The following is a 57,671-nucleotide window of genomic DNA, read 5'->3' on the forward strand; positions in this document are numbered from 1 at the left end:
CCAGTTGTTTCATTCCTTTCGGAGAATTTTTCTGCCGCGCGACAAGTTTCTTCAATATCTGAAAAGCCTCATCGGAAGTCCGTAGATTATCAATGGAAAGTTTGATACGATAGCCGACCTGCGGCTCTATCCAAACGGGATTCTTCTGTGCGGCAACAGAACGGATACTTGTATGTTCTTCCAACAGGAACTGGTCTTTCAGGTACTTCAGTTTCTTTACTTTTTCAAGGATACGGTTCTGATAATCTATCAGATTCAAATAATGGATGATTTGCTTCTGGATTTCAATCAGGTTATGGTACGAATCATTCAACTGGAGTTTTACGTCACTCACCACATTCCGCATCTGCACATCCATCGCCACCCGGAAGAAAATAGGCTGCCCATAGTCTATCAATTCCTCGCTTTTACGAATCAACAGGGCAATATTGTTCCGTTTCTCGTCAAGCCGGACGAGTTTGGTTTTCTTTATTTTGTAATTAGGCTCGTTCTTATAGGTATTATCCATATTCCGCTTCAAGTCCATCACGTTACGGACAGTAGTCAGGGCTATATTCTTCAGGCAGCGTTTCACTTCCCGCTGATAGTTGTACTTGCGCTGTTCGTTATTTTCCTTCAAGTAATAATCAATGTTTTCATTCAGTCGTGTCAAGTAATCCTGCACAAAAGAAACATTGATTTCTTCATTCACTTCGAGTACATCTTCAAAGAATTTCAGATAGATATCCTCCATTTCAAGAAAATCACCGGTATCCCGGATAACTCCGTAGTCAATCAAATAGCGGATGCGCTCTTCCTTGTACTCGGTCATTTCAAGCGCATAATCATAGCGGAACGAAAGAGACTTCCGTTTGGAAAACATTTCTTTCAGGAGTTCTTTCTCCCGGTCGAGACTTTTGACCAGCTCTTCTATGGAACGAAAAGTGCTCATATTAGTTTTGTCTTTTAACAACGATTACTTATCCAGATTTCCGTTACTATAAATTGTAAAGTAACAAGATTCTACAAATATAACGGAAAAAGCATACGAAACCTAATTTCTTTATTTACAATTTTGTTATAACAGAATTTAGGATACCATCCTCACTTTTTCAAATTACAATTCATACCTTTGTGACTTCGATAGAAAATTAGTAACCCATAAAAAAAGAAGATTGATTATGCGCTCATTCATTGTGTTTCTTTGTTTAATCCCTATCCTGCTGTTTTCCTGTCAGAGTGTTCCTCTTGAGACACAATTGAAGGAGGCTATCAAAGACAAGAAAGCCGAAATAGGAATTGCTGTCATCATAGACGGAAAAGATACGGTAACAGTTAATAATGACAATCATTATCCTTTGATGAGTGTTTTCAAATTTCATCAGGCGTTGGCAGTGGCTGATTATATAACGAAACAAAATCAGTCATTGGACACTCTGCTAAAGATAGAGAAATCGGATTTGAAACCGGACACGTATAGCCCGTTACGGGATAAGTATCCGCAAGGTGGGATTGAGATGAGCATTGCCGACCTGCTAAGATACACGCTTCAACAGAGTGACAACAATGCCTGCGATATACTATTCAATTATCAAGGCGGAACGGATGCCGTAGACAAATATATCCATTCGTTAGGTATTCAGGATTGTGCCATCGTCGGTACGGAGAGTGCCATGCACGAAGATTTGGATTTGTGTTATCAAAACTGGAGTACGCCGTTGGCTGCCGCCGAGCTATTGGAGATTTTCCGACGGGAACCGTTGTTTGCAAAAGAATATAAGGATTTTATCTGGCAGACAATGGTAGAATGCCAGACCGGACAAGACCGGCTGGTCGCTCCATTACTGGATAAAGGAGTGATAGTGGGACATAAAACAGGGACGGGCGACCTTAATGCCAAAGGTCAGCAAATAGGTTGCAATGACATCGGCTTTGTTCTTTTGCCCGGCGGACGCACTTACAGTATAGCTGTTTTCGTGAAAGACTCTGAAGAGAGTTTTGCGGAAAACAGTAAGATTATCGCTGATATTTCACGTATCATTTATGAATATGTGACGCAGTCAGCTAAATAAAAGAGAGAACAGTTAACGGTCGTAACGATAAAAAGAAAAATCAGATTTAAAATGAAACTACATCATATCGCCATTTGGACTTTCCGTTTGGAAGAGCAGAAAGAGTTCTATGTCCGTTTCTTCGGCGGAAAAAGCAATGAGAAATATGTGAATCCCAAGAAGGGATTCGAATCTTACTTCATATCTTTCGGTGAAGGCCCTTCTTTGGAGTTAATGAGCCGTCCCGATGTACAGAATACGGTGGTGGAAGAAAACAGGGTCGGGCTGACACATCTCGCTTTCACGTTCCCCAGTCAAGCGGAAGTGCTTCGTTTCACGGAAGAGATGCGTTCCGAAGGTTACACCATCGCAGGTGAGCCGCGTACTTCGGGAGACGGTTATTTTGAAAGTGTAGTCCTTGACCCGGACGGAAATCGTATAGAATGTGTGTATAAGAAAGAATATGGAGAAGAAGACTGAAACAGAAGAAACGATGGCAGCGCGCACCCTTGAAACGGAACGTCTGCTAGTCCGTCCTTTTCAAGAAGAGGATGCGGAAGCATTTTTTGCCTGTTGCCAAAACCCGAACTTGGGTAATAATGCCGGATGGGCGCCACATAAGACGATAGAGGAATCGCGGGAGATTCTTCAGAACGTTTTTATCGGTCAGGAGAATATTTGGGCGATGACACTGAAAGATACGCAGCAACTTATCGGTTCCATCGGAATCGTCCCCGACCCGAAACGGGAGAATCCGCAGGTCCGTATGCTGGGATACTGGCTTGACGAAGCGCATTGGGGCAAAGGATATATGACGGAAGCAGTGCAGGCTGTACTCAACTACGGATTCAATGAACTGCAACTCAGCCTCATCACCGCCAATTGCTACCCGCATAATAAGCGGTCGCAACAAGTACTCGAACGGAACGGGTTTATCTATGAAGGTGTGCTGCATCAGGCGGAACTGACATACAATGGAAATATACTCGACCATTTGTGTTACTATCTTCCTAATATATGCCAACCCACTCCCCAAGATTACGACGAGATTCTGGAAGTTTGGGAAGCATCAGTGCGTCACACGCATCATTTCCTTACGGAAGAACATATCCAGTTTTACAGACCGTTGGTGCGCAATCACTATTTACCGGCGGTAGAACTATACATTGTCCGGAATGCCGATAGAAAGATTGTGGCTTTCATGGGACTGAGCGACGAGCTAATCGAGATGTTATTCGTAAATCCCGGCGAGCAGGGAAAAGGATACGGCAAGCGGTTGCTGGAATACGCCATTCAGAAAAAGCAGATGGATAAAGTGGACGTAAACGAACAGAATGAAAAAGCACTCAGCTTTTACCTACATATGGGATTCCAAATCATCGGAAGGGACGAAACGGACGGTATGGGAAAACCTTACCCGATTCTGCATTTACAGTTGAAAGAAACGAATATCGAAGAAAGTAAAGGTTAACCCTCAAAAAAGAAAGCTACATGAACCTGCGTGCAAGATTATCCGAACGTGTACATATCGAAGATATCAGAGAGATACTTCACTTTATACAAGATGACGAACAGCTCAGAGAAGAAGTCTATCAATTTATCTTTGATGAGGACGAGATTGTCTCATATCAGGCATTGTGGGTTTGCACGCATTTCTCAAAGGAAGACGTGGAATGGTTGAGCCGGAGACAGGATGAACTGATTGACGCTGCCATGTCCTGCCCGCATTCGGGAAAACGAAGAATGCTCCTGAACCTGCTCAGCCAGCAACCGGCAGCCAACCCGCCACGAATGGATTTCCTCGATTTCTGTCTGGAGCGTGTCATAACCCGGCGGGAACCGGGCGGCATACAATCCCTTTGCATAAAACTTGCCTATCAACTGACTTGTTCCATTCCGGAGTTGCAACAGGAACTGCGCACAATGTTGGAAATCATGGAACCCGAATTATTGAATCCCGCTATCCGTGCTGTACGCAGAAATACGCTAAAAGCAATGAAAGCCAAGAAGTAAGACATATCAAAAACACAAGAAGCTGTCTCCCGTCAAAGAAACAGCTTCTTTATCTATGTTATTCGTGAACTAAATCAATTGAAATAGTACAAGAATACGGCAATGCCTTCGAGTGCCTTCTTCGGTTGGTCTTTTATTTCGATGGCAAATTTGATTTCAGCTTTTGCCACACCACGCAGATTTGTCAATGAATGAAGGGTAGTCACCAGGCGGATACTCTGTCCTGCCAATACAGCCTGACCGAATTTCATCTTATCCATACCGTAGTTAATCATCATTTTCAGGTTGTTCACCTGGATAATCTGGTTCCACATATACGGAAGCATAGACAATGTCAGATAACCGTGAGCTATTGTGCTATGATAAGGGCTGTCTGTTTTGGCACGTTCCGTATCCACGTGAATCCATTGGTGATCTAATGTAGCATCTGCAAAAAGATTGATACGTTCCTGAGAGAGTTCAACATAATCAGAAACACCTATTTGTTTGCCTACCAGTTTTTCAAATTCTTCGTACGAATTGATAATTACTTTTTCCATTGTCTTATCGCTTTACGGGGGTTATTATAATCATTTTAATTGGCGGCAAAAATAGGAAAAATAAACTGATATGCCATCAATATCTACAATAAAAGCAGCAACAGAAGAAATTGGGTATAACTCATACATTGACAGCCCGCTTCACAGCTTCTGCCAGTATACTATAACCTTTGCCATTCAGATGCAGGTCGTCGATGGTCAAATCAGGATTCAGTCTGCCGTCCAGTGACAGACGGTCGAATACATCAAGGTAGATTATATCCGTCCCTTGCAGCTTTTCATGTATTTTCTGATTGAGCATACGGATGAATCTATTCACTGCCGTACTGTAATCATCGTAATCATTTCGTGGAAAAATACAGAATAAGTACGTCTTCAGAGAAGGAACGGCAAGGATTGCCTTCACATAACGTTCCACATAATCGTCTACATTTTCATCATTCAACTCGTAGATGTCGTTACTGCCGAATTGAATGATAACCTGACAATCAGAGGTATCCGCCGCAAAAGATTCGACATAGGCCAACCCCTCACCGGGCGCTCCGTAATTCAGACATTTCCATTGAGGGAAATAAATATCCAGTGCCCAAAATGCCATATGGCTGTTGCCTACAAAAGCAACTTTTGGTGTTTTCTCGTTCCTATCCATTTTATCTTTGCTCAAGCATCCACTTTATTTCATTCAAACTCCAGAACAAATATAGAACAAAATTCGCGGATTTACCTTACTTTTGCACCAATAATCACATTCAAATATAAACCGATGATACATTTTTTCAAGAAGCCCGTTTCTCACATTGCTCTACCGGAGAAATTCACTTATCCTTTCCATTATACGCCCCATCCGTTGTGTGTATTGGCGGCAGAGGAAGTGAAAGAGTATATCGCAAGCCGGAAGGAATGGCAGGAAGAATTAGCTCTTGGAAAGATGTTCGGAGTACTGGTGGTGCAAGAAACGGGAAAAGCGATGAATGAAACGACACGAAAAGAGACGGACGAAGGATACAGAATAGGTTATTTGGCAGCCTTCTCCGGCAATTTGGCGGGAAAGAACCTGCATACTTACTTTGTCCCTCCTGTTTATGATTTGTTGCAACCACAAGGATTTTTCAAGATTGAGGAAGAACAGATTTCCGCTATCAATGCCCGTATCAATGAATTAGAGAATAGCGCTTCCTATCTTGAGTCGATAGAAAAGTGGAAGACAGAAACGGAACGGGCTCAAGCGGAGCTGAATCAAGCCAAAGCGGAGCTGAAAGCTGCGAAAGAAGCCAGAGAAAACCGGCGCCTGTCCTCAACCGGGATTTCCGAGGAAGAACAAGCCGCTCTAATTCGCGAAAGCCAATATCAGAAAGCCGAATACAAACGAAAGGAGAAGGAATGGAAGAACCGCCTGGAAGAATGCGAAGCGGAAGTCAATCGGTTCAAGGATGAGATAGAAAGGCTGAAAGCAGAACGGAAAGAGCGTTCGGCAGCTTTGCAACAAAAACTATTCAGGCAATTCCGGATGCTGAATGCGAAAGGAGAAGTGAAAGACTTATGCACTATTTTTGAACAGACAGTCCGGAAAGTCCCTCCCGGCGGTGCGGGTGAGTGTGCGTTGCCCAAATTACTGCAATATGCCTATTTTCATCAGTTAAAGCCGCTGGCGATGGCTGAATTTTGGTGGGGGGATTCTCCTAAAAATGAAATCCGGCATCATGGATATTACTATCCTTCCTGCAAAGGGAAATGTGAGCCGATTCTGCAACATATGTTACAGGGGCTGGAAGTGGATGAAAATCCGTTATTGGATAACGTTCACAAAGACACGAAGCTGGAAATCGTGTTTGAGGATGAATGGTTGCTGGTAATCAACAAACCGGCAGGGATGTTATCGGTTCCGGGAAAAGCAGAGAAGATAGATTCCGTTTATCACCGTTTAAAGAAAAAATATCCTGACGCAACGGGACCTATGATTGTACACCGGCTCGACATGGCGACTTCGGGATTATTGCTTGTTGCCAAGACGAAAGAGGTGCACCGGCATTTACAGGCACAGTTCGAGAACAGGAAAATAAAAAAACGATATATAGCTTTACTTGACGGAGTCATGGCGAAAGCCGAAGAAGCTACTCCCCAACCGACTGGAAAAACGGAAAAGACAGGAAGAATCGAGCTTCCCCTCTGCCTGAACCCTCTCGACCGTCCACGGCAAATAGTAAGTGAGGAACACGGGAAGGAAGCTATCACAGAATACCAGATAATCACAAACTCAGAGGAATGTACCCGCGTCGCGTTTTATCCGTTGACCGGACGCACTCATCAGCTACGTGTACATGCCGCTCACCCGAAAGGGTTGAACTGCCCCATTCTAGGAGACGAGCTTTATGGCAAAAAAGCGGACAGGCTCTATCTCCATGCCGAATATATCGAGTTCCGCCATCCCGTTTACGGAGATATTATCTGCATACATAAAGAGCCGGACTTTTAAGCTGTTTCAACAGCCGGACTGTTTGTAAACACCTGCCGCTTCAATCTCTTGTAAACATAAATAAAAGCAGGGACCAGGAACAAGTCGGCAGCTATCCAAGCCATCGGATCACCATAGCAGACGGCAAGGAAACCGAAAGCGGGAACCGCATAAAGGCTGACAAGAATACGGGCTATCATTTCCGCCACTCCGGAAAACATGGCAAGATTCGTAAAACCCACTCCCTGGATGGTATAGCGCAGGACACACAACAGCCCAAGCGCAGGGAAGAACATACAGGAAATATGAAGGAAAAGTTCCGTATCCAGTAAGATTTCCGTTTCCGAAGGGTCTACGAAAATCAGGGCAAAATACTTGGCTCCCAGCATCAGGAGTATGAAAGTAAAGGCCGCATAGATAATCATCATCAAGGCACTCGCCTTAATACCCTGCCAGATACGCTCCGGTTTGCCGGCACCGTAATTCTGTCCGCTATACGTTGCCATGGCAATGCCCAAGCTCTCGAATGTGCAGATAAAGAACATCTTGATGCGCATGGCAGAAGTAAAAGCCGCCACACAGGCTGTCCCCAACGCATTGTTCGCACTTTGCAACATAATACTGCCAATAGCAGTAATAGAGAACTGAAGTCCCATAGGCACCCCGATGTAGAGCAGCGTCTTAGCCAGTCTCGGCTGAAACCGACGCTCCTTCGGGGAACTCTGTAAAATATCAAACTTACGATACATATAAATATAGCAGAGCGCGGCCGAAAGTCCCTGCGAGATTACCGTAGCAATAGCAGCTCCCGCCACTCCCCAGTCGAGCACCAGAATACAAAACAAATCGAGCACGATATTGAGAACGGTAGACAACAGCAGAAACCAGAAAGGTGTCTTGCTGTCTCCCAATGCACGGATTATACTCGACAGAAGATTGTAGAAAAACGTAAAAGGCACACCGATAAAGGTGACAAGCAGATAAGCATACGCACCTTCGGATATATTCTCCGGCGTACGCATCATCCGAAGAATGTCCGCACACAAGATACTGGTGACGATGGCAATAGTGACAGACATCACTAGAGAGAGCTTCAAACTGACGGATATATAACTGCGCATCGTACTATAATCTCTCGCCCCGAACTTCTGTGCCACGGGAATCCCGAAACCACCGCAACATCCGTTGCAGAATCCTAAAATAAGGAACACGACCGATGTGCTGGCTCCCACCGAAGCCAACGCGTTAATACCCAAGAACTTTCCAACGATTGCCGCATCAACAAGCGAATATGTTTGTTGCAACAGATTGCCGAGCAAAAGCGGCAGTGTAAACTTTAATATCAGAGGTAATGCCGGCCCTGCCGTCATTTCTTTAGAAGTTGCCATTTGTCTATGTTCTAAAATTGCGCGCAAAGATACGGAAAATCCCGTTAGAAAGATTCAAATCCTCTTTCCTGTTTCATTGATATAAATCAAAAAAAAACAGAACGGGAAGGTACCTTATCTCTTCACCAGTCTTTTAGGCGAGCCATGCCAGGAGCATCCCAAACAATAAACCTCCGTCAAATCGAATCCTTCCATAGAATCAGCAGGATACTTGGGTACAATCTCCCCATCTTCCATCACGTAGACCAGTAATCTCTCGTTCCGGTCGTTCTTTACATATAGGGCAGCAATTTTGCACTGCGGACACAATAACTTTCTCATGCGGCAAAGATACAAAAGAGAATTGGATAAATTCTCTGTAATCTTCCTTATCTTTGTGCAGTTCAAAGAGAACTGTTCAAAAAGACAAGATGAAGAAACAACGTATCGCACACGAAAAGAAAATAGTAGGACTGATGATTCGTCTCTACTGCCGGAGAAAGGAGAAGAACGCTGTTCTTTGCCCTGACTGCGAGGAACTGCTCCGCTATGCGCACGCACGCCTCGACCATTGTCCGTTCGGAGAAAGGAAAAGTTCGTGCAAGAAATGCACAGTGCATTGTTACAAGCCTGCAATGCGCGAACGGATGCGGCTGGTGATGCGCTTCTCCGGTCCGCGAATGTTGCTGTACGCGCCTTGGGCGGCTATCCGGCATTTACTGAACTTATAAGAAACAACATTAATCCAAACATATATATTTGTCATGAAACGAGCTATTATTATAGGAGCCACATCCGGCATCGGGCAAGAAGTGGCCAAATGCCTGTTACTGGAAGGCTGGCAGATCGGAATAGCAGGCAGGCGGCAGTCTGCCCTCGAAACCCTGCAACAGGTTGCACCGGAACAAATCGAGATTCAGGCATTGGATGTCACCCGGGAAGATGCAGCGGAAAAACTCAATATGCTCATAGACAAAGTGGGCGGCATGGACTTATTCCTTCTCAGTTCCGGCATCGGTTTCCAAAACATGAAACTGGATATGGAAGTGGAGCTGAACACGGCACGTACCAATGTAGAGGGATTTACCCGCATGGTAGATACCGCTTTTGCATATTTCAGAAAGAACGGGGGCGGACATCTGGCGGTTATCAGTTCCATTGCAGGAACAAAGGGACTTGGCGTAGCTCCCGCTTACTCTGCGACCAAACGTTTTCAGAATACTTATATAGATGCCCTTGAACAACTTGCCCATCTTCAAAAGCTGAACATTCATTTTACCGATATTCGCCCCGGATTTGTAGCTACGGATTTATTGAATGACGGAAAGCGTTATCCGATGCTGATGAAAGCAGATAAAGTAGGATGGCACATTGCCCGTGCACTGAAACGTAAAAAGCGGGTAGCAGTAATCGACTGGCGCTACCGGATTCTAGTCTTCTTCTGGAAAATGATTCCTCGCCGGATATGGAAACACCTGCCCATAAAAACAAACGGGTAACGGAACTAATCAAAAGAAAAAATGCTAATAATTAGCAAGATCAAATAACAATTGTTCCAATAATTCTTCCTATCTTTGGCACGTAACAGAAACTTAAAACAAAAATAAAGATGGAACAAAAAATTTGTCAGTGTTGTGCCATGCCGATAGAAGAATCCACATTCGGAACAGAAACAGACGGTAGCAAGAATCAGGATTATTGTCACTATTGCTACGAGAACGGACATTTCACCAAAGACTGTACAATGGACGAAATGATTGAACTTAATCTAAAATATCTTGACGAATTCAACAAAGATTCAGAAGTAAAATATACCATTGAGGAAGCACGCGCCACCATGAAAGAATTCTTTCCGCAACTGAAAAGGTGGAAAAATAAACAAGAGCAATAGCTCACTCCTACTACGGATAAAAAAATAAACAACAAATGAAACAAACCGAATCACCTTCCCCCAAGGATGACAATATGTGCTCAGGAAATACATCTCCCGAATTAGCACAAGACCCGCTTCTGTTTGCAGAAAATATCTACGCCAGCCTGCCGATGAGCATTGAAATCTATGATGCCAATGGTGTCTTACGTAAAATTAATGAACCGGCATTGAAAATGTACGGAGTGAGTGACCAGACAGCAGTCATAAACAAAGTTAATCTTTTCGACAGTCCATATATGGACGAGGAATTAAAATCCAAAGTACAAAAAGGTGAAAATATCACTTTGGAATTTGAGTATGACTTCGACCGTATAAATAGCGATGCCTACTTCACCAGCCAAAATAAAAACTCCATAATTTATGAAGCACAGGTAGTGCCGATAGTAGATAATAAAGGAGCTATCATCGGACATATATTGCTCTCTAATGACGTGACTGCCGAAAAAGAAACGGAATTCCGAACGGAAGAAAGCAAGAAAAACCTGGAAATGGCTATGGAAGCTGCCAATATGGCTTCATGGGTATATAATGTCCACAAGAAAACATTCAGCACATTGTATGGTAACGCACTGGCAGAGGAAGGGATGTCTTTGGAACAAATGCAAAGTATACTGCACCCGCAAGACCGCATACAGTTAATGCAGCTTTTCGCACAACTGATAAATAAGGAAACCCAACAAGCACATACTACCCTACGCTTTTACAACAAGGAAGAAAGGCAATACCGCTATTACGAAAGCCGGATGCGTTTATCTTCCGAACACCGCGGAAAACTGCTGATTGTCGGCACCCAACTGGATATAACGGAGAAAGTGCAAATGCTGAAAAAGACACAGGACCTGACAACGAAACGCGAACTTGCCATGCAGGTGAGCAATATCGTGCACTGGGACTTTGACGTAAACAGTCAGAAATTTGAATCTTATAATGACCCGATCAACGACTACGCTCCTAACAGGCTTGTGACTCTCCAGGAATTTCAAAGCGTTATCCACCCGGACGATGTTTCTACTTATTACGATGCTATGCAATCCATGTTGTCGGGCGAAAACCAGACAGTCAACTTCACTTGCCGCATACAAACGAAATATGATGATAACTGGCAATATTGTAATGTTATCGGCGTTCCTTTCGAACAGGACGAGAACGGAAATACGATACGTTTCACCGGTTTCCGGCAAAATATCTCCAAACTTCACCGCTTGAATGAAGAGCTCAAAGAGCGGAATTACAAGATGGAACTTACTTTCAAGACTGTCGGAATGTCTTATTGGGATTTTGATGTGACAACCCAACTATTCACAGCCTTCAATGACCCCGTCAATGATTATTGCCCGGAAACTCCGATCAACATCGACCAATATCTGAGCGTCGCCCATCCGGATGACATAGAAGTCATGCGCGAATATTTTGAAGATATGATTCAGGGAAAACAGCAGGAATTTACCTTCCAGTACCGTTCCAAGACAAAATGGGACAAGGAATGGCAAACCCTTCTCATCACCGGTATTCAAGTGGAAAGAGACAAAAGAGGAAAAGCGCTCCGTTACACCGGTATCGAATTCAACAATACGAAATGGGAAAAAGTGACCCAGGAATTAAAGGAGCTCAAAGACAAAGCCGAACTTTCCGACCGCCTCAAATCGGCTTTCCTTGCCAATATGAGTCACGAGATACGTACACCGCTAAATGCCATTGTCGGTTTTTCCGGACTGATGGTACATTGTGACGACCCGGAAGAAAAGGCGGAATATATGGAAATCATCGAATCGAACAACGAACTGCTGTTACGGTTAATTAATGATATTCTCGATCTTTCCAAGATTGAATCAGGCATACTCGAGCGTAAAAGGGAAAAGTTTAATCTGGCGAAAGTTTCCAACGAACTTTACACAATGATTCAACCGAAAATCACCAATCCGGAGGTAGAATTCATCCTGGGAAATTCCGGTCCAGACTGTTGGATATTCCTGGATAGAAACCGACTCAAACAGGTGTGGATGAATTTCCTCACCAACGCCATCAAATGTACTCATGCCGGACATATCAAGATGGGATACAGTATCGAAAACGGCGGTATCAGGTTCTATGTGGAAGATTCGGGGGTCGGCATCCCTCTTGAGTTACAAAACAGGGTGTTCGGACGATTCCAGAAACTCAATGAGTTCGCTCAGGGAACGGGACTAGGATTAGCCATTTCGAGAGCTATTATAGAAGGCGCAGGGGGAGAGATAGGATTTACTTCCACGCCCGGCATCGGTTCAACTTTCTGGGCATGGGTGCCATGTGAAACTAGTATGCAGGAAAATGTTGAGTCAAAGGTAAAGACACAGCCTTCCCGGACACAAAAGACAGCTCCTGCGAAACAGACTATTTCTCTAAAACATATCAACGAAAAAGAATTGAAAATACTGATTGCCGAAGATAATGACAGCAATTATTCATTAGTGAAGCATATCCTCAAAGAATATCAAATCACCCGTGTAGTAAACGGGGTCGAAGCGGTGGAAAAAGTACGCAATGAGAAATTCGACATTGTTCTCATGGATATGAAGATGCCGATTATGGGAGGTTTGGAAGCAACACGGAAAATCAGGGAACTGAATCCTCTCATCCCTATTATCGCACTTACTGCCAACGCATTCGATGCCGACAGGGTAAGCGCCATGGAAGCAGGATGCAACGCATTCCTGACAAAACCACTGAAGAAGGAAGAATTACTTGAATTGTTCTCCTTGTAAATGGTAATCCCCCAACCGGTAACAACACAATACCAGTTTTCAATATCGCCACTCGGAACACACCATACTCATAATCCCTTTTTTCACAATTATCCCAGTTCCGGGTGGCGTTCTAACCATCTCACAGCATACGAACAGGTGGCTTTCGGTTTCATTCCGTTGGCCAAAGCGTAGCCATAGGCGGCTTTCACCAATGCGGCAGCCACCCCGCGACCTTCTATCGGACGGGGGACAACCGTATGGGTGATGTCGAGAAAATCACCTAAGAGGCGATATTGTACAAAGGCGGTGCGACCGTCTACTTCTGTCTTGAACAGTTTTTGTTCGGGCTGATGAATAATTTCGTAATCCATAATCTTGTTCTTTTAGAATTGCTCAATCCATTGCAATCGGTTTGTATCGTAGCCACGGCGTTCGGCAGCGGTGACGAGTTTTTTCTTTATATCCTCCGGTAGTTGAGGAGTACGGCTCAGTATCCAGAGATACTTGTCGGTGCTGCTGCCAACAAGTGCATAGTTGTAATTCTCTCCATCCAGTTCCAAGACGTAATAGTCTGAATAGAAGTTGAGAAAGAAAGAGACTTTCAGTTTGCCCGGCTGCGAGGAGTCGGGTATCTTGGCATGACCGTTGGCAGTCTTGCAAATATCGTAGGGAGAGTTACGCTTGCATCCCCGGTTCTCCACCCGGATAGTACCGTCGGGCCGGAGCGTGTACATGGCGGTCACATCAACAAGTCCACGTTCGAAACGGTTCTCGTAACGGGCTATCTCATACCATAGCCCCATATAACGGTCCAAATCGAGAGTCCGTACCGTACTATGGTCTGTCCCCTTAAAAAGCCGTTCTACATCAGGGACAGCGAAGTGGAATCCTGCTTCCTGAAGACGTGTGGGACGTACCCGCTGACCGGACGTAAGGAAAGAAGCGGCTTCTCCATACAGCATCCGGAAGACCGGTTGAGGCACGACCACCGTTGTCCATGCATGATAGGCTTTCGCCATTTCACGGGTGAAAGTATATTGGGAGATTTGCTGCGGAGCAACAAGGTTGAATACACCGCACGTCTCCTCATGACTGATGAAAAACTCCATGGCACGGCAGAGGTCACGTATATCTATCCACGGGAAAGGCTGGGTGCCCGGTCCGATGGCAGTAGCAATCTTGGTTGCCTGTAACGGGCGAAGCATCTGTTGCATCGCCCCGCCATCCGGTGAAAGCACAACACCGAAACGGGTAATGACAAGCCGTGTCTCTTCGGGGCAACGTTTCGCCTCCTTTTCCCATGCATAGCAAAGGTCGGACAAGAAGCCGTCCCCACGGGTACGGGTATATTCGTCCACTTCCGCCATCGTAGGATAATACCCTACGGCAGAGGCGGAAATCATCAGTTTCGGTTTCGTCCGTACAGCATTCAGCGCACGGATAATGCGGTGCGTGACGACAATACGGCTATCGAAAAGTTCCTGTCGGTGCTCCGGCGTCCAACGCTTGTCAACCGGTGCTCCTGCCAGGTTGATGATAACATCGCAATGAGCCAGCGTCTGAATCAAATGCCCGGACATACCTTCGCGAAACATCGGCCTTCCCAAAGGAATCACACGATGTCCGCCCTTTTCAGTCAGGTAGTTGGAGAGATGTTTACCTATATATCCGGTGGCTCCGGTCATTGCTATATTCATCTTGATTCTATTATATATTTAACTCTACTAGAAAAACGTATAAAATGCAGGAAAAGTTCTTTGAAAAAAGCAAAATGAGATTATCTTTGCAACCGGCATAACGCCGGAACAAGGTTTCCTTGCGGCATAATCGCTTTAGATATGGATTATGTTCAAGGCCTGCTTTTTTAAAACTAAATGAATAATTTAAATGAAGAAACAAACTAAAATCAACTATATCCTTACTCTTATATTGGTGTTCTGCATTGGTGCCACCATCCCTACTCTGATAGGCAGCAGCCAAGTCAACGAACAACATTCGGCTAAGTCGGAAGTGCCCTATTGCGTCACCCCGCCTACCGTGCCCACGCAAGTCACTTTTGACGGAACTACCATCGACCTCAGGCGCTACGACCGCCGCGAACGGATGGACCGCGAAATGATGGCGTTCACCTATATGCACTCTACGACCATGCTTCTGATAAAGCGTGCCAACCGATATTTCCCTATCGTGGAACCGATATTGAAAGCGAACGGTATCCCCGATGATTTCAAATATCTGATGGTGATTGAAAGTAACCTGAACAACATCGCACGCTCTCCCGCCGGAGCAGCCGGTCTGTGGCAATTCATGCCCGCCACCGGACGGGAATTCGGACTGGAAGTGAATGACAATGTGGACGAACGCTATAATATTGAAAAAGCAACGGTCGCCGCCTGTAAGTACTTCAAACAAGCGTATGACAAATATGGCGACTGGATGGCTGTATCCGCTGCTTACAATGCCGGACAGGCACGTATCTCTTCCCAACTCGACAGGCAACTGGCAAGTCATGCCATGGATTTATGGCTGGTGGAAGAGACATCGCGTTATATGTTCCGCCTGCTGGCAGTCAAAGAGATTTTCAGCAATCCGCAACGCTACGGATTCCTGTTGAAAAGGGAACATCTCTACCCGGTCATCCCGTACAGGAAAGTGACCGTCAACACTCCTATCGACAGCTTGAGCGAATATGCCAGACAGCAAGGCATCACCTACGCACAACTTCGAGATGCCAACCCGTGGTTGCGTGACACCTCACTGAAAAACAAAAGCGGAAAAACCTACGTTCTCTATATTCCCACACAAGAAGGAATGTATTATGACCCGAAAAGGACTGTTGCCTACAACAAAAACTGGGTGATTGATTAACACTATTTTATCCGAGACACGCTTTATTATGAAATTGAGAGAAAGAATCCAACGTTTTCTGCATGACGAGAAACTGAAACGAAAGTTATACATCATCATCTTCGAATCGGACACCCCTGCCGGGAAACTGTTCGATGTGATTCTTATCGGCTGCATTCTGGTCAGTGTATTACTTGTCATCATCGAAAGTCTGAAAGGACTCCCCGCGTTTCTGACGACTCCGTTCGTCGTACTGGAATATCTTTTCACCGCTTTCTTCACGTTCGAGTATCTGACAAGAATCTACTGCTCGCCCCGCCCCCGGAAATACATTTTCAGTTTTTTCGGCATCGTCGACTTATTGGCTACCCTGCCGCTTTATATCGGCCTGATTTTCCCGGGTGCACGCTATTTGCTTATCATCCGTGCTTTCCGACTGATACGGGTATTCCGTGTATTCAAGTTATTCAACTTCCTGAACGAAGGTGAACGGCTGCTCACCGCCCTGCGAGAAAGCAGCAAAAAGATTGCGGTATTCTTCCTGTTTGTCGTTATTCTGGTGACTTCCATCGGGACATTGATGTATATGATTGAAGGCACACAACCCGACTCCCAGTTCAACAATATCCCGAACAGCATCTACTGGGCAATCGTCACCATGACTACCGTAGGCTACGGAGACATCACCCCTGTCACCGGTTTGGGGAAGTTTCTTTCCGCCTGCGTGATGCTTATCGGTTACACCATCATCGCCGTGCCGACAGGTATCGTATCGGCCTCGATGATGAAAGACTACAAGCGGCGAAGAGACAAAGAATGCCCTAACTGCCACCGATCCGGTCATGAGGACAACGCAGAATTTTGCAAATATTGCGGAAGTAGTCTGAATCCGGTTGGGACAAAAGAAAAAACATAGGACGAAGCGAGAGACAACACATCATTCAAAACAAAAATGAAAAACAATCTTTACCCCCTATATGTATGAATAAACATCTTAAAATCGCAGCAGCTCTATTAGCAGCTTTACCGACATTGGTCATCGCGCAAGTGCGCACTAAACACACCTTTGAGAAAGGATGGAAATTCACTCGTGAAGACGACAAGAATTTCAGTCAGAAACAGTATGACGACGCCAAATGGCAATCCGTCACCGTCCCTCACGACTGGGCTATTTATGGTCCTTTCAGCATCGACAACGACAAACAGAACGTAGCTATCACCCAGGATGGCCAAAAGGAAGCAATGGAACACGCGGGACGTACAGGCGGACTTCCTTTTGTCGGAGTAGGCTGGTATCGCCTGAATTTCGAAGTTCCGGGTTTCTCTTCCGGCAAGAAAGCAACTCTTATTCTTGACGGTGCCATGAGTCATGCCCGCGTGTACATCAACGGACAGGAAGCAGGTTACTGGCCCTACGGCTACAACTCTTTCCGTATCGACGCTACCCCTTACCTGAAAGCGGGCGAACAGAACACATTAGCCATCCGTTTGGAAAACGAAACCGAATCTTCACGCTGGTATCCGGGTGCAGGACTGTATCGGAATGTCCATCTGGTGATTAACGAAGACGCCCATGTCCCGACATGGGGAACGCAGCTTACTACCCCTGTCGTGAAAAAGGAGTTTGCCAAAGTAAACCTGAAAACCTGTCTCGAATTTCCTTCCGGCAAGTCTTTTACTGATTACCGCATTGTGACTGAGCTGAAAGCTCCCGACGGCAAAGTTGTAGCCACCAACGAAGAAAAAGGAAGAAAGTATGACGGAAATATATTTGAACAGAATTTCGTGATAGATACTCCCCTGCTCTGGTCGCCCGACTCACCATCTCTCTATTCTGCCGTATCCAAGGTTTACGAGGGCAATACACTGAAAGACGAGTATACCACACCGTTCGGTATACGGTCTATTGAAATCATCCCGAACAAAGGATTTTATCTGAACGGAGAACGCACTGTGTTCAAGGGGGTCTGCAATCATCATGACTTAGGACCGTTGGGTGGTATCGCCAATGAAGCCGGTATCCGTCGTCAGATACGTATATTGAAGGATATGGGTTGCAACGCCATCCGTACTTCTCACAATATGCCCGCACCGGAGTTGATTCGCGCTTGTGACGAGATGGGTATGATGGTGATGGCGGAATCATTCGACGAATGGAAAGGTGCTAAATTGCAGAACGGTTATCATAAGGTTTTTGACGAATGGGTGGAGAAAGATTTGGTGAATCTGCTTCATCAGTTCCGTAACAACCCCAGTGTAGTAATGTGGTGTATCGGAAATGAAGTTCCCGACCAGTGGAACGGCGACCGCGGTCCGAAACTCTCCCGATTCCTGCAGGACATCTGCCATCGTGAGGATCCTACACGTCCCGTCACTCAAGGTATGGATGCTCCCGACGCTGTGGTTAATAACAATATGGCTGCCGTGATGGACGTAGCCGGATTCAACTATCGCCCGCACAAATACCAGGAAAATTACAAGAAACTCCCGCAACAAATTATCCTGGGCAGTGAGACCGCTTCAACGGTCAGCTCACGTGGTGTATACAAACTGCCTGTTGCCCGCCGTTCGATGCAGAAATATCCCGATCATCAGGCTTCTTCTTATGACGTAGAACACTGCGGATGGTCTAATCTGCCCGAAGATGATTTCATTCAGCATGAAGACTTGCCATATTGTATCGGAGAATTTGTATGGACCGGATTCGACTATCTGGGCGAACCGACCCCTTATTATACGGACTGGCCAAGCCATTCTTCCCTATTCGGAATCATTGACCTTGCCGGATTGCCGAAAGACCGTTATTATCTCTATCGCAGCCATTGGAACAAAAAGGAAGAAACGCTCCATATCCTGCCGCACTGGAATTGGGAAGGACACGAAGGGGAAGTAGTGCCCGTATTTGTCTATACCAACTATCCGTCTGCCGAACTGTTTATCAACGGCAAGAGTCAGGGCAAACGTACGAAAGACCTCTCCATAACGATTGACAACAGTGCCGATTCCGCTTCTATGGCTAACCTCAAACGCCAGCAGCGTTATCGCCTGATGTGGATGGATACAAAGTACGAACCAGGTACGGTGAAAGTCGTAGCTTATGATAAAGACGGCAAGGCTGTCGCCGAAAAGGAGATTCATACAGCCGGAAAGCCTCATCATATTGAACTGATACCGGACCGTACACAAATCAAAGCCGATGAAAAAGACCTGTCGTTTGTCACTGTCAGAGTAGTGGATAAAGACGGTAACCTCTGTCCGCTAGCTGACAACGTTATCAGCTTTAAAGTGAAAGGTGCAGGAACATACCGTGCAGGAGCCAACGGAAATCCCGCTTCGCTCGAATCGTTCCAAACTCCGAAGATGAAGGTCTTCAGCGGTATGATGACTGCTATCGTTTCTTCTTCCGACAAGCCGGGAAAGATTATACTGGAAGCTAGCGGAAAAGGGCTGGTGAAAGGTGTGCTGGAGATTGAAAGCAAGTAGGAAGCAATGCTCTTATAAAAAATGGGGTGATGGTCGTACTTACGATTCTCACCCCGTTTTTTTGTTATTTCCGTTGAGACAAGCGCTCAAATAAAATAATCAGTACGCATCCCACTGCATAACAGGCAATATCCGCCCAATCGAACGTAGAGCCTAGAACAACTCTGGCTACGCGATTCGTAATACCTAAAGTTTCTGCCAACTGGAAGTACTGCATCATCTCCACAAAACAGGCAAAGAGAAATACATAGAACGGCATTCGTGGAATACCTGTCGGCAAAAATATCCTCACAAAACAATATACCAGCACAACGACCAATACATCCCCGATGTATGGACGCACAAAATTATCACGCACATACAAGGCAATCAGTACTTCTACACAAAAGATTACCAAAAAGCTGATTATATAAAATATTCTTTTCTTCATTATTCGCCCAATCACGGGATTAAACATTTATTTGAGTGTGCGAATATACGATAAAATAGAACGGATACATTCAAATATTACTAAATTAACGACACAAAAAGAGGAAATAATTGTATATTTATAGGTCTAAGCATTTTATCCACAAACAATAAAAAACAGAAAGGAGATTGAACGTATGATGTTGAACATGGATTTTGTATTACGCTTGCTAGTTGCCGGAATACTCGGAGCCATTATCGGACTGGACCGTGAATACCGTGCCAAAGAAGCCGGATACCGCACTCATTTCCTCGTTTCACTAGGCAGTGCACTGATTATGATTGTCTCCCAATACGGATTTCAGGAGATTATAAAAGAAAACAGTGTGACGCTCGACCCAAGTCGTGTAGCTGCACAAGTTGTCAGTGGCATCGGATTTATCGGTGCAGGAACCATCATCTTTCAGAAGCAAATAGTCCGCGGACTAACCACTGCGGCAGGCATTTGGGCAACGGCAGGCATCGGGCTGGCAGTCGGTGCTGGAATGTATACTATCGGAATTGCCGCTATGGTATTGACTCTTGTCGGACTGGAACTGCTCAGTTATCTCTTCAAAAGTATCGGCATGAAAAGTTCAATGGTATCTTTCTCTACCACCAATAAAGACACGCTGAAACTGATAGCAGACAGATTCAACTCCAAAGACTACCTAATAGTCTCCTATGAAATGGAAACCTCTCACACAAGCGAAACCGAATCTTATCAGGTAACAATGGTAATCAAATCAAAGCGGAACAATGATGAAGGCCAACTACTTTCTCTGATACAGGAATTTCCGGACGTGACGGTGCAACGGATTGAATAAGTTCCCTTGCCGGACTATCGCTGTTTCTCTGTCAGATACTTCCAATAGCGCACAGGCATATCCTGCCTGTGTTTCCTCGGATTAATGCGCTCTTTTATACAAATCGCCTTGAAATAGGTTTTCCAAAGTTGCTGGAAGAGTTTTTCGTCTTTATCCATAAGGCTTTCGTCAAGCATTCCCGTTATCAGGTGGGATTCTCGACTGTCATCATCAAAAGAAATCGTAGTCACTTCTTGTAAATCGTAATAAAATCCATAGCGACGTTTCATATCATAGATAATCCACTTTTGGTCGGCAAAACGGTCTTTGAAGTGATGAACGGTAAGCGGCAATGCATTAAATTGCGGTTCGAAAGCAGCAAAGAATGTACCGTCCGCAGCCTTCTGAAAACGGACGAACTGCATCAGGTGCACACGTTCACCATCTACCTTCTTCCAGATTTGTGCCAATTGCAGTACATCCGGGTCAGCAAAGTTAGTTTCAATGGAACGGGGAGAATCAATCGCCTTACGGATATAACGAAAAATAAGCATCCCTACTTCCGGCAGTTCCGACAACCAGCTTTGAGTAAGACACCCCAATGCCGAAGATGAAACTTTTTTCTGTAAACCGCGCCATACACGAGTGGCTTTTTCTTCATCAGTGACTACTGTATGCAGTTCATCATAAAACAAGGGCAAAGCATCTCCTTCCGACAAAAGTTCGTCGGGAAAGGTCTTACGGAAATAAGCATCAAAGACAGCAGTCAGCAGACCGTCAAAGGTTTTATCGTAGATATAAATATTCATTCTCCAAAATCAAGTATCAACTGTCGTTCATCCACTTTCTTTTTCGGTTTTGGCAATAACAAAGAACGTACCCGTTGCGGAGAAAGCTCGTTCACAGTCTGCATCTGGAGAGGAAGTTCCTTACAGGTAATGAAATATTGTGCTTTCTTCATCACCACTCCTATCTTCTTTAATTCGTAGAACCCCAGTCGGGAGAAACGCCGGGAAGCAACAATCAGCTTCGCCGATTTCACACCGATACCCGGCACACGGAGAAGCATTTCGTAATCCGCTTTATTAATGTCGACTGGGAAATGCTCAGGGTGGCGCAATGCCCATGAGAGCTTCGGGTCTATTTCAAGATCAAGGTCCGGGTAAGAGTCGTCCACTATTTCGTCTACTTTGAACTGGTAGAAACGTAACAGCCAGTCAGCCTGATAAAGCCGGTTTTCGCGTACCAGTGGTGGTTGCTTCAAGGCGGGCAGGCGCTTGTCGTAAGTATTTACAGAAACATAGCCGGAGTAATAGACACGCTTCATCGTGGGACGGTTGTAAAGTGCCGACGAGAGGAACAGAATGTCTTTATCCGATTCGGAAGTAGCACCGACAATAACTTGCGTACTCTGTCCGGCAGGTGCGAAACGCGGGGCATGACGGAATTTCTGCCGCTCTTCCTTACTCTCCAATACCCCTTGCTGAATGTACTTCATGGGGGCAAAGACACTTTTATGGTCTTTCTCCGGTGCAAGAAGTTTCAGGTTCTCTTCTTTGGGAATTTCTACGTTGACGCTGAGACGGTCGGCATACAGTCCGGCTTCGTTCACCAGTTCGCGGCTGGCACCGGGGATACTTTTCAGGTGGATATATCCGTTGAAGCGATACACTTGCCGCAGGTCTTTCGCCACACGCACCAACCGTTCCATTGTATAATCCGGGTTACGGACAACGCCGGAGCTGAGGAATAATCCTTCTATATAGTTACGACGATAAAATTCCATCGTCAGTTCCACTAATTCGGATACGGAGAAAGTGGCACGCGGAAGGTCGTTGCTGCGGCGGTTGATGCAGTAAGCACAATCGTAGATACAATAATTGGTAAGCATGATTTTCAGCAACGATATGCACCGTCCGTCTTCGGCAAAACTATGGCATATTCCCCATCCTCCGACAGTATTGCCCAGCATCCCCGGTTTGTTGGAGCGTACAGTGCCACTGGAAGAGCAGGAAACATCATACTTCGCGGATTCCGCGAGTATCTTCAGTTTAGCCAAGACATTTTCGTTCATAAATTCCCAATCTGATCAATCTGATTATTCCGCAAATATACGATTTAATTTGGTTTGAATATCCATTTCCAAATCTTCCATTAAAAAAGATACTTCCAACACAGAAAGAGGGTCTGCCGCAAGCGACAGACCCTCTCCTTTTTCCTGTATCTTAGTAGTCTACTAATATTACTGCTTAGCAGCTTCCAAAGATGCTTTACGGAATTCTTTCATAGCTTTCTCGATTTCCAAAGAAGCCTTACGAGCACGAGTTCCTGCTGCTTTGTTACCGTTTTCAATCTGAGCGTTAGCATCTTTTGAGAAGTCAGCATAAAGAGCTGCTACCTTTTCTACCAATTCTTTCATAATCCTTTTATTTTTTTCGTTAATAATGTGCCGCAAAAATACACTGTTTCCCGAAATAAACGCATAAAAACAATATTTTTTTTGAAATATTCTTCGAAAATTATGCAAAAAAAGGGGTTTTCACCTTTTTTATCTACCTTTGCAACCATGAAACTGCTTACAGATACCGATTATATACATACACTGATTGCTGAAGGTGAGCATCAACAACAGGATTTTAAGTTCGAAATCTCCGACGCCCGAAAAATAGCCAAGACACTCTCCGCTTTTGCCAACACCGACGGGGGACGGTTGCTTATCGGTGTGAAGGACAACGGAAAAATTGCCGGAGTACGCTCCGAAGAAGAGAAATATATGATTGAAGCTGCGGCACAACTTTACTGTGTCCCGGAAGTGGAATATACCCTAAAAACATATATAGCAGAAGGACGACAGGTTTTGGTAGCAACGATTGAAGAGACTCCGCACAAACCGGTTTATGCCAAAGATGAAACGGGAAAACCTCTCGCCTATCTCCGCATCAAAGACGAAAACATACTGGCAACTCCTATACACCTACGTGTATGGCAACAGAGTGACAGTCCGCGTGGGGAGCTTATCCGCTACACTGAGCGGGAACAGCTTTTACTGAACCAACTGGAACAGGGGGCTTTACTTTCACTCAACCGCTATTGCCGCCAGACAGGACTTTCACGCCGCGCTGCCGAACATCTGCTTGCCAAATTTGTCCGTTATGATATTGTGGAGCCTGTGTTCGAAAATCATAAATTCTACTTCCGAATGAAGAACGAATAACCACAATATAATAAAAAAGAGACAATGCCGGACATCGAAAAGGAGTTGGAATGTTGGTGAAACCCAACTGTTTTTGTACCTTTGCGGGCAGATTGCCAAAGGATAGTTATATAATATAACTCCCCACGCACTCCAACAGTAAATTGTAAATAATAAAATTGTAAATATAACAATGAGCTTATTTGGTTTATTCAAGAAAAAATCCGATGAAACAAAAGTCGGCAACGTAGAAGATTTCATATCTCTGACCCGGGTTTATTTCCAGTCAGTTATCGCCACGAATCTTGGTATTACAAATATCCGCTTCCTGCCGGATGTGGCCAACTTTAAACGCCTGTTTAAGGTACCTACCCAGAATGGCAAGTTGGGATTGGCAGAGAAGTCGGCTTCACGCAAAATGTTGATGCAGGATTACGGGCTGAACGAGAGTTTCTTCAAAGAAATTGACGCTTCGGTGAAACGTAATTGCCGCACACAGAATGATATCCAGTCTTATTTGTTTATGTATCAGGGATTCTCCAATGACTTGATGATGTTGATGGGAAACTTGATGCAGTGGAAGTTCCGTATGCCGTCTATTTTCAAGAAGGCTCTATATGGCATGACACAAAAGACGGTACATGATGTATGTACCAAGATGGTATGGAAAGCTGATGACGTGCATAAGACAGCAGCCGCTGTCCGTCAGTACAAGGAACGTTTGGGATACTCGGAACAGTGGATGACGGATTATGTATATAATATCGTCCTACTGGCCAAAAAGGAACCGAAACAAAAAAAGGATGACACGGAAACGAAAAAATAAGTAGCCGTAAATGTTAGAAAACCGTAAAGAATAACATGATAGGAAAAGCAGGGGTTTTGAACCTCTGCTTTTTTTGTTATCTTTATAGGCTCTATGAAAACCGACATACCATCTTTATTATTAACCAACAAAAAGAAATGGATTGCTTATGAAACAAAAGAAAATGCTTACGCTTACTTTTTCACAGTTGAAACAAATCTATGGTCAGGAGATTCCGGAATTGGTGGAGATAGCTGAAAGAAGTACTACTGTTGAGGACTTTAAGGCTGGATTGCTGAGATTGCTGGACACTTGTGATATAGAGAACCAGGCTGCGGAAGAGGCAAGGGAGCAAATTCGACTCTTACTCCAGTATGACGGGCTGGATGTGCATGAACTGTCTACGGGACAGGATATGCCGGTACGGACTATTCGGCTGCTTTATGAGTTTCTGACGGAGACGTTGGAGAATATGGAGATGCCGACAGATTTATTTATTGAGATTTATCAGATGTTCAGACGGTTGAAAGGGGATATGGTTCCTTTTCCATCGGTTCAGCGCATTAAGAACCGGAATGACCGGTGGGAAACGGGGTTGGACGAAGAGGTACGCGAAATTCGGGACGAGAATAAGGAACGGATGCTGCATTTGCTGATTCAGAAGATTGAAAACAGGAAGTCGAAACCTTCGGTGCGTTTTCACTTTGAGGAAGGGATGAGTTATGAGGAAAAATACAAGCTGGTGAGTGAGTGGTGGAATGATTTTCGTTTTCACTTGTCAATGGCGGTGAAGAGCCCAGGAGAGTTGAACCGCTTTCTGGGTAATTCACTTTCGTCGGAGACTATGTATTTGCTTTATAAGGCACGGAAGAAAGGAATGCCGTTCTTTGCCACTCCTTATTATTTGTCGTTGCTGAATGTGACGGGATATGGGTATAATGACGAAGCAATCCGGAGTTATATTCTTTATTCGCCACGGTTGGTGGAGACATACGGGAATATTCATGCGTGGGAGAAGGAAGATATTGTAGAACCCGGAAAGCCGAACGCGGCGGGGTGGCTGTTGCCGGACGGGCACAATATTCACCGGCGGTATCCGGAAGTGGCTATTCTGATTCCCGATACGATGGGAAGGGCTTGCGGGGGGCTTTGTGCTTCTTGCCAGCGGATGTATGATTTTCAGAGTGAACGGTTGAATTTTGAGTTTGAGTCTCTACGCCCGAAGGAGTCTTGGGATCGTAAGTTACGGCGGTTGATGACATATTTTGAAGAGGATACGCAGTTGCGGGATATTCTGATTACCGGTGGGGATGCGTTGATGAGCCAGAACAAGACACTGCAGAATATTTTGGATGCGGTATACAGGATGGCCGCACGGAAGCAGAGGGCGAACCTTGAACGACCGGAAGGTGAGAAATATGCGGAGTTGCAACGGGTACGGTTGGGATCACGATTGTTGGCTTATCTGCCGATGCGCATCAATGACGGACTGGTGGAACTGTTGCGGGAATTTAAGGAGAAGGCTTCGGCTATCGGGGTGAAGCAGTTTATTATTCAGACACATTTTCAGACACCGCTAGAGGTGACACCGGAAGCCAAAGAGGCTATCCGGAAGATTCTTTCTGCAGGATGGATTATTACGAACCAGTTGGTATATACGGTGGCGGCTTCGCGACGGGGACATACCACACGGCTTCGGCAGGTGCTCAATTCTTTGGGAGTGATGTGTTATTATACTTTTTCCGTGAAGGGATTCAATGAGAATCATGCGGTATTTGCGCCGAACAGCCGTTCGATGCAGGAGCAGCAGGAAGAGAAGATATATGGACAGATGACTTCGGAGCAGGCGGAAGAACTCTATCGAATCTTGGAGACAAAGGTGGGGATGGAAGAAGAACCGAAAGAAGATGTCGCCAAGCAGTTGAGACGCTTTATGAGAAAGCACCGTTTGCCTTTCCTTGCTACAGACCGTAGCGTGTTGAATTTACCGGCTATCGGCAAGAGTATGACTTTCCAATTGGTGGGGCTGACGGAAGAAGGGAAGCGTATCCTGCGTTTTGAGCATGACGGCACTCGTCATCATAGTCCGATTATCGACCAAATGGGACAGATTTATATTGTGGAGAATAAATCGTTGGCGGCTTATCTGCGCCAGTTGGCCAAAATGGGGGAAGACCCGGAAGATTACACCTCGATATGGAGCTATACGAAAGGAGAAACCGAACCTCGCTTCAGTCTTTACGAGTATCCAGATTTTCCCTTCCACATCACTGAGAGAATGAGCAATTTAAGTCTTGAGGGCTAATCCTTTTCTTCTTTTACACGTATTACTATATTTGCTATAATTGCAGTCAGCCCGCCGTTGGTGATTCCTAAAGAGAAGACGCTTCGGGGGCTTGTTGTAATACGTCCGGCATTATTATTTCCGCAGTTTCTTATTCCAAGTTATTATTTCCTGTATCCCACCAGAGGCGTGTGCCACCATGGTCTTCTCCACCCAGCGCTTGTACAAGTGCAAGATATTGGTCAGGGTCTTCTGTCTGAAGGGTGCCGGGGAAGTTAAGGCGGCGTACCATGATTTCCGGATCTATGCATCCGTTCCTGCTATGATTGAAGCGCACGGGAAATAAGCGGGGATACCCCGTCCGTCTCTGTTCCGCCCAAGCCTCACAGCCTTCAGGGAACATGGCAATCCATTTTTGAGTGATTATCTTTTCCAGTTTCGTTTCCTTGTCGTCCTCCCTGTCCCATTTGGGAGATATTTTACAACGGGCTTCGATATTGTTCTCTTCGTCATAGGTATCTATAAAGTCAGCGGCAGTCAGGTCACTTTGCAGATACTCTTCCGCTCCATAGACTCCCCATTGCTGAAAAGAGGTCGTCACTCCGTTCCGATAGCAGACCTCTTCATCTTCGTCCGTCCATCCCCGCAAAGCGGCTTCGGCACGCAGAAACCAAATTTCCGAAGCGGTCATCAGGGGAGCATCCGTAGATTGGGTGACGGACAGTTTCGACAACCCGGCATAATGGTTGTGGGCAAAGCAGGTTCCCTGACGGATTCCACGATATTTATTTTTAAATTCAACATCCGTGCAAGGTTTGAAATAAACTTCTAGACGAGGGTCATTGTAGCCTGTCAAGATGGATTCCATCGGGGCACTCATATAGGTTTCATTCCATACAAGGTTGAGTTCGCCCAATGGATTGGTATATCCCGATTGGGTAGAAACCGCCACTTTCTCTGTAACTGTTTCAAAGACACCGTAGCCGTTTTTCTTTATTTTCCCAATTTCACCCTGCGCCTTATCGGGAACAACGGATGCCAAACGCATGGCAAGACGAAGGCGCAAGGAATTGGCAAATTTTATCCAGGAAGTATAGTTACCATCCAGCAGAATATCAAAACGGGCAAATTCATTGGCATCCGGCTTCTCCTCTATATAACCGATAAGGGCAACAACCGCCGAGTCGAGTTCATTGAAGAACTCATAATAAACATCTTTTTGCGTATCGGGACGGTAATGGTTTGCCACGTTGGCGAAATTCTTGTAGATGACAGGACCGTAATAATCCGTCACACGATGCATGGCTTCCACCTTTAGTATTTTCGTGATGCCGAACAAGGCAGGCTGAGTGTTCCGTGTGGCATTCTCCGACTGGTATATCTGCGGAAAAACATACGAATACATATGTGTCCACATCGCGCTGTTCCAACCGTCCTGCATATTATAGTCGGAGTTGTGCGAACCACCGTTCAGCGGTTTGGCATCATGCATATATCCGCTGAACATATCCGCATTCAGATTCTGCGTCAACTGGAAAGGCCAGTTCTTGCCTTTCCCATAATCGTAGTTAAAATAAATACCCTGCTGGATAATTCCCAAACGGATTCCATAACCGTTATCATCAATAATCAGGTCATCATCCGTAATGCCGGATAAATCGGTATTATAGTCACGGAAATTTCCGGTACAAGCAACGGAAAACAGCAACAAGCCTGTCAGGCATAGATGTATATATTTCTTTTTCATACCTCTCTCCTACTCTTAAAATTCACATTTCACCGAGAAGCCCAGACTCCGGGTAGTGGGCATTCCGAAAACTTCGATCCCCTGATTATCGTTCCCCGTAGAAAGCACTAAATCCGGGTCAAAAGGGGCTTCCTTATACAAGAAACAAAGATTACGGGCAACAAACGAAAGTTGCACATCTTTCAAAACTTTCGTCTTCTGCATCCATTGTTTAGGGAGATTATAGCTCAATGACACCTCACGCAACCGCAGGTTGGTAGCGTCATACATATAGTATTCCGTCACTCCGGCGCGTCCGCCCACTATCTTATAGAATCCCCTTACATTATCTATCTTCCGCCCCTCAAGCATGACATATCCCCTATCCCGGGCATCGGCCGTTACTTCCGACACTCCGTAAAGATCCATTTCCGCCTGTGTCTGTGAAAGCACCTCACCGCCATAACGCCAGTCAAGCAGGAAGTAGAGGCTGAAACCTTTGTAAGAGAATGTATGGTTCCAGCCCATCATAAAGACAGGGTTGGCATTTCCCACTTTTATCGTATTGCCGTCCCCCTCCACTGATGGAAACCCTTTATTGTCACCCTCTGTTTCGTAGACAATATTTCCCTGGTCATCACGTACAAAAGCCTTGCCGTAAATATCACCGATAGAACCGCCTTTAATAAGTTTCATCGCATAGCTGGAAGAAAAACTGGTAGGCCCGTACACCATCTCCTTCAAGTCATCATGCAATTTCACAATCTTATTCTTGTTGGAAGAGAAGTTCAGAGAGGTTTTCCAGCTAAAATCAGCACTCAGCACCGGAGTCGCGTTCAGTGTCACTTCCCACCCCCGGTTTTGGATATTTCCGGCATTCACATACCGATAAGCGTACACATCTCCTGCCAGTGCAGGGAGTTTGAAGAATTGGTTATAGGTATTAGTGCGATAATAAGTCAGGTTAATTCCCAGACGATGCTGAAAGAATCTCCATTCCGTTCCAAACTCTATGGCATGTGTCATTTCCGGCTCCATCTCCCGGAAAGGAGCGGCATCATTCGCCTGTATCTCACCACCGGCATTGACATGCGAAGAGGGGTTGGTGATATGTGCCGGAATATCATTGCCTACCTTACTGTAAGCGCCGCGCAGTTTTGCGAAAGAAATCCATCCGGGCATCTTCACCCATTTGTCGAGTAACATGGAAAGACCGACAGAAGGGTAAGCGAATCCGGATTTCTCATGCGTGGTATGCGAGAGAGTGGATGCCCAGTCATTACGGGCTGTCAAGTCGAGGAACAGTTTCTCCTTATAGCCAATCTGAGCCGTAGCAAAGAGTGATTGCAGTTGACGGTGCATATCTATTTTCTGGTCAATGCTGGCGGAACTGTTCATAACGATATTGGCGATATTAAACACATTGGCAAACTTCAAAGAGGCATTTTTCGAGTCATAGCGGGTAGAGTTTGTGACTCTGTCATTTATACTGCCGCCGATAGCCGCATCCAGTGTAAAATCGCCCCAGGTTTTCTTGAACATAGCCATGATGTCTCCATACATCTGCGTCTCCTGATAATCCATCTCAAGATACCGCCCGTTCGCTCCACACAAAGCGGGAGCGGTGGAAGCATAGAACTTCTGACGTAGCTTGTCGCCCCAGTAATCCATATTGCCGCGAGCCTGAATCGTCAGCCAGCCATTCACTTTGACACTTGCCGAGAGTGCAAGGATGACACGTGTACGTGTCTCCTTACTTTGTATGCGGTTCACTATCCAATAAGGGTTCTGTTCGAAGTCTTCGGTAAATGTATGCCAGTTCTGTACCCCTAGTTTCCGGTCGGTGTCATAGGTTTCAAAGTTATCCTTATAAAATGACAGGTCTTCGCCACGGGGGAAACGGTAAAGCCCTACCAGCGGATTCATATAAAAACCACCTGAGACGGGTTTATTCTCTACCGTCTGCTTCATGACATTGACGTTGCCGTCCAGTTTCAGACGTTTGTTGAACATGGTAGCTGTTTCACGCAAATTGATATTGTGCTTCTTCAGTTTATTCCGGTCAATAATCCCCTTTCCGGTCGTATTGGCATAAGAGAAGTAAGTCTGCAGGTTTTCATTTCCATAGCTGACGGATACGGATGTGATGGATGTCAGTCCGGTACGGAAGAAATCATTCAGGTTATCATGCTTCTCCAAGTTTGCCTTTTCACCCCAGCTATCTGTCACGTCGCTTACGCCATAACGGTTCTGCATCTCAGGCAGGCTGAATGCCTTATCAAAAGTCAGTCCGGTGGAGAAGTGAATACTCCGTTGTCCGGTAGAATTTCCTTTTTTAGTAGTGATAAGAATCACACCGTTGGCTGCCATACTTCCGTATAAAGCAGCGGCGGGAGCACCTTTCAGGATACTGATGCTTTCCACATCTTCCGGGTTCAAATTAGAAATACCGTCCCCGCTATCCCGGTTTCCGGCATTTGCCGTTCCGCCAATCGCCGAATAAGATTGTTCCGAAGTGGTGTTGGACATCGGTACTCCGTCTATCACATAAAGCGGCTGGTTATCGCCGAATGCCGAACGGATTCCCCGGAGACTGATTTTTGCGGAGCCGCCCATACCGGAAGAGTTTTTATTGACCTGCACCCCGGCAGCTTTTCCGGCGAGGGCGGTAATCAGATTTATTTCTTTCACACGGCTGAGTTCCTCCCCTTTTATTTTCTGCGTGGAATAAGCCAGCGTAGCCTCATCCTTTTCGAGCCCTAAGGCGGTCACAATGACATGATCCAGTTCTATGGCACTTTCCCGAAGAAATATTTCAAGCATGGACCTGCCTGAAACTTTAACTTCTGTAGTCTCATAGCCTATAAAGGATATTTGTAAAACAGCACTATCCGGCACGGACAAGAAGAAATTTCCATCAATATTGGTCACGGTTCCGTTGACTCCCCCTTTCTCACGTACAGTTGCACCTATAAGCGGTTCGCCTTTGGTATCGACAACGCGCCCCCTTACTGTCGTTTTATCAGCAGGGATTTCTATTGTTTGTTTTAACATCTGTTGCTCTGAAGCGTAACATTTTTCACTCAGGAAAAAGAACTGGCTTATTAAACAGCAGCTAACAACGACTTTTACTCTCAATAACATTACGATAAACCATGCATTCATTATGTCGCAAAAATAACCAATTATTTTAAATATATCATTTTTTCGCATTGATTTTGAGGGAAATAAATAGAATCACTATTTTTGCAGAAAATTAAAATGACACATAAAAATGGAAATCGAAAAACATCCGTTAGAACCGTTTCTCCCGGCGAAAACAAAATTGCTTATGTTGGGAAGTTTTCCGCCACAGAAAAAACGCTGGTCAATGGATTTCTACTATCCGAACCTGAATAATGACATGTGGCGGATTTTCGGTGTTTTATTCTTCAATGATAAGGAACACTTTCTTAATCCGACACGAAAAGCGTTCTGCCGCGAACGAATTATAAACTTTCTGAATGAAAAGGGGATTGCGCTGTTCGATACGGCTTCTTCCATCCGCAGATTGCAGGATAACGCTTCGGACAAGTTTCTCGAAGTGGTGGAAGCCACCGACGTGGCAGCATTGCTTCGCCGACTTCCCGAATGTAAGGCAATTGTCACCACCGGACAAAAAGCTACGGATACGCTCCGGCAACAGTTTGATGTGGAAGAGCCGAAAGTCGGCGATTATGCGGAATTCGTTTTTGAAGGACGGGCCATGAGATTATACCGTATGCCTTCCTCCTCGCGGGCATATCCGCTGGCCTTGGATAAGAAAGCGGCTGCTTACCGGATTATGTATCAGGATTTACAGATACTCCCATGAAAAGAATCAGTATATAATAATAGTAATCATTAAATAATAAACTACGTATGACACCCTTATTTTTGCAATACCCGGCATGCAGTACCTGCCAAAAAGCCAAGAAGTGGTTAACAGAAAATAACATTGAGTTTGTAAATCGCTTAATCGTGGAAGAGAATCCTACGGTAGAAGAACTAAAAGCATGGATTCCACGTAGCGGCCTGCCGATAAAAAAATTCTTTAACACAAGCGGTTTAGTTTATAAAGAGCTGAAACTGAGCGAGAAGCTATCAAGCATGAGTGAAGATGAACAAATAGCGTTACTGGCAACAAATGGTAAACTGGTGAAACGCCCATTGGTAGTGACAGACAGTTTTGTTCTGGTCGGTTTCAAGCCCGACGAATGGGAAAAATTAAAATAATTCAAAACTTATTTACCCAAACATTTGCAGATTCAGAAGTTTATACTACCTTTGCAGCCGCAAACACGGGAGTAGCTCAGTTGGTAGAGCACCGGTCTCCAAAACCGGGTGTCGGGAGTTCGAGCCTCTCCTCCCGTGCAAGGATAAACAGCTGTAAGTTAAGAACTTACGGCTGTTTATCGTTTACAGGTCGGACAAATGTCGGACACTATTTTTTTTACCTTCCTTTGGTATCTGCCGATGAAATTCGGATGACTTTACCATATCAATTATTTTTCCAGCACCACAAAAGTAGTAAAAGTTCTACTATCCATAAATAACAGTAGAACTTTCGCTACCTTTTAACAATCCGCCATTTTATTGCGCTAAACAACCATAAACACAACTATAATATAATTGTGGTTCATCGATTTCACCTAATTCTCGAAATGCCCATGAATAAGGTAATAGCGGGTGAAAGCAAGGGGTAAGCTCAGGTGAAACTGAACATTAGCGGTTTCACCTTGTCTTTTCAAAATTTCCCTTGAGCTAAAATAAATTTCATTATAGCTAATCCGGATATGCTTATAGCTAATCGAAATATGCTTATAACAAATCCGTTGTCAGGTATTAATAGATAATCCATCAGGTATTAACAGCCTGTATGTAAAGTGTTAACATCTTGACTCTTATCTATTAATACTTGAGTTGGTAGATCTATATATTCAACACATTGAATCTATATACTTACCGCATTGAATCTATATATTCAGCACGGTGGCTCTATATGTTCAGCAATCGGTGTAAATAAATTTAAAAGGTGAAAGCAATAACGGGAGATTTTACCTTGATTTTTTCTACGCTTTCACCCGCTATCTCCTTATTCATCGATGTTTCAGAGATAAGGTGAAACTGGTGAAATTTATGAGTCAAAAGTTCATGTTGTACTTATGCGAGTCAGTAATTGAAAACAAATTCTCATTCATTTCCGCACAGAAAAGAACCGTTTTAGTTATAGTTATTCTGGAACACATCCCCCAAACTTTCAAACTGAGCCTTTAACAGTCTCAACCAAACGGATAAATTCCCTTCTATACCCTTTTTCATCATTATCCAATCCTTGTTTTGCCAGACTGATTACTTTATCATAACTGGCATCTCCTTTGAAGTCAGAATTCCGGAGTAATTGTCCGAACATTACTACAGCCGAAGCAAAGCGGAAATCAGAAGAAACATTATTTCCTTTATTATCAACAAATGGAAGTTCCATTTTCTTGCTGACATCTTTGTCCGGGGCTTTGTAACGCAGCTTCACAGTCAGGAGTTCATTAGAGTCCGTCGGTTTCACGGTTACTTTCCCTTTCTTCTGATATTTCAAATCATCTATCTTGCCTACATAGTCATTCTTCACACCTGTAGGGATTACTTCGTAGAAAGCAGTCACCGTATGTCCTGCACCCATATCTCCGGCATCTTTTGCATCATTATTGAAGTCCTCGTCTTTCAGCAGGCGGCTTTCGTAACCTATCAAACGATATGCCTGTACTTGTGAAGGATTAAACTCTACCTGCAATTTTACATCTTTCGCAACTGTATGGAGAGTAGCACCAAATTCACCGACCAAGACACGGTTGGCTTCTTGCAGATTATCTATATAAGCATGGTTTCCATTTCCCTTTTCTGCCAAAACCTGCATCTTTTTATCTTTATAATTTCCCATTCCATAGCCCAATACAGTAAGAAATACTCCATTCTTCCGTTCTTTCTCAATCAATTGTTCCAATCCTTCTGCCGAAGAAACGCCTACATTAAAATCTCCATCGGAACAGAGGATGATGCGGTTATTGCCATTAGAGATCAGATTCTTCTTGGCTATTTTATATGCTAACAAGATACCTGCGCCGCCTGCCGTAGAACCGCCTGCCGTCAGTTCGTCTATCGCTTCGCGAATCTTTTGTTTGTCGCTGCCCGGAGTAGACTCTAGTTTCACGCCGGCGCTGCCCGCATAAGTTACGATAGCTACCTTATCTTTCTCACGTAAGTTGTTGACCAACAGTTTGAGAGATGACTTCACCAATTCCAGCCGATTAGCTCCCCACATAGAACCGGAAACGTCAATCAGAAACACTAAATTGGATGCAGGCAGATTATCTGTAGGGATTTCTTTTGCTTTCAATCCGATACGTACAAGACGATGGGCAGAGTTCCAGGGACACGCTCCGGCTTCCATCGTAATCTTCACCGGATCACTTCCGGCCGGTTTCGGATAATCGTATGAGAAGTAATTCACAAGTTCTTCCGTACGGATAGCGTCGGCAGGCGGCAATTCTCCTTTATTGATAAAACGGCGCATATTACTGTAAGAAGCAGCATCTACATCAATAGAGAAAGTTGAAAGCGCGGCATCCGACACGTTCTTGAAGCCGTTTTCCTGAATCTGCCCGTATTCTTCCGTATTCACTCTATCATACATGACTGCCGGAGTCGGACAAATTGCCATACAAGAACCAGTCATTGCTTTAGTTTTCATTGTGCCGTAACCTACCACAACACACTCTTCCAATGCAACATTATCCGTTTTCAACTTCACATTGAGTTGCATCGACTTAACCACTCTTTGCTCTTGCTTATACCCGATATACTGGAACAACAACGTATCCCCTTTTTTAGCCAAAATAGAATACCGACCATTCATATCGGTTATCACACCATTCGTGGTTCCCTTTACCAAAACCGAACAACCGACAACGGGCGTTCCGTCTGCCGCATCCGTCACAATACCCGTCACCGTAATAGTTTGCGCACTCACTGTACCTAAAGAAACAACTGTCATCAGCAGTACGAGCATCATCGCTCTGAATTGATTTGTTTTCATAATTTCATTATTTAAAAATGTGACAATTAATTCGCTTTTACTATAGAGATGCAGATTTCACACTGATTCCATAAAGCCATCAAACTTTTTTTTTATTTTTCTTCTTCCAGTTGTTATTTTTAGTCCCAATCCCTATCTTTGGCAACCAATAGAGATGCTGTTTTTCAAAAGAAACATATCGAAACTATCGGACGAAGAGTTACTGACACATTATATAAAGTCCGGGGATACGGAATATTTCGGTGAATTATACAACCGATATATCCCGTTACTGTATGGACTTTGCCTGAAATATTTGCAAGATGAAGACCGCGCACAGGAAGCTGTGATGCAGTTGTTTGAAGACTTATTGCCGAAAATAAGCAATTATGAGATAAAGGTTTTCAAGCCATGGCTCTACCGCGTAGGCAAGAACCATTGCTTGCAGCTTCTACGAAAAGAAAACAAGGAAATTCCGTTAGATTACAGCATTAATGTTATGGAATCCGACGAATTTCTGCATCTATTAAGTGAAGAGGAAAGTTCGGAAGAGCAACTGAAGGCGTTACATCACTGCCTCGAAAAGTTGCCTGAAGAACAACGGCTCAGCATTACGCGTTTCTTCTTGGAAGAGATGTCCTATGCAGACGTTGCCGAGCAGACAGGATTTACTCTGAACAATGTGAAAAGCTATATCCAAAACGGAAAGCGAAACTTGAAAAATTGTATCAAGAAACAGACCCTATGAAACTATTGGACTACATACGAGGACTCCGCAAAGGAAAAGAGGCGCACCGACTGGAAAAAGAGTCGATGAAAGACCCTTTCCTGGCTGATGCTATGGATGGATACAGCCAGGTGGAAGGGAATCACGAAGAACGGATAGAGAAACTGCGGATGCAGGTTTCGGCTCATTCTGCAAGGAATACGAATCCTTCAAAGAAGAAAAATTCGTATGCTATCACTTGGAGCATTGCTGCTTGCCTGGTGATTGGAATCGGCATCAGTACTTATTTCCTGTTTCTCAGAAAGAGTATGGCAGATGATGTATTTATCGCCAAAGAAGATATTCCTTCGGTAGTGTTCAAACCGGTCACTCCGCAAGAGGAAACAGTCGCTTTGGCTAAAACAAAAATAAAGCAGGATTCCACTCATAAAGTCACCGTGAAGCAAACGGATAAAAAGAATATAGTAGCTAAAAACAAAACCACTTCCAAACCGCAAAGCGCACCAGTAGTGGCAGCAACACCAATTATAGAAAAAAACACCGAGCAAAGTGAAACTGCCAGGCAAGTTGTAATGCAAGAAGAAACAGTAGTGGTGGATACAAATATTCCCCTCTCCGAAGTCCATGAAATGAAAGTGGCAAAAGCAGCCACTCCCAACCGGAATTTTATAAAGGGGAAAGTGACGGATGAAAAGGGACAACCAATCATTGGAGCCAGTGTAGCATATACCGGAACAAATATAGGCACAATCACAGACCTCAACGGTGAGTTTGCATTAAAAAAAGAAAAAGATAACAATGAACTAACAGCACAGTTTATCGGTTACGAACCGGTAGAAATACCCGTAGATACCAGCAGGACAATGTTAATTGCCATGAATGAAAATAAACAAACTCTTGATGAAGTGGTAGTAGTGGGATATGGCAGCAGTAAGAAATCCACCGTCACCGGTGCCTCGGCAAAAGTTTCTTCAAAAACAAAAGATAAACACCTGACTCCACAGCCGGTAATAGGTAAACGTAAATACAAGAAGTATTTGGAAGAAAATCTTATCCGCCCGAATGATGACAAGTGTAAGGATGTGAAAGGCGAGGTAGTACTTGCTTTCTTTGTTGACAAGGAAGGAAATCCACAGAACATCACTGTCGTCCATGGAATATGCGAATCTGCTGATAAAGAAGCAATCCGGCTTGTCAAAGAAGGTCCGAAGTGGACGTTCGGAAACCTTCCGACAAGGGTTACGGTACAGTTCTGATTTCTTATATCAGTTCGTAGCTGGCCATTTGTATCGGCATATCCAGATTGTGAAGCACTTTCTCCAACAGAATACCTTCGCGGTTGTCATATTCATAACCGAAAGTGGCACGGATGCCTTGCAGGATAAATTGCGTGGCACGGTCTAATGCCATCGGAAGACTGTCTCCCTGCATTAATGAACCTGTAATCACGCTGGTAAAAGTATCTCCCGTTCCGGGATAATGGGCGGGCAGATAGGGACAGGTCACTTTCCAGTAACGGTTTCCCTGGCGGTTGTATGCATAAACCGAAGTTTTGTGAGGTTCGTCATGCACAGGAACACTGGTAATAATAACGACTTGCGGACCTTTATCAGACAAAAGACGAAGGTATTCTTTCAATTCCTCGTCCGTATTATCTGCCTTATAAGGCCTGTCCAGTAAATAGAACAGCTCTGTCAGATTAGGAGTAACCACATCCGCCTTAGTTATCAGGTGACGCATCTCTTTTACCATTTCCATATCAAAGTTGGTATACAGACGACCGTTATCCCCCAATACCGGGTCAGCTACTATCAGGCTATCCGGCTGGCGGAAGTCTTTGATAAAATCGGAAACAATCTGAATCTGTTTCGGAGAGCCGAGGTATCCGGTATAAATAGCGTCGAACTGGACTTCCAGTTTCTTCCATCCGGCTATAATCTTCGGCATTTCATCCGTCAGGTCCAAAAAGGAGAAGCCGGGATACTGCGTATGGTTAGACAGTACTGCCGTAGGAAGCGGACAGACTTGAAAGCCCATTGATGACAGGATAGGAATAACGACAGTCAGAGATACGCGCCCCATCCCCGAAAGGTCATGGACAGCAGCTATTTTCTTTACTTTATTAGCATACATATTACTTATATTTAAATCAAAATGACTAATACATCCCGCGCGCCATGTGCACCCATTACCAATGCCTGCTCAATGTCGGCTGTCTTTGAAGGGCCGGAGATGAACGTACCGAACTTATATTCCTGTCCGTCCAATTCATGGTAAGCATCATACATGGTGTCCACTATTCTATTCCGGTCGAGCAGGATAACCAGTTTCTCTGAAATAAAATATACAGCCTTATACTTCACTGTCTGCGGTATCCAAATGGCTCCGTTCTCGGCTACGCCGATTTCTCCTTTCACTACTGCCACATCCGTACCGTCCAACTCTTTCGGGTCATCCAAGTTGTCGGGATTGAAAGTCGCACAGGAAATTTCCGGCAATACGGAAGCAATGCGCATAGCATCGGGATATGTCCTGCGTATCACAGCATCCACATCTTCCCCTTCGCCCAACACGACCGCTGTGCCGCCAACCGCACGGCTGATAGCACAAAACTGCTCTATCTTATCCGGATATGACAATCGTTCCATATCCGCTATATCCGGCTTATCATAACGTACTTGCGTATTCTTACGGATACTGGCTAATATTTCTTCTCTACTGCTCATTTGGTCTCCTCCTTTCCCTGTACCTTGTTTTTCTTCCACATTTCATTGAACGACTCTTTAGCGAATTCCGGCAATTCGCGCCCTTTCCCCCAATCATCGAAATCATTGTATTTCATAAAACGAGGCAGGCTGTTTATCACCGGGGCAGCCCACAAAGCAGCGTTGAACAACGCCGGGCGTTCCATCAGGAACTTCATGCCACCGGACATTATCTTCTTTCCCGTATTTGCCTTTCCAAGCCCATCCAAATCCTGACGCCATTTATAAATTTGTTCGGCCAAATCGACTTTCACCGGACAGACATCAGAACAGGACATACACAATGAGCAGGCAGAAAGATTATCGTAATACTTCTCCGGATTATGCGCCATTCCCAAATTGATTCCGATAGGACCGGGAATGAAATAGGTATAAGAGTATCCACCACTCCGGCGATATACAGGACAGGTATTCATGCAGGCACCACAGCGGATGCAATTCAATGTCTTGATATGGTCGGGCTTGGAAAGCAGGGAACTCCGTCCATTGTCTACAATGATGATATGATATTCGCCACCTTCACGCGGACGACGGTAATGAGAAGTGTATGTCGTCACCGGCTGCCCGGTAGCCGAACGCGCCAACAACCGGGTAAACACACCCAGCGCATCCAAATCCGGAACAATCTTTTCCATACCGAAAGCGGCAATATTCAGTTTCGGATATGAGGTTCCCATATCGGCATTGCCTTCATTCGTACAGACAACGATGTCTCCGGTAGAAGCCACGGCAAAATTAGCTCCTGTCATGGCAGCTTCGGCATTCAGGAAAAGGTGGCGTAAGTTCTTCCGGGCGGCATGCGTCAGGTAAGTAGGGTCAAAGTTTCCTTTTTCCGTACCCATTTCTTTCTCGAAAAGTTCGCCTACCTGTTCCCGTTTGATATGAATGGCAGGCAGTACGATATGACTGGGCTCGAGATGCATCAGTTGCAGGATACGTTCGCCCAAATCGGATTCTACAACATCAATACCACGCTCCATCAGAAAGGGATTCAATCCACATTCTTCGGCAAGCATAGACTTGCTCTTTATGAAATGATGTACGTTATGTTCGTTCAGTATCTCGTAGACGATGGCACAGTACTCATCGGCATCTTTCGCCCAATGGACAATGGCACCGTTGGCGGTAGCATTCTTCTCGAACTCCAGCAGAAGCTCCTCAAGGTGGCTGTTGGAATACATTTTCAGTTCACAAGCCTTGTTGCGCAACTCTTCCCATTCGGGAACTTCCTTGCTCATCTTATCCCTTTTGACGCGAACCATCCAAAGGGTTTCGTTATGCCATGCTGCCATCTTGCCGTCCTGCAAGAACTTTTCGGCAGCCTTTGAATGTTTTGTACTCATGATTGCGACGCTAGAATTTCTACAATATGGATAATCTGAATAGGCAGATGCTCCCGTTTGATGACGCCTTGCATATGCATCAGACAGGAACTGTCCGCTCCGACAATGTATTCGGCTCCGGTAGCCATGTGGTCTTTTACCTTATCCCGTCCCATGCAGACGGACACGGCCTGTTCTTCCACAGCAAACATACCGCCAAAACCGCAGCACTCGTCGATATGGCTGGGTTCGAAAACTTCGATACCTTCGACCAGATCGAGCAAATCACGCAGTTTATTATAATAAGGAATATTTAACTCAGTGGCAGCCGAAATAAGCAGTTCGCGCACCCCATGACAACTATTGTGAATACTGACCTTATGAGGAAAACGTGCAGGGATTTTCGAAGGTTTCAGCACATCGTGAATAAAATCACATATGTCATAAATCTTCCCCGCACTCTGGCAGGCATGCCCTTCTTTCTTGAGAATACCGGGATGGTTCTCTTTCACAAAAGCCACACAACTGGCGGAAGGACCGACAATGTAATCGTACTTTTGGAACAAATCGTCAAAACGGAGTGCTAACTTCACCGATTCATCTTCAAAACCGGCATTCGCCATCGGTTGTCCGCAACAGGTCTGGTCTAGCGGATAATCGACGTCTACTCCCAAACTTTTTAATAGTTTATACGATGCCACGCCCACATTGGGATAGATAGCATTGATATAACAAGGAATAAACAAACCTACTTTCATAACTATATCATGTAATAATTTAAGCTTCTTCCGCCACATCCGTCTATCAGTCTAGCGGATGTCGATTAATTTGTGTGTTTGCAGGCTGAGTCTCCATTTGGGATGTTGCATTACACAATCCACTGTAGAAGCAGTGTTATTACAAGAACAAGGCTGAAGGAAAAAATGTTCGGTAGGCAACAGTTCATAAATACTTATATCTTGTCCTTCATAGACAACTTTCACTTCATCCATCCGGTCAATAGCCAGTTTTACGCCTTGTTTGGGCGAGCAGGTCACCCAGTCTATGGCTTTGGGCAAGGGGCGTGTGCCGTTCGTTTCGATACAAACATATTTACCCGCCCGGTGCAGACGGTCGATAAATTCGTCATCTATCCACAAAGAAGGTTCACCACCCGTCAGAACAACGGTAACGGCGGGATATTTTTCTACTTCGGAGATAATTTCGTCGTCGGTCATCATTCTTCCTTCCTCGTGTTGCGTGTCGCAAAAGTCACATTTCAGATTGCAACCGGAAAAACGGACAAAGATAGCCGGAGTTCCGGTATGGTATCCTTCGCCTTGTAAACTGTAAAAGATTTCATTAATCTTTCTCATCGTTATATATGTTTTGTTCGCTACTCTTTACTCCTGCTCTTCTCCTGCTACAGGATCTTTCTCATAGACAACGGTGTTTCCCTCCGACTCCTGCACTTCTACTTTAAAGCATTGCGGAATCTGTTTACAAACCCACCGGGCAATATTCTCGGCTGTAGGATTAAAAGGAAGTACTTCATTCAGGTTCTGATGGTCGAGTTTCTCCTTAACCACCTCTTTGATACGGGTGAAATCGACTACCATTCCCTCGGAATTAAGTCGTGTGGAACGACAATAAACGGTGATAATCCAGTTGTGACCGTGTAGACTGGCGCATTTACTGCGATACGGGAGCACCAGCTTATGGGAAGCTGAAATCTCCATGCGTTTGATTACTGTAAACATTGCTGTACGTATTTTAATAGTTATATGCATCTAATGTCACCTCGATGCAACGGCAAAGGTAATACAAAATAGAGTTTTCATTCAGCAGAGACAGTTATTTTTTCCTATTTTCGCACTATCTTTGCCGTATGAAAACTCTATGTATCATTTTAGGAAGCATTTCCCTGGCACTCGGTATTCTCGGCATCTTTCTGCCGTTATTGCCCACCACCCCCTTTCTGCTACTCACAGCCGCCCTTTACTTCAAGGGCTCGCCCCGATTATACAACTGGTTACTGAGTCACCGGCATTTCGGTCCCTATATCCGCAACTTCCGCGAAAATAAAGCCATTCCGCTACGAGCCAAGATTATCTCACTTGTACTGATGTGGGGAACAATGCTGTATTGCATCTTCTTCCTGATTCCTCTGCTATGGGTAAAGATTCTCCTGGGACTGATAGCCGCAGGTGTCACTTATCATATTCTTTCTTTCAAGACATTGAGATAGTCGGAAAGCCCCTGACGGGCATCGGCCAGCTTATCTTCCCAATGTTTCACGGAGTTCTGCCCGATAATATCGGTCACATATTTCACGGAAATAAACGGAATTTCTTTCGAACGGCAGACGAATGCCTGCGCATAGGCTTCCATATCGACCACGTCTCCGCTGACATGGGTCAACTCCGTCAGAAATCCATCTCCTGTATTACAGATTCCATTCTCCGTCCAGTGTCCGCAATATCCTTTCGCCTCGAGCAATGCCGTAGAGTCGATTTCACATTCCATTCCCAACCCTGCCAGCTTCTGCATATCACGGTCTACAAACTTCCGGCAGACGCAGATATCCCCTACCTGATGATTGACAGTTCCGGCACTTCCGATATTTAAAACCAAGTCGGGTTGTACCTGTCGAATAGCTTCTGCCAAATGAAAAGCGGATTTCACTTTACCGATGCCTGTACGGATGTAATACGGCTCTACATCAGGCCACTTTATTTCCACAAATTCGCCTTGGACGGCGTAAGTTACTAATATTTTCAACATGAGGTTTCCTTAATTTTATTGAAATGCAAAGATATAGTTTTTCCTGACCATTACTGATTTTATAAAGTAATTATTGCTACAGAACTCCCCCATTCTCTCGTCCAACCCGCTATTTTACCCTAAAATGCACATTTTATCACGAAAAGTTTTTGTAATATCAGAGTTAATCGTATTTTTGTGTACAATTTTGGTGTAGTGATGACAGAAGAAGAAAAAAAGTTATTGAAAACCTTTGAAACGCAACTACGGCATTTGATATATATCCACGATGAATTAAAGCGTGAAAATGCCGAATTGAAGAAGCTTCTTGATATGGAAAAGCTAAAAAATGAGAAGGTACAGGCTCAATACGATGAATTGGAAGTCAGCTATACGAACCTAAAGACAGCTACGGCAATCACCCTTAACGGCAGCGACGTAAAAGAGACGAAGTTGCGATTGTCAAAATTAGTGCGTGAAGTCGATAAATGCATCGCTTTGTTGAATGAATAAAGAAGGAGATGTATGAACGATAAGATAAAAATAAACCTGCAAATAGCAGACTCAAACTACCCGTTAACCATCAACCGAGAGGAAGAACAAACGGTACGGGAAGCCGCCAAGCAGGTAAATATCAGGCTTAATAAGTACCGGGAAGTATACAAAAATCTGGAACCGGAAAAAATTATTGCCATGGTAGCCTATCAGTTCTCGTTAGAGAAACTGCAATTGATGCAACGTAACGATACCGCCCCCTATACGGAGAAGGTAAAAGAACTAACTGAATTGCTGGAAGATTATTTCAAGGAAGAATAAAATTGACCGGCCATTCGCTGATAAGAGAAAAAACAACCACGCACTGCACAATATCCGAGCAAGAACTTGCTTTGATATTTGGCGGTGCGTTTTTATTTATATATTAAATTAAATGTAGAATGATAGCAATAATAACAACAGCAATTGCTTGCTTCATCGTAGGTGGAGTTCTTTCATACATACTATTCCGGTATGCATTGAAGTCCAGATACGACAATATCCTGAAAGAAGCAGAGACAGAAGCGGAAGTAATCAAGAAAAACAAGCTACTGGAAGTTAAGGAAAAATTCCTGAACAAGAAAGCGGACCTTGAAAAAGAAGTAGCATTGCGGAATCAGAAGATTCAGCAAGCGGAAAACAAGCTGAAACAACGCGAAATGGTGCTCGGACAGCGCCAGGAAGAAATCCAACGCAAGAAAATGGAAGCCGAAGCTGTCAAAGAGAATCTGGAAGCGCAACTGGTGATTGTCGATAAGAAAAAAGAAGAACTTGACAGACTGCAACAACAGGAAATAGACAAGTTGGAAGCAATTTCGGGATTGTCTGCCGAAGAAGCGAAAGAACGCCTGGTGGAATCTCTGAAAGAGGAAGCCAAAACGCAGGCTCAGTCATATATCAACGACATCATGGATGATGCCAAGTTGACTGCCAACAAAGAAGCGAAACGTATCGTAGTTCAATCTATCCAACGGGTTGCTACGGAAACTGCCATTGAAAACTCTGTTACGGTATTCCATATCGAGTCGGACGAAATAAAAGGACGTATCATCGGACGTGAAGGACGTAATATCCGTGCATTGGAAGCTGCAACAGGCGTGGAAATCGTTGTAGACGATACTCCTGAGGCTATTGTACTTTCAGCTTTCGACCCGGTTCGCCGTGAAATTGCACGTCTGGCTTTGCACCAGCTTGTTACTGACGGACGTATCCATCCGGCCCGTATCGAGGAAGTAGTGGCTAAAGTACGCAAACAAGTGGAAGAAGAAATCATCGAAACCGGTAAACGTACTACGATTGACCTTGGTATCCACGGCTTGCATCCCGAACTGATCCGTATTATCGGTAAGATGAAATATCGTTCTTCTTATGGCCAGAACCTGTTACAGCATGCCCGTGAGACAGCCAACCTTTGTGCTGTAATGGCATCGGAACTGGGACTGAACCCGAAGAAAGCAAAACGTGCAGGTTTGCTGCATGATATAGGTAAAGTGCCTGATGAAGAACCGGAATTGCCACACGCATTGCTGGGTATGAAGCTTGCGGAGAAATATAAAGAAAAACCGGATATCTGCAATGCCATCGGTGCTCACCATGACGAAACGGAAATGACCAGCTTGCTGGCTCCTATCGTACAGGTATGTGATGCCATCTCAGGCGCTCGTCCGGGAGCACGCCGCGAAATCGTCGAGGCTTATATCAAGCGTCTGAACGACCTCGAACAATTGGCAATGTCTTATCCGGGTGTGACGAAGACTTATGCAATCCAGGCAGGACGCGAACTCCGCGTTATCGTCGGTGCGGATAAGATTGATGATAAACAGACTGAAAACCTGTCAGGCGAAATCGCCAAGAAGATTCAGGATGAAATGACTTATCCGGGACAAGTGAAGATTACCGTAATCCGTGAAACACGTGCGGTTAGCTTCGCCAAGTAAGACCAAAGACTCAAAAAGAATTTAAAGATAGAAGGGCGAAGCAATTCGCCCTTTTTTAATAAATGAATATTCCTTTTTAATAACAGCAAACACTTTTTCATTTCTTTCATTTTTATTCATCAACTTATGAAAAAATACCAATTTGAAGTTTGTGCCAATTCAGTGGAAAGCTGCCTGGCTGCTCAGGCAGGCGGAGCCAACCGGGTAGAACTATGTGCAGGTATTCCTGAAGGTGGAACGACCCCATCTTACGGAGAAATATCCATGGCTCGTGAAGTATTGGACATAACCCGTCTGCACGTCATTATCCGTCCCCGGGGTGGCGATTTTCTCTACTCGCCTATGGAAGTAAAAACGATGTTGAAAGATATAGAGATGGCTAAACACCTCGGAGTTGACGGAGTTGTTTTTGGATGTCTGACCACTAATGGTGAAATCGACTTCACTGTCATGCAGGAATTAATGAAAGCCTCACAAGGGCTGTCTGTCACTTTCCATCGAGCTTTTGATGTTTGCCGTAATCCCAAAGAAGCATTGGAGCAGATTATAGAACTTGGCTGTCACCGGATTCTGACTTCCGGTCAGCAGGCAACCGCCGAACAAGGTATTCCCCTACTCAAAGAATTACAGGAGCAAGCAGCAGGAAGAATCATCTTACTTGCCGGATGTGGTGTGAACGAAAAGAATGTTGCCCGAATCGCTCTGGAAACAGGGATACAGGAATTTCATTTCTCAGCCCGCGAAAGTATTAAAAGTGAAATGGAATACAAGAATGAATCAGTATCCATGGGCGGCACTGTACATATCGACGAATATGAACGAAATGTAACAACCGCCCGAAGAGTTATGGATACGATTCAAGCTATATCTTTATAAATAAGGAATAACTGTGATATAGATACCTGTGATAATAGCCGAAGTAATCACGCCCGAGATATTGGCACCCAAAGCATCTCCCAAGACGAAAGAGTCCGGATTATCTTTGCTGACAATCTTTTGGGCTACTTTGGCGGTAGTAGGCACACAGCTTACGGCAGCGATACCAATCACCGGGTTATAATTTCCCCGTTTTATAAAGTACATGATATAACCACCCAAAATTCCACCGATACCGGAAAGCAATAAGGCTACAACCCCCAGCACCAATAATTTAAGAATTTTCGGGTCGAGCAACAAATGTGCGTCACAAAGTACTCCTAATAACAATCCCAACATAAAGGTTGAGCCGTAAAGTAACGGCCCGCTAACAAAATCATAAATATGCTTCATACCGGACTCGCGAACGGCAACTCCCAAAAACAAAGAGAAGAATAAAGGAGAAGCAACCGGAAACAGGAAACAGAGAACAGCACAAAGAACAGCGGAGAAAGCCAGTTTCACTTTAGCATCATAGTTTTTCGGAGCTTTCTTCGTCACCATCTTGATTGCACGGAAGCGTTTGGGCACCAAGAGTTTCACCAGGTAGGGATAACCGCCGTATGTTAATCCCAAATAAAGATAAGCCACCACCGTAATAGGGACAAACAGATGTTTCGCCAAAGCCAGTGAAGTGAACAGAACCATCGGGCCATCGGCACCGCCTACCATAGCGACAGAGGCACTTTCTTTTAAAGTCAAGCCGAGAGCTGCAGCGATAGGTACTGTCAGGAAAGTTCCCAACTCTGCGCACAATGCCAGAAAGATACTTGCAAATGGTTTCTGAAGCAGGAAACCGACATCCAAAAGTGTACCGATACCCATAAAGACAAAACAAGCTATCAGTCCGTTACTGAACGTAAGCGTGTAGACTGGTTGCAGGAAATCTATCTGCATCGTATTCATCAATGCATCAGTATCCGAAAGCATCGGATCGAGAAAAAGATTACCCAATGTGCCGTCAGGCATAATCAGTGTTCCACAGTTGATAGCTACCATTCCCAATCCCATCGGAATCATAACCATAGGTTCGAGCACACCTTTCCACCCCAAATAAATAAGTAACAAACCAAGAATCACCAAAAAAGATTCTGGCAGAAGCAAGCAACCAACCGCTCGCCATCATTGTACCAATACCTTGAAATAAGGTCGCAAAATCTATATTTTCCATAATGAGTGTCTTTTTTATTGTTTGTCAGTAACTGACTTCTTTGAGTTTTTCTTATTAACATGTGCCCGTTCTTCTTCCTTAAGAAAAAACTCACGGGTATCTCGCGGATAATAATAATCCATCAGGGTTTCATCCGAAGCACCCGGACTTACGCCATGATAATAGCCGGCATAACCGGTAAAATTACGGTTGATACCACGACTGAAGTCTTCACGGTAATCTCCCATAGCCTCTTCTGCCTCAAGCGGTATCTGCCTGACGAGTTTTTCCACTTTCTGACGATGCTGACGCCAACGATGCAGACGAAGCAACTCCAATCGATGGGAACTATAAAAGTCGAATGAATCGGCAGCATAAGCTATCAATTTTATAACTGCCGCAACGAAAAAGCCTATGAGAAAGGTCAACCCCATCATAGCCAACGTAGATAGTAATAAATGAATCATAGTAGTATAAAAACAGATTATATAATCATTTATGTACAAACATGACATGCCCGGAAATCAGTGTAATCCGGACCTGTTAAACATATTTGCGCAAATTCTCAGGAATACTCAGAAAAAAGGCTAAATCAAGATATGTGCCAAGGTATAAATGTAATATCGATTCGAATATTTCAGATAATTAGTGTCGGAAAGAAGCATCTTCCTTTTGTCTTCGGGCAAACGGAAAGAGCGGGAACTCAATAATTGAACAATGACAGGAATATCATTAAACTTCAATGTCCGTACAGGAGTGATGTTTCGCGGAAGCGAAAAGGTTGTCAGGATTCCTAAAGAATAGCTTTCCGCAGGAGTTGAAGAGAATGTTGTAGTAGCTGATATATCACTATCCACAGAGATTACGGTTGTCTCCCGAAATCCCTGAGCATCTTCTTTATGGGTCGCCAGACTACTCCCTATAAGTAAAAATGCAAGTGACAGTATGCACAAAAGATACTTCATAATAACTCTCCTGCAAACGTAACAATTAATTCGCATAAAAGTGCGCTCTATACAGAGAATTAACGATTATTGCATACTGTCACACTCTATTATTACCTGCAATTTCTTCTTTATCTATGCTTTCTACAATCCATGAATGGTTTTCATCAATTGTTCCCCCAAGCCGATGGTATATCCCTGAGATACGAAAACCACACGGTTGAATGTATCGGCGATAATAAACATAGGAAGCATATTCTGATTGGAGAGATTCATAGATTTAGCGATTTGTTTCTGAACACTATTATCCATATCTATGCCATAAGTAATGGTAGACGGTAATCCTTGAAACTCAGCGGCATGAAACTTATTGTATTGTTCTTCAGATGGAAAAAGAAGAACCATTTTCCGCCCCCATTTCTCAAAGTCACTGCCCAAGGCAGCTATATCTCTTAGTGCATGATTAGTAGGCTCCTGCCCCACTCCTAACACACCGACAATAAAATAACCTCTCCCACAAGTTTGAAGAAGACTTTGCGCTGTAGATAAGCTATCGCCCGATATAGGAGTATAAAGCGATTCCGAATTGAAGTTTCCGATTACCTGTACCTGTTCTTCACTTTCTCTCATCACTAAATCGACGGTTGTTGTCTTTTCCGGTTCTATGGTAAAAAAAGTGACTTTTGAGAGCACCGCACCACTTGCCATACGCGTTCCGGTGACCAACATATAATAACCTGAATCTAATGAAGTGCCATTTTTCAACAGATTTGTCCAAGTAGTACCCGCACCCATGTCTGCGTCCCCTTCCTCATAATTCAACAACTGAAATACTCCATCCTTGAATTTGGAAAGAGTAAAATGAGAATAATACTTTGGATCAGGCAACGAACTGATAGGTTTATAAGTCGCACGCAATATCCCAACAGGAATCTGCGCCTGGCTATTTGCTACAAAATCCACATCGAACGTACGCCCCTCTTTATCTACATATTGCGCTTTTCCCGTCACTTTATCTATCTTGGCAGGTATGCCTAAAGAACGAGCCATCGCAACAAAGAAAATATCACGCGACTTTTCATCCGCAACACGTGCTCTCCAAACTCCTATCGGAGAAATAGGGATTCGTTGAGAGTTCAATTCATTATCAATTTTAATCTCTTTCTTACACCATTCCACCAACCGGGAAGGTTCCTCTACAAACGCTTCCGCTTCTTTCTTCGGGAATGCTTGCAAAAAATAATGGCGATAAGGTGTCAACATCTCATTTTCTACACGAAGGTTGGCAATTTCCGCACCTGCCTGTACTCCCATTTTCTCCAGGTCGGGAGCTGTCATCAAACATTCTATCAGATTAAGTATGGATACATCCCGCCAATCTTTAGCAGAAAGTTGCCGCAACAATGCCAAAGCATAGTCTTCTCTCTTCTGTCCGGCAGCCATTTCCAGAAAAACAAGCAATGTGTGATAGTTTCCCCGGGAAGCAACCAACATCTTCGCCATCGTCTCCCTGTCGGTATCACTCAGATTGAACCGGGAAAGCGTATCTCTCGCATGTTCCTCAGTCATCATGGTAGAAACATAAGCATTGCGGATAGAATCTTCTAAAGCCAGCCGGCAATCGTTTTCCTTGCGTTGCTCCGGAGTTACTTCCGGCAAGTTAGCCCCTTCTATCGGAGGCACAATCTCCAAATCAAATGTAGATGCTTCTCCTTCTTTCTTATCCAATACAAGAGTTAACCTGTCTTCTTTACCAAAAGATAATTTAGAAAAACCAAACGCCCCCTTATCGGAAGCCCATACCAGCATATCCCCTCTTCCGGCTGTCAACGAAGCGTGACCGTCCGCATCGGTATATTTGGTGGCTACCGTATAGAACTCAGCATAATTATATACTTTAAAATCGACTCTGGCACCGGAGACAGGACGCCCGTCCGTATCTGTCACCGTCACTACTGCCTTTGCGGTAGGAGCATAATTATCAATTACATTAATCTCAGTATAATTCGGAGTCTCAAGCATAATCTCTTCCGGCCCGTTATAACGCCCGAACACCTTCGTATGCATCAACATCCCCCGACTTGCAGGCGCATTGAACCATCCTAGATTCAAAACAGGTTCCGGTTCACAAGCTCCAAGGAAATACCACTTACCATCAGCCCAAGCCTCTACCCATGCATGATTATCATCAGTATGCGCCCAACGGGGAGTGTAAACCTGACGTGCAGGAATCCCTACTGAACGTAGCGCAGCAACCGTGAAAGTAGATTCTTCCCCGCAACGCCCATAGGCTGTTTGCACCGAAGCCAGCGGTGAACTGGTACGGGCATCACTCGGGCGATACACCACTTTCTCATGGCACCAATGGTTCACCTCCAAAATCGCATCTTTCATCGAAAGACCTTTTACCCGCTCCTTCAACTCTCCGTAAAAGACCTTGCGGGATTCATCCAGATTCTCGTTATTCACACGGACAGGCAGCACAAAATGCCGGAATAACTCATCAGTAACAGTCTTTCCCCAAGGCATCTCATGGCGAGCCTGCTCAGAAAGACGAATATTTGCCAAATAATATTTTCCGTGATAATCCGTTATATCCCCAATCGGCATATACGCATACAGAAACATCAAGGCTTCACGTTCCGAAAGAGTCAAAGTGCTATCCGAAAAGATAGAGAACAGCTCCCCATCAGGGAGAGCTTTCTGTTTCTGTTCAAAATCCTGAAGTACCTGATTACGATAACCTTCTTCTTTCAGAAAGTGAGATCCACTGCAAGAAAATAATATAACAGAGAAAAATGGGACAAGCAGAAGATGGACAAGTGTTTTCATATTTATGTGTTAATTAAATAAACGAATCGTAAAATAAAGATGTATACTAAAAGTACACATCTACAAAATTACAAGTTTTTTTTAGAAAAACAGCACAAGTAACTGTAAATGTATGTAATAGGTTTGTAATAACTGCCATGCCCAAACACCTCATAAAAAGAAAATTCAAAATAAAAAGAAGATTTTTATGTTTTACAGCATATAAACCAAAAACATTTTGTATCTTTGCAGTGTTAATAAAGAAAACAAGATGTAAAACCGCTCTTCAAAACGTGGAGGGCAAAAAAAGAGGAAACAAATTATGAAAAAGAATGCAAATGAAAAGATTATGATGTTACAGTACCGTATTAAACGCTATCAAGCAATGGGAAATGGTGCAATGTGCCAAACCCTGAACGGTAAACTTCAAAAACTGCTGTCACAGCAGGTTGCCATGTAAATAAACACACTAATTATATTAATTTGGGCGAGGAACTTTCAAGTATCCTCGCTTTTTTTATACTTTTGTGGTATGAATGTAATAAAACACATAATATCATGAAGAAATTTTTGATTTCGGTTGCGTTGCTTCTGTCAACTGTAACCCTTTTTGCGCAAACACCCGGTTATGAATTCACAACCGTTGTATCCCACAAAACAACTCCCGTCAAAGATCAGGGTTCTACCGGAACTTGCTGGTGTTTTGCCACCACCTCTTTCATGGAGTCCGAACTACTACGTATGGGAAAAGGAGAATATGATCTCTCGGAAATGTATATCGTCCGTCAGAAGTACATGAACCAAATGGAAGATAATTATCTCCGCCGCGGAAAAGGCAGCATCGGCGAAGGAAGTCTGGCACATACATTCACAAATGCCTATAAACAAGTAGGAATTGTTCCTGAGGAAGTTTATTCCGGTTTGCTCAACGATACAAAAGACCATAATCATGGAGCATTGACACGTTATTTCAAAGCTTTGGTGGATGCTAACATCGCCTCGAAAAAGCGGACTCCGGAATTTTACGCCCTCATCAATAACCTGTTCGATACTTACTTGGGCAAGCTTCCCGAAAAATTCACCTATAAAGGAAAAGAATATACTCCCCAGTCTTTCACTGAAAGTCTGGGATTGAATATGGATGATTATATAGAACTGACCAGTTTCACCCATAAACCCTATTATGAAACGTTTTCACCCGAAGTACCTGATAACTGGGAAAACCAGCCGATGTATAATCTTCCACTGGATGAACTGATGGAAGCCATCGACCACGCACTGAACAACGGATATACCGTATGTTGGGACGGTGATGTCAGCGAACAAGGCTTCTCGTATAAGAACGGAGTTGCCATCAACCCGCAGGTGGAAGATGTGAAAGACTACTCTACTACCGACCGTGCACGTTTTGAAGCAATGCCCAAGTACCAACGTATGGAAGAGGTGTTCAAGTTCGACCATCCCTATCCGGAAATCAACGTAACGCCCGAAATCCGCCAGGAAGGTTACGAGAAATTTGTGACGACTGATGACCACCTGATGCATATAACCGGTATTGCAAAAGATCAGAATGGTACTAAATACTACATTACCAAAAATTCCTGGGGAGCAGACGGCAACAAGTTCGGCGGATATCAGAATATGTCCGAAAGTTATGTACGCGCCAAAACAATCAGCGTCATGGTACATAAAGACTCTCTGCCAAAGGGACTGAAAAAGAAACTCGGTATTAAATAAAAAATATTCTCCAAATAGATAGGGCGACAAAGTATCACTACTTGATCGCCCTATATTTTTATTAACCTACTATTAAAAACCTCTTTGCTTTATTTCTTTCTCAACGTCACATCACTGATTTCTACAACACCACCTTTATTCTGAGCAAGAATGGCTACATAACAGTCTTTCAGGATAGCAGCGTCATCGTCCGTATCGGCAACTTCCAAGGCTGCATTAGATTTCTTGCTGCTAATGGCATTTACCACTTGTCCCATATCGTAGTAAACTACTACTTTAGTCCATTTATCAGCATCTTTAATCTTGAAGTTGTATTGTGCCCCCGAAGCATTCGGCTGAGAATCGGCATCATAATCCCGACGCATGAAGAACGTAGTATTGTACTTGCCATTATCATTCTTCTCTTCGTTAGTCTGCTTGATATACACACTCACCGGAGTACCCGCTTCTTTGGCCTTTGCGTAGAAAGTAAGCACATAGATACCTTTTTCCAATCCGTCCGTAACACGCTGTCCCACAAACGCCTTGTACCAGGAAGTATTCTTTGCAGCACCCGAATTATCTATTTTCATAGCATTGGGATACTTGGCATCACCGGTTTGCTCCCACGCAATAGTAGTCGCTCCGTCAGCTTCATTATTCATGATAAACCATTCGCCTGCGGTAGCTTTATTGGCATTGGTCACCTTGTTGGTTACTTCTGTGGCGAATTTCTCGTTTTTAATCAGGTTCTGAGCACTTACGCTTACTCCTGCAATAGCCAAAAAGCTGGCAAATAATACTTTTTTCATCTTACTGCAATTTAATTAATTATACCATTTATTTCTTCTAACTTTTTAAATCTTCTCAATTCTACTTCACCTGCTGAATAACAAAACCATATTTACCGCTCACTTTTTTCTCTTCTGTCTTTAGCGTGATACGGTAAATCTCCTTGCCCCACACATTGGACAGACGCGGATCATCCAACTTGATTGTTTCCAATCCGGCTTTAAACTGAGACGGATAATGCATTTCAACCTTTTGTCCCTTTACCTCAATCTGAATCTTTCCGGCTGACGGAAACGTTACATTTCCCCAAGTTAAGAAATTCACCTGATTAGGTTCAATAGCCTCATCCAAAGCATAAGCATCATTGATGATGAGTTTATTATTATCAAGCGCATAAGAGCGAACCCAACTCTTCACTTTCGCTTCTGCCGGATAAGCGGCAGCTATATCCGTAGAGAAAACACGCTTCTTCTCGTTGCAAACGGTATTTGTCGCCTTATACTGCTGACCGAATTTTTGCGGCACACCGTTAATCATCGGCAAGTTGTGATAATTGCTTTGCATTGTCCAAATAGTATAACGGTCTTTACCGAATGTCTGTTTCGTATAAGTACCCACACCTGCATCAATAATCACAGGAATCGTATTTACATATAAAGAGAATGTCCCTACATCATTATGGTTGTGGCTTTCATTATTGAATCCGCCTTTGGCAGCGACGAACATGCCATTCTTATTCTTCATGTAGCAGAATTCCGTTTCGGGATACCAGGTAACGTCCGGCATATCATGTTTCGAAGTTACTTTTGCCAAGTCATTGCAGCAAAGCAAGGATTGAAGCGAACGGAAAGCATCATTCCCCATTGTAGCATACGGTTTACGGCCATTCAGCAAGTATGCTGCAAAATGCATCATTTCATCGCTGTTTACAGCTTTACCGAAGCGATAAATCAGCAGGGGATCGCCACCGCCCTTTGCCGAAGCATCGGCAAAATTCACTACCCAGCCATCGCCAACGTATGAACGGGACATATATTCCCCCATGCGGCGAATCATCGGCTCGTTGAAAAGAGATATTTTACCGCCTGTACCATCGGAAAGAATTTGAAGATAGTCATAGAGTTTTCCGGCAGCATGTCCCCAGTAAGATGTTCCCTCTTCGCAAGCCCCGTCGGATTTCACGAAATTAATGAACTTATCTACCGACTTCATGGAACGATAAACCGCTTTTGCCAATTTATCCTTATTATTTTCCATCAAGAAGAAACATTGCAGGGCATTGGAGTTACACCAGGGATTCCAGTTATTGATAATTTCTCCCGGCTTCCAGTTGAAAGCCATCCACCACATTTCATCATCGTTCATATAAGGATCGAGGATGCGTTCTTTGATGGCTTTTCGCATTTGTAAAGATACTACGGGATTAATTTTGTCGAACGGTTTACGGAAAAAATAGTGTACCCATGCCATTAAAGCGCCGTAACCACCCGAACCGAGGTCAATAATCTGTTCACGGAAGTCAGGAAGCGAACGTTTGCTGCTCTGGCGGGGTAGATGTGCGGATAAAACCCAAGAATTCATTTCGCAACTCATATAGGCTCCATTCAGTAGTTGGTCGATAAAACGTCCTTTACCCTCGGCCAATTCGGCAAGCATCAGAGTATTGAGTGCCTGGCGGTTGGCGTCATAAGGCACTTCCATCACTTTCCGGTTACCACTACGTTCATATTCCAGATAGGCAGTGGCAGGAATCAGTTGCCATTTGTAGTTGAGAAGTTTCTCGCCGGCTTCAATAAGGCGTTGTTTGTTGGGGCCCATCAGTGAATCCCAAGCGGCACGATCTGTATAAGCAGGATAAGGTATCCATGCTTGTTTCATCACTAACACGTTTTTCAACGTAGTTTCGTCTGCTGCCTTTTGCAGCATATTGCGTTCGGTATAAGCATTTGCCTTGAAAGAGAAACTTCCCAAGACTGCTACCAAAAGAACACAAAACAAATGTTTCATTCGATTCATGGTATTTTGTTCATTTAAGTATGGCAAAGATAGTGTATCTCTATAAAAGTAAGGTGAGCAAATCATACGAACCTAATGACAAAAAAGTACATACTTCAAAAATCGTACTATTCCCAGTCACTAAATTCGAAACTCAACTGTTCCCAAACACCATGCTGCTCATCCGCTTCTTCTTTCGGATTGGAAACGGAAAGTCCGATGAGCCGGATGGGATGTTGCTCATATTCCACACTTTTCAGTAATTCTTTCGCTAGCGGAAGTACCCGGTCTAAAGTTGTCAACTCCTGCGATTGGGTCATACTTCGGGTTATCTGACTAAAATCATGAAACTTGATTTTCAAGGTAAGTGTATTCCCCTTGAAATCTTTATGGCTGAGACGTTCAATCAATTCTACCGCTACGTGATACAGTTCGATAATAACCGATGAACGGGCTGAAATATCCCGTTCCAGCGTACGTTCGCACCCAATGGATTTACGGATACGGACTGCTTCTACCGGACGTTCGTCAATACCTCTCGCACATTCATAGTAGAGTGCTCCCACTTTACCGAAGTGTGCCGTCAACATCTCCAACGAGCATTTACGTAGTTGAAAACCATTGCTGATTCCGAGCAAGTGCATCTTTTTAGCAGTTACGGGACCTACTCCCCAAAAAGATTCGATAGGAAGACGGGCGATAAAATCCAATGCCTGTTCCGGGTGTATGGTACACAGTCCATCCGGTTTGCGATAATCAGAAGCTATTTTTGCCAGAAATTTATTATAGGATATTCCGGCAGACGCTACCAAGTTCAGTTGTTCGCGAATCTTCTGTTTTATCTCTTTCGCTATATCTACGGCCAGAGAAATGCCTTTCTTATTTTCTGTTACATCAAGAAAAGCCTCATCTAAGGAAAGAGGTTCAATAATGTCCGTATATTCATGGAAAATCTCATGTATCTGACGGGAAACGGATTTATAAACATCCATCCTGCCAGATACAAATATAAGCTGGGGACAAAGCCGCTTCGCCTTTTGTGAGGACATAGCGGAACGGACCCCATAACGCCGGGCTTCGTAACTGGCAGCAGCCACGACTCCCCTTTCTTCAGCATGACCTACAGCTACCGGTTTGCCGCGAAGTTCCGGGTTATCACGTTGTTCTACAGAGGCGTAGAAAGCGTCCATGTCGATATGTATAATCTTTCTCTGGAGCATTTATTCAGTTACTATAGCAAACTTACTATAAATCCCCGAATAAATAAAATATTTCTTATTGAGAATAGGTCTTCAAGCTATCCTCTTTCAAAATAATAAGTCTTTCCAGGTTCAGCCATTATATCATACTCGTACACCTTATACAATAAAGGATACTGCAAACTAATCTCTTTAGACACAAGCGGTTCCTTTATTCGCTCAAACTGAAAAAAACGATTCCCATTTTCACCTGCCGCCTCACGCAAACCTTCCCCTTTTAAAGGTACATAAGAGCGTAATCGAAGATTCCCACCTAAACGAGCATGTATAGTCACTTCAGACAACTGAGCACTATTCCATTTCATATCCACAACAAAACCTCCTCGG

53 protein-coding genes, 1 tRNA gene and 2 pseudogenes (1 of these 56 running past the window's edge) are annotated in these 57,671 nt (G+C 44.3%); 27 read left to right on the forward strand and 29 right to left on the reverse strand.

Going from position 1 to position 57,671, the window contains the following annotated elements:
• The coding region (locus tag RDN93_RS05680; protein ID WP_308744597.1) for a hypothetical protein at positions 1 to 931 on the reverse strand (931 nt) is incomplete at its 3' end.
• A gap of 229 nt (positions 932 to 1,160) precedes the next feature.
• On the opposite strand from RDN93_RS05680, the gene bla reads away from it, so the two are divergent.
• From bla to RDN93_RS05695, 3 genes and pseudogenes are all read left to right on the forward strand, one after another.
• Entirely contained in the window at positions 1,161 to 2,051 is an 891-nt protein-coding gene (bla, locus tag RDN93_RS05685) for a class A beta-lactamase, subclass A2 (protein ID WP_308744598.1), read from the forward strand.
• A gap of 51 nt (positions 2,052 to 2,102) precedes the next feature.
• Positions 2,103 to 3,501 (forward strand): annotated as a pseudogene (locus RDN93_RS05690) (GNAT family N-acetyltransferase).
• A gap of 20 nt (positions 3,502 to 3,521) precedes the next feature.
• Positions 3,522 to 4,043, forward strand: coding sequence for a hypothetical protein (locus RDN93_RS05695; protein WP_308744599.1), 522 nt, complete (start codon positions 3,522 to 3,524; stop codon positions 4,041 to 4,043).
• Between the two features lie 74 nt (positions 4,044 to 4,117).
• Here RDN93_RS05695 and RDN93_RS05700 read toward each other — a convergent pair whose 3' ends face one another.
• Positions 4,118 to 4,582, reverse strand: a complete 465-nt coding sequence (locus RDN93_RS05700; RefSeq protein ID WP_308744600.1) for a MaoC family dehydratase — start codon at positions 4,580 to 4,582, stop codon at positions 4,118 to 4,120.
• Positions 4,583 to 4,703: 121 nt separating this feature from the next.
• On the reverse strand, positions 4,704 to 5,231 hold the full coding sequence (locus RDN93_RS05705; protein ID WP_308744601.1) for a GDSL-type esterase/lipase family protein: 528 nt from the start codon (positions 5,229 to 5,231) through the stop codon (positions 4,704 to 4,706).
• Positions 5,232 to 5,345: 114 nt separating this feature from the next.
• On the opposite strand from RDN93_RS05705, the gene RDN93_RS05710 reads away from it, so the two are divergent.
• On the forward strand, positions 5,346 to 7,055 hold the full coding sequence (locus tag RDN93_RS05710) for a pseudouridine synthase (protein WP_308744602.1): 1,710 nt from the start codon (positions 5,346 to 5,348) through the stop codon (positions 7,053 to 7,055).
• Here the strand turns inward: RDN93_RS05710 and RDN93_RS05715 are convergent.
• Both RDN93_RS05715 and RDN93_RS05720 read right to left on the reverse strand, forming a co-directional pair.
• Complete coding sequence (locus tag RDN93_RS05715) at positions 7,052 to 8,422, reverse strand: MATE family efflux transporter (protein ID WP_308744603.1); 1,371 nt, start codon at positions 8,420 to 8,422, stop codon at positions 7,052 to 7,054. The two genes, RDN93_RS05710 and RDN93_RS05715, sit on opposite strands and share 4 nt — an antisense overlap.
• 114 nt (positions 8,423 to 8,536) lie before the next feature.
• Positions 8,537 to 8,743, reverse strand: coding sequence for a hypothetical protein (locus RDN93_RS05720; RefSeq protein ID WP_308744604.1), 207 nt, complete (start codon positions 8,741 to 8,743; stop codon positions 8,537 to 8,539).
• 89 nt (positions 8,744 to 8,832) lie between these two features.
• Between RDN93_RS05720 and RDN93_RS05725 the strand changes: the two genes are divergently transcribed.
• The 4 genes from RDN93_RS05725 to RDN93_RS05740 all read left to right on the forward strand — a co-directional run bounded on the left by RDN93_RS05725 (position 8,833) and on the right by RDN93_RS05740 (position 13,075).
• Complete coding sequence (locus tag RDN93_RS05725) at positions 8,833 to 9,132, forward strand: nitrous oxide-stimulated promoter family protein (protein WP_308744605.1); 300 nt, start codon at positions 8,833 to 8,835, stop codon at positions 9,130 to 9,132.
• 33 nt (positions 9,133 to 9,165) lie between these two features.
• Complete coding sequence (locus tag RDN93_RS05730) at positions 9,166 to 9,900, forward strand: SDR family NAD(P)-dependent oxidoreductase (RefSeq protein ID WP_308744606.1); 735 nt, start codon at positions 9,166 to 9,168, stop codon at positions 9,898 to 9,900.
• A gap of 110 nt (positions 9,901 to 10,010) precedes the next feature.
• Positions 10,011 to 10,292 carry a zinc ribbon domain-containing protein gene (locus RDN93_RS05735; RefSeq protein WP_308744607.1) on the forward strand — a complete coding sequence of 94 codons (282 nt, stop codon included), beginning with the start codon at positions 10,011 to 10,013 and terminating at the stop codon, positions 10,290 to 10,292.
• A gap of 35 nt (positions 10,293 to 10,327) precedes the next feature.
• Positions 10,328 to 13,075 carry a PAS domain-containing protein gene (locus tag RDN93_RS05740; RefSeq protein ID WP_308744608.1) on the forward strand — a complete coding sequence of 916 codons (2,748 nt, stop codon included), beginning with the start codon at positions 10,328 to 10,330 and terminating at the stop codon, positions 13,073 to 13,075.
• Between the two features lie 89 nt (positions 13,076 to 13,164).
• Here RDN93_RS05740 and RDN93_RS05745 read toward each other — a convergent pair whose 3' ends face one another.
• Both RDN93_RS05745 and RDN93_RS05750 read right to left on the reverse strand, forming a co-directional pair.
• The gene (locus tag RDN93_RS05745; RefSeq protein ID WP_308744609.1) at positions 13,165 to 13,428 is read right to left on the reverse strand and encodes a GNAT family N-acetyltransferase; all 264 of its coding nucleotides are present in this window, start codon (positions 13,426 to 13,428) and stop codon (positions 13,165 to 13,167) included.
• Between the two features lie 12 nt (positions 13,429 to 13,440).
• A complete protein-coding gene (locus tag RDN93_RS05750; RefSeq protein ID WP_308744610.1) occupies positions 13,441 to 14,754 on the reverse strand; it encodes a TIGR01777 family oxidoreductase in 1,314 nt (437 codons plus the stop codon).
• Between the two features lie 190 nt (positions 14,755 to 14,944).
• Here RDN93_RS05750 and RDN93_RS05755 point away from each other — a divergent pair, with 190 nt between their 5' ends.
• The 3 genes from RDN93_RS05755 (at position 14,945) to galB (ending at position 19,387) form a co-directional block, all read left to right on the forward strand.
• Positions 14,945 to 15,925 (forward strand): lytic transglycosylase domain-containing protein, encoded by a 981-nt coding sequence (locus RDN93_RS05755; protein ID WP_308744611.1) that lies wholly within the window; start codon positions 14,945 to 14,947, stop codon positions 15,923 to 15,925.
• Positions 15,926 to 15,953: 28 nt separating this feature from the next.
• The gene (locus RDN93_RS05760) at positions 15,954 to 16,820 is read left to right on the forward strand and encodes an ion transporter (protein ID WP_308744612.1); all 867 of its coding nucleotides are present in this window, start codon (positions 15,954 to 15,956) and stop codon (positions 16,818 to 16,820) included.
• Between the two features lie 65 nt (positions 16,821 to 16,885).
• Positions 16,886 to 19,387, forward strand: coding sequence for a beta-galactosidase GalB (gene galB / locus RDN93_RS05765; protein WP_308744613.1), 2,502 nt, complete (start codon positions 16,886 to 16,888; stop codon positions 19,385 to 19,387).
• A gap of 64 nt (positions 19,388 to 19,451) precedes the next feature.
• Here the strand turns inward: galB and RDN93_RS05770 are convergent, their stop codons facing one another.
• Positions 19,452 to 19,817, reverse strand: a complete 366-nt coding sequence (locus RDN93_RS05770; RefSeq protein ID WP_308744614.1) for a DUF2809 domain-containing protein — start codon at positions 19,815 to 19,817, stop codon at positions 19,452 to 19,454.
• 175 nt (positions 19,818 to 19,992) lie between these two features.
• On the opposite strand from RDN93_RS05770, the gene RDN93_RS05775 reads away from it, so the two are divergent.
• Complete coding sequence (locus RDN93_RS05775) at positions 19,993 to 20,661, forward strand: MgtC/SapB family protein (RefSeq protein WP_308744615.1); 669 nt, start codon at positions 19,993 to 19,995, stop codon at positions 20,659 to 20,661.
• Positions 20,662 to 20,675: 14 nt separating this feature from the next.
• Here the strand turns inward: RDN93_RS05775 and RDN93_RS05780 are convergent, their stop codons facing one another.
• The 3 genes from RDN93_RS05780 to RDN93_RS05790 all read right to left on the reverse strand — a co-directional run bounded on the left by RDN93_RS05780 (position 20,676) and on the right by RDN93_RS05790 (position 23,059).
• Positions 20,676 to 21,449, reverse strand: a complete 774-nt coding sequence (locus tag RDN93_RS05780; RefSeq protein WP_308744616.1) for a TIGR03915 family putative DNA repair protein — start codon at positions 21,447 to 21,449, stop codon at positions 20,676 to 20,678.
• Positions 21,446 to 22,714 (reverse strand): putative DNA modification/repair radical SAM protein, encoded by a 1,269-nt coding sequence (locus RDN93_RS05785; protein WP_308744617.1) that lies wholly within the window; start codon positions 22,712 to 22,714, stop codon positions 21,446 to 21,448. The genes RDN93_RS05780 and RDN93_RS05785 overlap by 4 nt, the downstream gene beginning before the upstream one ends.
• Before the next feature lie 168 nt (positions 22,715 to 22,882).
• The gene (locus tag RDN93_RS05790) at positions 22,883 to 23,059 is read right to left on the reverse strand and encodes a histone H1 (RefSeq protein ID WP_024988745.1); all 177 of its coding nucleotides are present in this window, start codon (positions 23,057 to 23,059) and stop codon (positions 22,883 to 22,885) included.
• 147 nt (positions 23,060 to 23,206) lie between these two features.
• On the opposite strand from RDN93_RS05790, the gene RDN93_RS05795 reads away from it, so the two are divergent.
• The 3 genes from RDN93_RS05795 (at position 23,207) to RDN93_RS05805 (ending at position 26,943) form a co-directional block, all read left to right on the forward strand.
• Positions 23,207 to 23,854 carry an ATP-binding protein gene (locus tag RDN93_RS05795; protein WP_308744618.1) on the forward strand — a complete coding sequence of 216 codons (648 nt, stop codon included), beginning with the start codon at positions 23,207 to 23,209 and terminating at the stop codon, positions 23,852 to 23,854.
• Positions 23,855 to 24,026: 172 nt separating this feature from the next.
• A complete protein-coding gene (locus tag RDN93_RS05800; protein ID WP_308744619.1) occupies positions 24,027 to 24,659 on the forward strand; it encodes a hypothetical protein in 633 nt (210 codons plus the stop codon).
• Between the two features lie 148 nt (positions 24,660 to 24,807).
• Positions 24,808 to 26,943, forward strand: coding sequence for a KamA family protein (locus RDN93_RS05805; protein ID WP_308744620.1), 2,136 nt, complete (start codon positions 24,808 to 24,810; stop codon positions 26,941 to 26,943).
• A 130-nt stretch (positions 26,944 to 27,073) separates the two neighbouring features.
• Here RDN93_RS05805 and RDN93_RS05810 read toward each other — a convergent pair whose 3' ends face one another.
• Both RDN93_RS05810 and RDN93_RS05815 read right to left on the reverse strand, forming a co-directional pair.
• Positions 27,074 to 28,669: a SusD/RagB family nutrient-binding outer membrane lipoprotein gene (locus RDN93_RS05810; protein ID WP_308744621.1), complete on the reverse strand. Its 1,596-nt coding sequence runs from the start codon at positions 28,667 to 28,669 to the stop codon at positions 27,074 to 27,076.
• Between the two features lie 15 nt (positions 28,670 to 28,684).
• Entirely contained in the window at positions 28,685 to 31,813 is a 3,129-nt protein-coding gene (locus tag RDN93_RS05815) for a TonB-dependent receptor (protein WP_308744622.1), read from the reverse strand.
• A gap of 109 nt (positions 31,814 to 31,922) precedes the next feature.
• On the opposite strand from RDN93_RS05815, the gene RDN93_RS05820 reads away from it, so the two are divergent.
• The 3 genes from RDN93_RS05820 (at position 31,923) to RDN93_RS05830 (ending at position 33,040) form a co-directional block, all read left to right on the forward strand.
• Positions 31,923 to 32,501: a uracil-DNA glycosylase family protein gene (locus RDN93_RS05820; protein ID WP_308744623.1), complete on the forward strand. Its 579-nt coding sequence runs from the start codon at positions 31,923 to 31,925 to the stop codon at positions 32,499 to 32,501.
• Between the two features lie 47 nt (positions 32,502 to 32,548).
• Positions 32,549 to 32,902 carry an arsenate reductase family protein gene (locus RDN93_RS05825; RefSeq protein WP_308744624.1) on the forward strand — a complete coding sequence of 118 codons (354 nt, stop codon included), beginning with the start codon at positions 32,549 to 32,551 and terminating at the stop codon, positions 32,900 to 32,902.
• 65 nt (positions 32,903 to 32,967) lie between these two features.
• Positions 32,968 to 33,040 (forward strand) — tRNA-Trp (locus RDN93_RS05830).
• An 886-nt stretch (positions 33,041 to 33,926) separates the two neighbouring features.
• Here the strand turns inward: RDN93_RS05830 and RDN93_RS05835 are convergent.
• The gene (locus RDN93_RS05835; protein WP_308744625.1) at positions 33,927 to 35,756 is read right to left on the reverse strand and encodes a von Willebrand factor type A domain-containing protein; all 1,830 of its coding nucleotides are present in this window, start codon (positions 35,754 to 35,756) and stop codon (positions 33,927 to 33,929) included.
• 154 nt (positions 35,757 to 35,910) lie between these two features.
• On the opposite strand from RDN93_RS05835, the gene RDN93_RS05840 reads away from it, so the two are divergent.
• Both RDN93_RS05840 and RDN93_RS05845 read left to right on the forward strand, forming a co-directional pair.
• Positions 35,911 to 36,483, forward strand: a complete 573-nt coding sequence (locus RDN93_RS05840) for a sigma-70 family RNA polymerase sigma factor (RefSeq protein WP_308744626.1) — start codon at positions 35,911 to 35,913, stop codon at positions 36,481 to 36,483.
• The gene (locus tag RDN93_RS05845) at positions 36,480 to 37,718 is read left to right on the forward strand and encodes a carboxypeptidase-like regulatory domain-containing protein (RefSeq protein WP_308744627.1); all 1,239 of its coding nucleotides are present in this window, start codon (positions 36,480 to 36,482) and stop codon (positions 37,716 to 37,718) included. Before RDN93_RS05840 ends, RDN93_RS05845 begins: the two co-directional genes overlap by 4 nt.
• A gap of 4 nt (positions 37,719 to 37,722) precedes the next feature.
• Here the strand turns inward: RDN93_RS05845 and RDN93_RS05850 are convergent, their stop codons facing one another.
• Genes RDN93_RS05850 through RDN93_RS05875 form a run of 6 tightly spaced genes read right to left on the reverse strand, consistent with a single transcriptional unit; the run spans position 37,723 to position 42,288 of the window.
• A complete protein-coding gene (locus tag RDN93_RS05850; RefSeq protein WP_308744628.1) occupies positions 37,723 to 38,595 on the reverse strand; it encodes a pyridoxamine kinase in 873 nt (290 codons plus the stop codon).
• 11 nt (positions 38,596 to 38,606) lie between these two features.
• Positions 38,607 to 39,188, reverse strand: a complete 582-nt coding sequence (locus RDN93_RS05855) for an LUD domain-containing protein (RefSeq protein ID WP_308744629.1) — start codon at positions 39,186 to 39,188, stop codon at positions 38,607 to 38,609.
• Positions 39,185 to 40,570 carry an LUD domain-containing protein gene (locus RDN93_RS05860; RefSeq protein ID WP_308744630.1) on the reverse strand — a complete coding sequence of 462 codons (1,386 nt, stop codon included), beginning with the start codon at positions 40,568 to 40,570 and terminating at the stop codon, positions 39,185 to 39,187. Before RDN93_RS05860 ends, RDN93_RS05855 begins: the two co-directional genes overlap by 4 nt.
• A complete protein-coding gene (locus RDN93_RS05865; protein WP_308744631.1) occupies positions 40,567 to 41,307 on the reverse strand; it encodes a (Fe-S)-binding protein in 741 nt (246 codons plus the stop codon). Before RDN93_RS05865 ends, RDN93_RS05860 begins: the two co-directional genes overlap by 4 nt.
• Positions 41,308 to 41,358: 51 nt before the next feature.
• Positions 41,359 to 41,904: a radical SAM protein gene (locus RDN93_RS05870; RefSeq protein WP_308744632.1), complete on the reverse strand. Its 546-nt coding sequence runs from the start codon at positions 41,902 to 41,904 to the stop codon at positions 41,359 to 41,361.
• 27 nt (positions 41,905 to 41,931) lie between these two features.
• Positions 41,932 to 42,288 (reverse strand): 6-carboxytetrahydropterin synthase, encoded by a 357-nt coding sequence (locus tag RDN93_RS05875; protein ID WP_308744633.1) that lies wholly within the window; start codon positions 42,286 to 42,288, stop codon positions 41,932 to 41,934.
• A gap of 128 nt (positions 42,289 to 42,416) precedes the next feature.
• On the opposite strand from RDN93_RS05875, the gene RDN93_RS05880 reads away from it, so the two are divergent.
• Entirely contained in the window at positions 42,417 to 42,776 is a 360-nt protein-coding gene (locus RDN93_RS05880; protein ID WP_308744634.1) for a YbaN family protein, read from the forward strand.
• Here the strand turns inward: RDN93_RS05880 and RDN93_RS05885 are convergent.
• On the reverse strand, positions 42,746 to 43,312 hold the full coding sequence (locus RDN93_RS05885) for a nucleosidase (RefSeq protein ID WP_308744635.1): 567 nt from the start codon (positions 43,310 to 43,312) through the stop codon (positions 42,746 to 42,748). The genes RDN93_RS05880 and RDN93_RS05885 overlap by 31 nt on opposite strands.
• A gap of 198 nt (positions 43,313 to 43,510) precedes the next feature.
• On the opposite strand from RDN93_RS05885, the gene RDN93_RS05890 reads away from it, so the two are divergent.
• The 4 genes from RDN93_RS05890 to RDN93_RS05905 all read left to right on the forward strand — a co-directional run bounded on the left by RDN93_RS05890 (position 43,511) and on the right by RDN93_RS05905 (position 46,638).
• Positions 43,511 to 43,804, forward strand: coding sequence for a hypothetical protein (locus RDN93_RS05890; protein WP_005679429.1), 294 nt, complete (start codon positions 43,511 to 43,513; stop codon positions 43,802 to 43,804).
• 12 nt (positions 43,805 to 43,816) lie between these two features.
• Positions 43,817 to 44,107: a cell division protein ZapA gene (locus RDN93_RS05895; protein ID WP_308744636.1), complete on the forward strand. Its 291-nt coding sequence runs from the start codon at positions 43,817 to 43,819 to the stop codon at positions 44,105 to 44,107.
• A gap of 119 nt (positions 44,108 to 44,226) precedes the next feature.
• On the forward strand, positions 44,227 to 45,762 hold the full coding sequence (gene rny / locus RDN93_RS05900) for a ribonuclease Y (protein WP_308744637.1): 1,536 nt from the start codon (positions 44,227 to 44,229) through the stop codon (positions 45,760 to 45,762).
• Positions 45,763 to 45,888: 126 nt separating this feature from the next.
• On the forward strand, positions 45,889 to 46,638 hold the full coding sequence (locus RDN93_RS05905) for a copper homeostasis protein CutC (protein ID WP_308744638.1): 750 nt from the start codon (positions 45,889 to 45,891) through the stop codon (positions 46,636 to 46,638).
• On the opposite strand, the pseudogene RDN93_RS05910 reads toward RDN93_RS05905, so the two are convergent.
• From RDN93_RS05910 to RDN93_RS05925, 4 genes and pseudogenes are all read right to left on the reverse strand, one after another.
• Positions 46,633 to 47,848: pseudogene (locus RDN93_RS05910) on the reverse strand (sodium ion-translocating decarboxylase subunit beta). The gene RDN93_RS05905 and the pseudogene RDN93_RS05910 overlap by 6 nt on opposite strands.
• A 14-nt stretch (positions 47,849 to 47,862) precedes the next feature.
• Entirely contained in the window at positions 47,863 to 48,294 is a 432-nt protein-coding gene (locus tag RDN93_RS05915; RefSeq protein ID WP_308744639.1) for a LapA family protein, read from the reverse strand.
• A gap of 120 nt (positions 48,295 to 48,414) precedes the next feature.
• Complete coding sequence (locus RDN93_RS05920) at positions 48,415 to 48,792, reverse strand: hypothetical protein (RefSeq protein ID WP_308744640.1); 378 nt, start codon at positions 48,790 to 48,792, stop codon at positions 48,415 to 48,417.
• A gap of 123 nt (positions 48,793 to 48,915) precedes the next feature.
• The gene (locus RDN93_RS05925) at positions 48,916 to 51,603 is read right to left on the reverse strand and encodes a transglutaminase domain-containing protein (RefSeq protein WP_308744641.1); all 2,688 of its coding nucleotides are present in this window, start codon (positions 51,601 to 51,603) and stop codon (positions 48,916 to 48,918) included.
• Between the two features lie 301 nt (positions 51,604 to 51,904).
• On the opposite strand from RDN93_RS05925, the gene RDN93_RS05930 reads away from it, so the two are divergent.
• Both RDN93_RS05930 and RDN93_RS05935 read left to right on the forward strand, forming a co-directional pair.
• A complete protein-coding gene (locus RDN93_RS05930; RefSeq protein WP_004301914.1) occupies positions 51,905 to 52,042 on the forward strand; it encodes a hypothetical protein in 138 nt (45 codons plus the stop codon).
• A gap of 98 nt (positions 52,043 to 52,140) precedes the next feature.
• Positions 52,141 to 53,319 carry a C1 family peptidase gene (locus RDN93_RS05935; RefSeq protein WP_308744642.1) on the forward strand — a complete coding sequence of 393 codons (1,179 nt, stop codon included), beginning with the start codon at positions 52,141 to 52,143 and terminating at the stop codon, positions 53,317 to 53,319.
• A gap of 89 nt (positions 53,320 to 53,408) precedes the next feature.
• Here RDN93_RS05935 and RDN93_RS05940 read toward each other — a convergent pair whose 3' ends face one another.
• From RDN93_RS05940 to RDN93_RS05955, 4 genes are all read right to left on the reverse strand, one after another.
• The gene (locus tag RDN93_RS05940; protein WP_308744643.1) at positions 53,409 to 54,110 is read right to left on the reverse strand and encodes a DUF4627 domain-containing protein; all 702 of its coding nucleotides are present in this window, start codon (positions 54,108 to 54,110) and stop codon (positions 53,409 to 53,411) included.
• Positions 54,111 to 54,171: 61 nt separating this feature from the next.
• Complete coding sequence (locus RDN93_RS05945) at positions 54,172 to 56,106, reverse strand: heparinase II/III family protein (protein ID WP_308744644.1); 1,935 nt, start codon at positions 56,104 to 56,106, stop codon at positions 54,172 to 54,174.
• 107 nt (positions 56,107 to 56,213) lie between these two features.
• The gene (gene dinB, locus RDN93_RS05950) at positions 56,214 to 57,305 is read right to left on the reverse strand and encodes a DNA polymerase IV (protein WP_308744645.1); all 1,092 of its coding nucleotides are present in this window, start codon (positions 57,303 to 57,305) and stop codon (positions 56,214 to 56,216) included.
• 77 nt (positions 57,306 to 57,382) lie between these two features.
• Positions 57,383 to 57,671, reverse strand: the 3' portion of a protein-coding gene (locus RDN93_RS05955) for a glycoside hydrolase family 95 protein (RefSeq protein ID WP_308744646.1). Its footprint extends 2,159 nt past the window's final position; the window shows 289 of its 2,448 coding nt (coding positions 2,160-2,448); its start codon lies off the right edge, out of view; it ends in the stop codon at positions 57,383 to 57,385.

Source organism: uncultured Bacteroides sp., from assembly GCF_902491285.1.
Taxonomy (GTDB): Bacteria; Bacteroidota; Bacteroidia; order Bacteroidales; family Bacteroidaceae; genus Bacteroides.

Coding starts and splice junctions, on each gene's coding strand:
- RDN93_RS05880 (WP_308744634.1), top strand. CDS start 42,417: ATGAAAACTCTATGTATCATTTTAGGAAGCATTTCCCTGGCACTCGGT.
- RDN93_RS05825 (WP_308744624.1), top strand. CDS start 32,549: ATGACACCCTTATTTTTGCAATACCCGGCATGCAGTACCTGCCAAAAA.
- RDN93_RS05865 (WP_308744631.1), bottom strand. CDS start 41,307: ATGAAAGTAGGTTTGTTTATTCCTTGTTATATCAATGCTATCTATCCC.
- RDN93_RS05885 (WP_308744635.1), bottom strand. CDS start 43,312: ATGTTGAAAATATTAGTAACTTACGCCGTCCAAGGCGAATTTGTGGAA.
- RDN93_RS05835 (WP_308744625.1), bottom strand. CDS start 35,756: ATGAAAACAAATCAATTCAGAGCGATGATGCTCGTACTGCTGATGACA.
- RDN93_RS05710 (WP_308744602.1), top strand. CDS start 5,346: ATGATACATTTTTTCAAGAAGCCCGTTTCTCACATTGCTCTACCGGAG.
- RDN93_RS05875 (WP_308744633.1), bottom strand. CDS start 42,288: ATGTTTACAGTAATCAAACGCATGGAGATTTCAGCTTCCCATAAGCTG.
- rny (WP_308744637.1), top strand. CDS start 44,227: ATGATAGCAATAATAACAACAGCAATTGCTTGCTTCATCGTAGGTGGA.
- RDN93_RS05815 (WP_308744622.1), bottom strand. CDS start 31,813: ATGAATGCATGGTTTATCGTAATGTTATTGAGAGTAAAAGTCGTTGTT.
- dinB (WP_308744645.1), bottom strand. CDS start 57,305: ATGCTCCAGAGAAAGATTATACATATCGACATGGACGCTTTCTACGCC.
- RDN93_RS05805 (WP_308744620.1), top strand. CDS start 24,808: ATGAAACAAAAGAAAATGCTTACGCTTACTTTTTCACAGTTGAAACAA.
- RDN93_RS05770 (WP_308744614.1), bottom strand. CDS start 19,817: ATGAAGAAAAGAATATTTTATATAATCAGCTTTTTGGTAATCTTTTGT.
- RDN93_RS05800 (WP_308744619.1), top strand. CDS start 24,027: ATGAGCTTATTTGGTTTATTCAAGAAAAAATCCGATGAAACAAAAGTC.
- RDN93_RS05715 (WP_308744603.1), bottom strand. CDS start 8,422: ATGGCAACTTCTAAAGAAATGACGGCAGGGCCGGCATTACCTCTGATA.
- RDN93_RS05945 (WP_308744644.1), bottom strand. CDS start 56,106: ATGAATCGAATGAAACATTTGTTTTGTGTTCTTTTGGTAGCAGTCTTG.
- RDN93_RS05850 (WP_308744628.1), bottom strand. CDS start 38,595: ATGTATGCTAATAAAGTAAAGAAAATAGCTGCTGTCCATGACCTTTCG.
- RDN93_RS05700 (WP_308744600.1), bottom strand. CDS start 4,582: ATGGAAAAAGTAATTATCAATTCGTACGAAGAATTTGAAAAACTGGTA.
- RDN93_RS05750 (WP_308744610.1), bottom strand. CDS start 14,754: ATGAATATAGCAATGACCGGAGCCACCGGATATATAGGTAAACATCTC.
- RDN93_RS05725 (WP_308744605.1), top strand. CDS start 8,833: ATGAAGAAACAACGTATCGCACACGAAAAGAAAATAGTAGGACTGATG.
- RDN93_RS05720 (WP_308744604.1), bottom strand. CDS start 8,743: ATGAGAAAGTTATTGTGTCCGCAGTGCAAAATTGCTGCCCTATATGTA.
- RDN93_RS05735 (WP_308744607.1), top strand. CDS start 10,011: ATGGAACAAAAAATTTGTCAGTGTTGTGCCATGCCGATAGAAGAATCC.
- RDN93_RS05755 (WP_308744611.1), top strand. CDS start 14,945: ATGAAGAAACAAACTAAAATCAACTATATCCTTACTCTTATATTGGTG.
- RDN93_RS05860 (WP_308744630.1), bottom strand. CDS start 40,570: ATGAGTACAAAACATTCAAAGGCTGCCGAAAAGTTCTTGCAGGACGGC.
- RDN93_RS05810 (WP_308744621.1), bottom strand. CDS start 28,669: ATGAAAAAGAAATATATACATCTATGCCTGACAGGCTTGTTGCTGTTT.
- RDN93_RS05785 (WP_308744617.1), bottom strand. CDS start 22,714: ATGAACGAAAATGTCTTGGCTAAACTGAAGATACTCGCGGAATCCGCG.
- RDN93_RS05795 (WP_308744618.1), top strand. CDS start 23,207: ATGAAACTGCTTACAGATACCGATTATATACATACACTGATTGCTGAA.
- RDN93_RS05705 (WP_308744601.1), bottom strand. CDS start 5,231: ATGGATAGGAACGAGAAAACACCAAAAGTTGCTTTTGTAGGCAACAGC.
- RDN93_RS05920 (WP_308744640.1), bottom strand. CDS start 48,792: ATGAAGTATCTTTTGTGCATACTGTCACTTGCATTTTTACTTATAGGG.
- RDN93_RS05775 (WP_308744615.1), top strand. CDS start 19,993: ATGATGTTGAACATGGATTTTGTATTACGCTTGCTAGTTGCCGGAATA.
- RDN93_RS05845 (WP_308744627.1), top strand. CDS start 36,480: ATGAAACTATTGGACTACATACGAGGACTCCGCAAAGGAAAAGAGGCG.
- RDN93_RS05890 (WP_005679429.1), top strand. CDS start 43,511: ATGACAGAAGAAGAAAAAAAGTTATTGAAAACCTTTGAAACGCAACTA.
- RDN93_RS05895 (WP_308744636.1), top strand. CDS start 43,817: ATGAACGATAAGATAAAAATAAACCTGCAAATAGCAGACTCAAACTAC.
- bla (WP_308744598.1), top strand. CDS start 1,161: ATGCGCTCATTCATTGTGTTTCTTTGTTTAATCCCTATCCTGCTGTTT.
- RDN93_RS05870 (WP_308744632.1), bottom strand. CDS start 41,904: ATGAGAAAGATTAATGAAATCTTTTACAGTTTACAAGGCGAAGGATAC.
- RDN93_RS05925 (WP_308744641.1), bottom strand. CDS start 51,603: ATGAAAACACTTGTCCATCTTCTGCTTGTCCCATTTTTCTCTGTTATA.
- RDN93_RS05790 (WP_024988745.1), bottom strand. CDS start 23,059: ATGAAAGAATTGGTAGAAAAGGTAGCAGCTCTTTATGCTGACTTCTCA.
- RDN93_RS05760 (WP_308744612.1), top strand. CDS start 15,954: ATGAAATTGAGAGAAAGAATCCAACGTTTTCTGCATGACGAGAAACTG.
- RDN93_RS05780 (WP_308744616.1), bottom strand. CDS start 21,449: ATGAATATTTATATCTACGATAAAACCTTTGACGGTCTGCTGACTGCT.
- RDN93_RS05935 (WP_308744642.1), top strand. CDS start 52,141: ATGAAGAAATTTTTGATTTCGGTTGCGTTGCTTCTGTCAACTGTAACC.
- RDN93_RS05695 (WP_308744599.1), top strand. CDS start 3,522: ATGAACCTGCGTGCAAGATTATCCGAACGTGTACATATCGAAGATATC.
- RDN93_RS05820 (WP_308744623.1), top strand. CDS start 31,923: ATGGAAATCGAAAAACATCCGTTAGAACCGTTTCTCCCGGCGAAAACA.
- galB (WP_308744613.1), top strand. CDS start 16,886: ATGAATAAACATCTTAAAATCGCAGCAGCTCTATTAGCAGCTTTACCG.
- RDN93_RS05840 (WP_308744626.1), top strand. CDS start 35,911: ATGCTGTTTTTCAAAAGAAACATATCGAAACTATCGGACGAAGAGTTA.
- RDN93_RS05930 (WP_004301914.1), top strand. CDS start 51,905: ATGAAAAAGAATGCAAATGAAAAGATTATGATGTTACAGTACCGTATT.
- RDN93_RS05730 (WP_308744606.1), top strand. CDS start 9,166: ATGAAACGAGCTATTATTATAGGAGCCACATCCGGCATCGGGCAAGAA.
- RDN93_RS05745 (WP_308744609.1), bottom strand. CDS start 13,428: ATGGATTACGAAATTATTCATCAGCCCGAACAAAAACTGTTCAAGACA.
- RDN93_RS05905 (WP_308744638.1), top strand. CDS start 45,889: ATGAAAAAATACCAATTTGAAGTTTGTGCCAATTCAGTGGAAAGCTGC.
- RDN93_RS05940 (WP_308744643.1), bottom strand. CDS start 54,110: ATGAAAAAAGTATTATTTGCCAGCTTTTTGGCTATTGCAGGAGTAAGC.
- RDN93_RS05915 (WP_308744639.1), bottom strand. CDS start 48,294: ATGATTCATTTATTACTATCTACGTTGGCTATGATGGGGTTGACCTTT.
- RDN93_RS05740 (WP_308744608.1), top strand. CDS start 10,328: ATGAAACAAACCGAATCACCTTCCCCCAAGGATGACAATATGTGCTCA.
- RDN93_RS05855 (WP_308744629.1), bottom strand. CDS start 39,188: ATGAGCAGTAGAGAAGAAATATTAGCCAGTATCCGTAAGAATACGCAA.